The following is a 55,942-nucleotide window of genomic DNA, read 5'->3' on the forward strand; positions in this document are numbered from 1 at the left end:
GGTCAGTGCGACGACATCCTGCCGCCCGGTGAGAACGGCAACGCCACACTCGTCGAGATCCTCGGCAACAAGGCGTTCGGTACGCACCCCTCCCACAGCGACGACCAACTCGACCGCTACAACGGCCTGGTGGCCGGGCACACCGGTCTCACCGACCAGAAGCTGACCGACTTCTTCAACGACGCCTCGTTCGGCGTCCCGAAGGACCAGGTCGAGTCCGTCACCTCACCGCGCGACGACGTCACCATCACCCGCGACAAGACGTCCGGGGTCCCGCACATCAAGGGCACCACCCGCTACGGCACCGAGTTCGGGGCCGGCTTCGCGGCCGGGCAGGACCGGCTGTGGCTGATGGACCTCTTCCGGCACATCGGGCGCGGCGAACTGACCTCGTTCGCCGGCGGCGCCCTCGCCAACCAGGGCCTGGAGCAGCAGTTCTGGCCGCAGGCCCCGTACACCGAAGCCGACCTCGAAGCCCAGGTGGAGTACATCCGGACCCATGAGGGCACCCGCGGCGAACAGGCCATGGCCGATGCCCAGGCGTACGTCGACGGCATCAACTCCTACCGTGAGAAGTCGAAGAAGGGACGCTACTTCCCCGGTGAGTACGTCCTCACCGGCAAGATCGACTCGATCACCAACGTGGGCGAGATCCAGCCGTTCAAGCTGACGGACCTGATCTCGATCGCCTCCGTGGTCGGCGGCCAGTTCGGCGGCGGTGGCGGCGGTGAGGTACCGGCGGCCCTCTCGCTGCTGTCCGCCCAGCAGAAGTACGGCGTCACCGAAGGCACCCGGGTCTGGGAGTCGTTCCGTCAGCGCAACGACCCCGAGGCGGTGCTGACCGTCCATGACGGGACCTCGTTCCCGTACGCCGGCAAGCCCGACAAGGCCGTCGGGACCGCGCTCCCGGACGCGGGCTCGGTCACGGCCGAACCGCTGATCTACGACCGCACCGGCTCCGCGGGCACCGACAGGAAGACCCCCGTCAAGGCGCCTGCCGCCCTCAGGAGGGCCCAGGGCATCTACGACGACGGCGTCATCCCGGAGGGTTCGCTGCCCGGCTCCGGCTCCGGCGCACAGAAGCGAGGCATGTCCAACGCCCTGCTGGTCTCCGGCGAGCACACCGCGAGCGGAAACCCGATAGCCGTCTTCGGCCCACAGACCGGCTACTTCGCGCCGCAGCTGATGATGCTCCAGGAGCTCCAGGGGCCCGGCATCAGCGCCCGCGGTGTCTCCTTCGCCGGTGTCGGCATGTACATCCAGATGGGGCGTGGCCAGGACTACGCCTGGAGTGCCACCTCGGCCGGCCAGGACATCACCGACACGTACGCGGTCGAGCTGTGCGAGCCCGACGGTTCCACGCCCGCCAAGGACTCCACGCACTATCTCGACCACGGCACCTGCACCGCGATGGAGAAGCTGGAGCGCTCCAACTCCTGGGCGCCGACCGTCGCCGACTCAACGGCGAAGGGCTCCTACCGGATGCAGGTGTGGCGGACCGCGTACGGCATCGTCACCCACCGGGCCACCGTGGGCGGCAAGCCCGTCGCGTACACCTCGCTGCGCACCACCTACCGTCACGAGGCCGACTCGATCATCGGCTTCCAGATGCTCAACGACCCGGCGTACGTCACGGACGCCGCCTCCTTCCAGCAGGCGGCGAGCCACATCGACTACGCCTTCAACTGGTTCTACGCCGATTCCCGCACCGCCGCCTACTACAACAGCGGTCTGAACCCCGTGCGTGCGGCCGGCGTCGACCCGGCGCTGCCGGTGAAGGCGGAGCAGGCGTACGAATGGCAGGGGTACGACCCGGTCGCCAACACCGCCGACTACACACCGTTCGGCGAGCATCCGCACTCCAGCGGCCAGGACTACTACGTCTCCTGGAACAACAAGCAGGCCGAGGGGTACGCCTCCGCGGGCTTCGGCCTCAGTGCGGTGCACCGGGCGGACCTGCTCGACGAACGGGTGGCGAAGCTGGTGGAGGAGGGCGGTGTCACCCGTGCCTCGCTCACCCGGGCCATGGCGGACGCGGCGCTCACCGATCTGCGGGGTGAACAGCTGCTGCCCGAACTGCTGCAGGTGCTTCGCTCGCAGCCGATCGCCGACCCGCAACTGAACTCGGTGGTACAGGAGTTGGACGCCTGGCGGGCCTCCGGCGCGCAGCGCAAGGAGACCTCCCCCGGCTCGCACACGTACAGCCAGGCCGACGCGGTACGGATCATGGACGCGTGGTGGCCGAAGCTGGTCGAGGCCGAGTTCGCGCCGGGACTCGGCGACAGCCTGTACGGGGCGCTGACCGCCAATCTCGCCACCGACGAGTCACCCGCGGCCAGCCACGGACCGAGCGGCGCGCACAGCGGTTCGTCGTTCCAGTACGGCTGGTGGGGCTTCGTCGACAAGGACCTGCGTCAGGTCCTGGGCCGGCCGGTCAAGGGCCCGCTGGCGAAGACGTACTGCGGCAACGGTGATCTGGCCGGCTGCCGCGAGACCCTGCTGGCCAGCCTGAAACTGGCGGCGGCCGAACCGGTCACCGAGGTCTACCCCGGTGACGACAGCTGTGACGCGGGCGCGCAGTGGTGCACGGACTCGATCATCCACCGTGCGCTGGGCGGAATCACCCAGAAGTCGATCCACTGGCAGAACCGCCCGACGTACCAGCAGGTGGTGGAGTTCCCGGCGCGCCGGTAGTGCTGGTGGCCGGTCGTGTGCCCCCGGCCCTGCATGGCCCCGACCGCCGGACGGGCTGAGTGATCAAGCCCGTCCGGCGCTCGGGGGCGGAACGAGCCGGGCGGGCCCGGAACCCGAGGGCCCGCCCGGCACACCTCACCGGTACTGCAGGTACTTCTTCCGCAGCGCCCGGAACGCGGCGAGATCCGCTTCCCAGGCCCCTACGACCTCGTCCGTGTCCGCGCCCGCGTCGATCATCGTGCGGACCCGCGTGTTGCCCGTGAGCTTGTCGATCCAGTTGTCCGAGCGCCACTCGAACCCGCTCCAGGTCTGCTTCGCGGTCACCAGGAGCGCGATCCCCGTGCGTACCGGGTCGAAGACCTCCCGGTCCTGCACGTGCAGCTGCACTCCGCCGACCGTCTTCCCCTGGAACTTGGAGAACGTCGGCGCGAAGTACGCCTCGCGGAAGGCGACTCCGGGCAGGTCGAGCGCGTTCGCGGCGGCCGCCCACCGGTGGTCGATGCCTTCCGCCCCCAGCAGTTCGAACGGCCGGGTCGTCCCCCGCCCCTCGGAGAGGTTCGTCCCCTCGAACAGGCAGGTGCCCGAGTACACCAGCGCCGTGTCCGGCGTCGGCATGTTGGGGCTCGGCGGCACCCACGGCAGCCCGGTCTCGTCGAAGAAGTCCGAACGCTGCCAGCCCGTCATCTTCACGATGTCCAGCTCGACCGGCCGCTCGGCCAGGAACTCCGCGTTGAAGAGCAGCGCGAGCTCCGTGACCGTCATGCCGTGCGCCTGCGCGATCTCCCGGCGCCCCACGAAGGTGGAGAACGCCGGGTCGAGGACCGGCCCCAGCGCTGCCCGCCCGGTCATCGGGTTGGGACGGTCCAGCACGACGAACCGCTTGCCCGCGAGGGCCGCCGCCTCCATGCAGTCGTACAGCGTCCAGATGTACGTGTAGAAGCGTGCCCCCGCGTCCTGGATGTCGAAGACGATCGTGTCCACACCGGACGCGGTGAAGACGTCGGCGAGCGGCTGGCCGCTCTTCAAGTACGTGTCGTAGACCGGGAGTCCGGTCGCCGGGTCGTCGTACCGCCCCTCGGAGCCGCCCGCCTGTGCGGTGCCGCGGAAGCCGTGCTCGGGTCCGAAGACCGCGACCAGGTTCACCCGCTCGTCGGGGTGCATCACGTCGACGATGTGACGGACGTCGGAGGTGATCCCGGTCGGGTTGGTGACGATGCCGACCTTCTGGCCCTTCAGCAGTGCGTAGCCGTCCGCCGCCAGTCGGTCGAAGCCCGTACGCAGCCGGTTCCGCCCGGCGCCGTGCCCCGCGCCGTGGAAGGGCTCCGCGGTCGCGCTCCCGGTTCCGGCGGCCGTCGCCGCAAGGGCTCCCACCGCACTGCCGGCGGCCAGCAGGCCGCGCCTCGACAGGCTCATTCGGCCACCTCCATGATCGTCACGACTGTCATGATCACGCACGCTAGCGCGACTGGGGGCGCTAGGGAACGGGGGCGACGTGACTGCTGTGACGGGAGTGGCCGCGGACCTTGGGGCGGGCCCCTTCCCCGATCACATACCGACTGGTTAGTCTGCTGGAGAAGTCGGCTGAGAGAAGGCGGGACTCGATGGGTGCGGTGCAGGGCGCGGGCGTTGTGATCACGGGAGCCGGAGGCGGCATCGGCGCCGCTCTGGCCCGCAGATTCGCCGCGGAGGGCGCCAGAGTCGTCGTCAACGACCTCGACGGGAGCCGGATCGAGGCACTCGCCGAGGAGATCGGCGGCACCGCCGTCGCCGGTGACGCCTCGCAGATCGTGGACGCCGCCCGGGACGCACTGGACGGCACCGTCGACATCTACTGCGCCAACGCGGGCCTCGCCTCTCCGGGCGACGTCTTCGCCGACGAGGAGGTCTGGGCGGCCGCCTGGGATGTCAATGTGATGGCCCACGTGCGTGCGGCCAGGGCGCTGCTGCCGGACTGGCTGCGGCGCGGCAGCGGCCGGTTCGTCACCACCGCCTCCGCCGCCGGACTGCTCACGATGATCGGCGCGGCGCCGTACAGCGTCTCCAAGCACGGGGCCGTCGCGTTCGCCGAATGGCTCTCCCTGACCTACCGCCACCGCGGCGTCAAGGTCCACGCGATCTGCCCGCAGGGTGTGCGTACGGACATGCTCACCGCCGCGGGATCGGCCGGTGAGCTGGTGCTCGCCCCCAGCGCCATCGAGCCGGACGCGGTCGCCGACGCGCTCTTCGACGCCATGGCCGAAGACCGCTTCCTGGTCCTGCCGCACCCCGAGGTCGCCGGCTACTACCAGGCCAGGACCGCCGACACCGAACGCTGGCTCACCAGCATGAACCACCTTCAGCAGAAGTGGGAGGAGACCGGCGCATGACCGAGTCGATCTACGCGGCGAAGCCCTGGACCGCCCTGCTCAGCGAGGCGCAGCGGGCACCCGTCAGCCCCGCCGAGACGCTGGTGCACGCCTTCCGTGCCTCGGTCGCCCGCGCGCCCGGACACCCCGCGCTCGCCTACTTCGACGGACGCCTCAGCTACCGGGAGACCGACGGGCTCTCCGACTCGGTGGCCGGCCATCTTGCCGAGCGGGGCCTGGAGCGCGGCGACCGGGTCGCGATCATGCTCCAGAACTCGCCCCAGTTCGTGCTCGCGCTGCTCGGCGCGTGGAAGGCCGGGGCCACCGTCGTGCCGCTCAACCCGATGTACAAGTCGGGCGAGGTCGGCCACGTGCTGAAGGACGCCGGGGTCACCGCGCTGATCTGCTCCGACCGGGCGTGGGAGTCGTATCTGCGGGACACCGCGGCCGCCGCCCCGTCCGTGCGGATCGCCGTCACCGCCTGTGAGCTCGACCTGCAGACGCAGAACGACGAGCGGGTCCTGAACTTCGAGCGGCTGCCCGCCGCCCCGGACGCCGACGACCTGGTGGCGGTTGCCCGGCAGGGGCTCGCCGCCCCGGAGGGGCGCGAGCTCACCGCCGCCGACGTGGCGCTGATCAGCTACACGTCGGGGACGAGCGGCACGCCCAAGGGAGCGATGAACTCCCACGGCAACATCATGATCAACGCCGAGCGCCAGCGCACCGGACACCCGATCCCCGAAGGGTCCTCGTACTTCGCGCTCGCCCCGCTCTTCCACATCACCGGCATGGTCTGCCAGCTGGCCGCCTGCCTCACCAACGCGGGCACGCTCGTCCTCGCGTACCGCTTCCACCCCGGTGTCGTCCTCGACGCCTTCGCCGAGCACCGTCCCGCGTACACCGTCGGCCCGTCGACCGCCTTCATGGCGCTCGCCGCGACCCCGGGCGCCACCCCCGGGCACTTCGCCTCGTTCCAGGTGATCTCCTCCGGCGGCGCGCCCCTGCCACCCGCGCTCGTGGAGAAGTTCCGGGCAGGTTTCGGCCCCTACATCCGCAACGGCTACGGCCTCACCGAGTGCACGGCGCCCTGCGCCTCCGTACCGCCCGAGCGGGAAGCCCCCGTCGACCCGGTTTCCGGGACCCTCTCCGTCGGTGTCCCCGGGCCCGACACGGTCGTCCGGATCCTCGACGAGAACGGCGAAGAGGTGCCGTTCGGCGAGCAGGGCGAGATCGCCGTCCGGGGTCCCCAGGTCGTCTCCGGCTACTGGCGGCTGCCCGAGGCGACCGCCGCCGCCTTCCCGGACGGGGAGCTGCGCACCGGCGACATCGGCTTCATGGACCGCGAAGGCTGGCTGTATGTCGTCGACCGCAAGAAGGACATGATCAACGCCTCCGGGTTCAAGGTCTGGCCGCGCGAAGTGGAGGATGTCCTCTACACCCATCCGGCGGTCCGGGAGGCGGCCGTCGTCGGCGCCCCCGACGCCTACCGAGGAGAGACCGTCCGGGCCTACGTCAGTCTGCGGCCCGGCGCCTCGGTCGGACCCGGCGAGCTGGGGGCGTACTGCAAGGAGCGGCTCGCCGCGTACAAGTACCCGCGCGAGGTCGAGATCCTGACCGAACTGCCCAAGACGGCGAGTGGGAAGATCCTCAGGCGGGAACTGCGTTCCCAGCGGTAGAGCGTGTACGGCATCACTACGGAAAGGCAGGTGGCGGCGATGGCCGGAACGACGGACGGGAGCGACGCCCCCGTTCCTCAGCGGCTGCTGGCCGCCGCCACCCGGCTCTTCGCCGAGCAGGGCTACGACCGCACGTCGGTCCAGGAGATCGTCGAGGCGGCCGGAGTCACCAAGGGGGCGCTGTACCACTACTTCGGCTCGAAGGAGGACCTCCTCCAGGAGGTCTACTCCCGGGTGCTGCGGCTCCAGCAGGACCGCCTCGACGCCTTCGCGGACGCGGACGCACCGGTCGAGCAGCGGCTGCGTGACGCGGCGGCGGACGTGGTCGTCACGACCATCGACAACCTCGACGACGCATCGATCTTCTTCCGGTCGATGCACCACCTGAGCCCGGAGAAGAACAAACAGGTACGGCTGGAGCGGCGGCGCTACCACGAGCGGTTCCGGGCGCTGGTGGAAGAGGGGCAGCGCAGCGGGGTGTTCTCGACGGCCACGCCGGCGGATCTGGTGGTGGACTACCACTTCGGGTCGGTCCACCACCTGTCGACGTGGTACCGCCCGGACGGGCCGCTGAGCCAGCAGGAGGTCGCCGACCACCTGGCGGACCTGCTGCTGCGCGCGCTGCGTCCCTGAGAGCCGTCCCCCTCCGCTGTCCGGCTGCCGGCACCGCACGTGACACCGCCCAGGCGCCTCGCGGCCCTTCCGGTGCCGATGGGCGGGACGGTGGCCCGGACACGCCAGGCCACCGTCTCCGCCCCGCCGCCCTATGCGTGCCGCTTGATCTCGCGCCGTGCCAGCGACCGCTGGTGCACCTCGTCCGGCCCGTCCGCCAGCCTCAGCGTCCGTGCTCCCGCCCACAGTTCCGCCAACGGGAAGTCCTGACTGACCCCGCCCGCGCCGTGCAGCTGCACCGCCTGGTCGAGGATGTCGACCACCGCGCGCGGAGTGGCGATCTTGATGGCCTGGATCTCCGTGTGCGCCCCGCGGTTGCCCACGGTGTCCATCAGCCACGCCGTCTTCAGCACCAGCAGCCTCAGCTGCTCCACCGTGACCCGCGCGTCCGCGATCCAGTTCTGGACGACGCCCTGCTGGGCGAGCGGCTTGCCGAAGGCCGTACGGGACACCGCCCGCCTGCACATCAGCTCGATCGCCCGCTCGGCCATCCCGATCAGCCGCATGCAGTGGTGGATCCGGCCCGGACCCAGCCGAGCCTGGGCGATGGCGAAGCCGCTGCCCTCCTCACCGATCAGGTTGGCCGCGGGTACCCGTACGTCGGTGAACACGACCTCCGCGTGACCGCCGTGGTAGTGGTCCTCGTACCCGTACACCTGCATCGCGCGCCGCACTTCGAGGCCGGGCGTGTCGCGCGGGACCAGGATCATCGACTGCTGGCGGCGGATGTCGTCGCCGTCCGGGTCGGTCTTGCCCATCACGATGAAGATCCGGCACTCCGGGTTCATCGCCCCGGAGATGTACCATTTGCGGCCGTTGATCACGTAGTCGTCGCGGTCCCGCGTGATCCGGGTCTCGATGTTGGTCGCGTCGGACGAGGCCACCTCGGGCTCCGTCATGGCGAACGCCGACCGGATCTCCCCGGCGAGCAGCGGCTCCAGCCACTGCTTCTTCTGCTCGTCGGTGGCGAACTGGTGGAGCACCTCCATGTTGCCGGTGTCCGGTGCCGCGCAGTTCAGTGCGGTCGGCGCCAACTGCGGTGAACGGCCGGTGATTTCGGCGAGGGGTGCGTACTGGAGGTTGGTCAGCCCGGCGCCGTGCTCCGCGTCGGGGAGGAAGAGGTTCCACAGCCCCTGCCGGCGGGCCTCCGCCTTCAGGTCCTCGACGATCTGCGGGGTGTCCCAGGGAGAGGCGAGCGACGCGCGCTGTTCGTGCGCGGTCTGCTCGGCCGGGTACACATGCTCGTCCATGAAGGCGAGCAGCCTGGCACGCAGCTCCTCGGTGCGGGCGTCGAATGCGAAGTCCATGGGGGTGATCAGCCTTCCTGGAGGGTGGTGAGGCCGTGCTCGATGAATACGGGCACGAGATCGCCGATGCGGTCGAAGCCGGCGCCGACGGTCCGGCCGAGGGTGTAGCGGTAGTGGATGCCCTCCAGGATCACGGCGAGCTTGAACCACGCGAACGCCGTGTACCAGGAGATGGCGGAGGTGTCCCGGCCGGAACGGGCGGCGTACCGCTCGATCAGTTCGGCGGGGGCGGGGTGTCCGGCCGCGCCGCTGGTGGTGGAGACCGGGGACTCGGGCAGGTCCAGGTCGGAGCTGTACATGACCAGCAGGCCGAGGTCGGTCAGCGGGTCGCCGAGCGTCGACATCTCCCAGTCCAGCACCGCCTCGATCCGGTCGCCGGAGCCGATCAGCACGTTGTCCAGGCGGTAGTCGCCGTGGATGACGGTGGGCGTGGGGGAGGCGGGCAGCTCGCGGCCGAGGGCGGCGTGCAGCTCGTCGATGCCGGGGAGGTCGCGGTTGCGGGAGGCGTCCAGCTGTTTGCCCCAGCGGCGCAGCTGTCGGTCGAGGAACCCCTCGGGGCGCCCGAAGTCCGCCAGCCCGACGGACGCCGGGTCCACGGCGTGCAGCTCCACCAGCGTGTCGACCAGACCCAGGACCGCCTGCCGGGTCCGCTCGGCGCCGAGCGGGGCGAGCTGTTCCGCGGTGCGGTACGGGGTGCCCTCGACGTACTCCATGACGTAGAAGGGCGATCCGATGACGGAGTCGTCCTCGCAGAGCAGTACCGGCTCGGGCACCGGCACGGCCGTCGGGTGCAGTGCGCTGATCACCCGGTGCTCGCGCTTCATGTCGTGCGCGGTGGCGAGGACGTGGCCCAGCGGGGGCCGCCGGACGACCCAGCGGCCGGTGCCGTCCGTGACGATGTACGTCAGGTTGGAGCGGCCGCCCTCGATGAGCCGCGCTTGGAGCGGTCCGTTCACCAGGCCCGGCCGCTCACGGTCGAGATGTCCGCGGAGCCGGTCCAGGTCGAGACCTGGCGGATGGACTGAGCTCATCGTGCGCACCTCCGAGGTGAAAAGACGTCGATGCTCATGATGCCGACCAGTCGGTATGTCGTCCAGTGAACTCCCGGAATCCGGCACGCGGACTCCCGCCCGAAGCGGTCCGGACCCGGGCGATCGGCCATGTCCTTGAATACGGATCATGTATGAGTACGGCGGTGTGGTGCGGTGCGCGAGCGGCGCGGCGGACGCTCCTGCCGCTGCGGGACTCGACCGGGCCGGCCGCGGCCAGGGCGTCGGATGCCCGGCCGCGACCCGCGGACACGGCCGCCGTCCGGGCCTGCCGGTGCCTGAGTTGCGGGCGGCCCGGGCTGCCCGGATGGTCGGATGATGAAGGCGATCAGCTACAGCAGATACGGCGGCGCCGAGGTCCTGGAGTACGGCGAGCTGCCCGACCCGAAGGTCGGCCCGGACACCGTCCTGGTGAAAGTGCGGGCGGCGGCCGTCAACCCGGTCGACTGGAAGGCCAGGGAGGGCCTTCTCCGGTCCGGACTGGAGGCCGTCTTTCCGGTGATCCCCGGCTGGGACGTCTCCGGAGTCGTGGTGCAGCCCGGGATCGCCGTCGATGAATTCGCCGTCGGCGACGAGGTCATCGGCTATGTGCGGGAGGATTTCCTGTCCCGGGGCACGTTCGCCGAGTACGTCGCCGCGCCCGTGCGCACGCTCGCCCGCAAGCCGCTGAGCCTGAGCTTCGAGGAGGCGGCCGGCCTGCCGCTGGCCGGGCTCACCGCGTACCAGGTGCTGCACCGCTGGCTGAGCGTCCGGGAGGGCGACACCGTGCTGGTCCACGCGGCCGCGGGCGGTGTGGGGTCGCTGGCGGTGCAGCTCGCCCGGCACGCGGGCGCCCGTGTCATCGGTACCGCGAGCGAACGCAACCACGACCATGTGCGGCAGCTCGGCGGCGAACCGGTGGCGTACGGCGAGGGGCTCGCCGACCGGATCGGGGCGCTGGCCCCCGACGGGGTCGACGCCGCCTTCGACACGGTCGGCGGCGAGGCCCTGCGGGTCTCGGCCGAAGTGCTGGGACCCGAGGGCCGGCTGGTGTCCGTCGCGGACGGCGAGGTCTTCTCGTACGGCGGCCGCTACGCCTTCGTGCGGCCCGACGCGAAGGACCTCGCGCACCTGGCGGAACTGGCGGAGCAGGGCATCGTCTCGGTCCACATCGACCGGGTCTTCCCGCTGGACCGGGCCGCGGACGCCTACCGTCTCAACGAGGAGGGACGCACCCGAGGGAAGATCGTCGTCTCCGTCCCCTGGGACACGGACGACTGACGGGTCCGGGCGTTCTCAGATGATCATGCCCGCGGCGAAGACCGCGAGTGCGACCGTGCACGCCGCCGCCGTCAGCGCGCCCCGCGGCGACAGTGACCGCGGCTGCGCGGTCCGCATCCCGAGCACCCGCCGATTCGCCACCTGGAGGAACACCAGCCACGCCAGCGCGCTCAGCGACACGGCGACCACCGCGGTCGGGGTCGCGCCGCCGTGCAGCGCCGCCTTGCCCGCCAGCAGGGCCACCACCGTGCAGGACAGCGTGGTACGCCGCCACGCCAGCCTGGTCCGTTCCGGCTGCAGACCGGGGTCCCGCTCCTCGGTGGTCACCGGCCCTCCCAGCCGAAGAGGACCACCACCACCATCGCGACGGCGACGACGGCGACCGCGATCCCGAGCAGCGTCGGGAACCGGGAGACCGGCAGGTCCTCGCCGCGCCGCATCGCCCGTTCGCACCGCACCCAGTGGTTGACCGCCCGCAGCGAACAGAGCACACCGGCCGCGAGCAGCGCCAGCGCCAGCCCCGTCCTGACCCCCCGGGCCAGATCCGGCAGGAACTGGTCGACGGCGAATCCTCCGCCGATGAGGGCGAGAGCCGTCCGGATCCAGGCGAGGAAGGTGCGCTCGTTGGCGAGCGAGAAGCGGTAGTCGGGGGTGTCGCCCTCATCGCGGATCCGCTGCGGTGCGTACCACAGCTTCAGACCCCGTACGAATTCGTTCACGTCCGAACCTTATCGATCACTACAGCGCCTTCTTGTCGGCCATGGATCGGTCTGCCCTGAACTGCCGCAGCCGGTGGTAGGTCTCCAGGCCGTCCGGCACCCACTCCCAGTCGCCCAGCCGCTCGGCCAGCTCGGCGTCGGTGAGGAAGGTGTGCCACGCGACCTCCTCGGCCTGCGGATCCACCGGCAGCTCGCACCGCACCTGATAGACGTACGACCACCAGGTGTGCTCCCCGTCGGCGTAGAGGAACTTGAAGAGCGGTTCGGGGCGGGGCAGGCCGAGGACCCCGAGCTCCTCCTCGGCCTCCCGCAGCGCCGCCTCGTCGTACGACTCGCCCGCGCCGACCACCCCGCCGACGAACATGTCGTAACGGGACGGGAAGACCAGCTTTGTCGCGGTCCTGCGGTGCACGAAGAGCCGGCCCTCCGCGTCCCTCGCCTCGATGAAGACACAGCGATGACGTAGGCCCCGCGCGGTCGCCTCACCGCGCGGGGCCTGCCCCACGACCTCGTCGTTCTCGTCGACGATGTCCAGAATCTCGTCAGCAGCAGTCATGCGTCCCATCCAACCTCAGGTCCGGGCCCCTGCCGATCCGGGACCCGGACCGGCAGGGGCCGCGGGTCAGCGCGGCTGGAGGGTCTGCGAGCGGCGCCCGCCGACCGGTCCGTTCGGCATCGCCGGATGCAGCCCCAGCAGCACGATCCCGACGACGATGGCCGCCAGCCCCGTCGCCTGCCAGGCCAGCGCGGCCGTGTCGGTGCGCAGTCGGTCGCCGAGGAACCCGACCCCGCAGGCGATGCCCGCCAGCGGCTGGGCGGCGGTCAGGGCGGGCAGCGACATCCGCAGCGGCGCCGTCTCGAAGGCGCTCTGCACCAGGATCAGACCGGTCACGCCCAGCACCAGCACCCCGTACGGCTGCCAGCTGGTCACCAGCGCCGTCCACCCGTCGTCGCCCAGCCGCTGACCGCTCAGCCGGGTGAGGGCGTCCTGCAGGCCGTACAGCAGCCCGGCCGCCACCGCGAGCAGGGCCGGAGCCGCCGTCGCCTGTGAGCGCTTGGCGAACGTGGTGAGGAGCAGGGCGGAGCCCACCACCACACCGATCACCAGCCAGTGCCTCAGCTCGTCGGTGACCGTCGCGCCGCCCTGCGGCCGGCCGGCCAGCAGGAACGCGGTCACCCCGCCGGCCAGCAGCCAGAGCCCCGACCAGCCCTGCCGGCCCAGCCGCTGGCCGGTGCGGTGGCGCGACAGCGCCATCGCGAAGAGCAGATTGGTCGCCAGGAGCGGCTCGACCACGGAGACCTCGCCCTTGCCCAGGGCCAGCGCCCCCAGCACCATGCCGCAGATCATCAGGCCGATCCCGGCCAGCCAGCTCGGCACCTTCATCAGGTCGAGCAGCAGCCTGGGGGAGAGGAAGTCGCTCCTCGGGGCGTGCTCGGCAGCGGCCTGCTGCAGGACAAAGCCGAATCCCAGACAGCAGGCGGCGCTCACGGCGAGTACGAAGACCAGCACCGACACGCTTCTCTTCCTCAAGTCCGGCCAGGAGAGGGTGATTTGTTTCGACGATAGCGCTTCGGCGGCGGGGGCGCGGCCGGAGCGCCGCCGACCGGGCGGTTGACGCCGCCGCGGACGGTGCCCAAGATCTGACGCACGAGTAACTTCCGGCTCGCTCCGGACCGCTCCGACAAGGATGGAATCCATGGCGTACGACGCTGACGTGATCGTGATCGGGGCAGGGCTCGCGGGGCTCGTGGCCACTGCCGAGCTCGTCGACGCGGGGCGCAGGGTGATCCTGCTCGACCAGGAGCCCGAGCAGTCGATCGGCGGCCAGGCGCACTGGTCCTTCGGCGGTCTCTTCCTCGTCGACTCGCCCGAGCAGCGCCGCATGCGGATCAAGGACAGCCGGGAGCTGGCCCTGCAGGACTGGCTCGGCACGGCGGGCTTCGACCGCAAGGAGGACCACTGGCCACGGAAGTGGGCCGAGGCGTACGTCGACTTCGCGGCCGGCGAGAAGCGCTCCTGGCTGCACGCACAGGGGCTGCGGATCTTCCCCGTCGTCGGCTGGGCCGAACGCGGCGGTTACGACGCGAACGGCCACGGCAACTCCGTTCCCCGCTTCCACATCACCTGGGGCACCGGCCCCGGCGTCGTCGCCCCGTTCGAGCGCCGGGTCCGTGAGGGCGTCGCCAGGGGACTCGTCCAGCTCAGGTTCCGCCACCGGGTCACCGGCCTCGGCCGCACCGCCGGCGCCGTCGACACCGTGACCGGCGAGATCCTCGAACCGAGCGGCGCCGCCCGCGGTACCGCGAGCAGCCGCGAGGCGACCGGTGCCTTCGAGCTGAAGGCGCAGGCGGTGATCGTCACCTCCGGCGGCATCGGCGGCAACCACGACCTCGTCCGCGCCCAGTGGCCCGAACGGCTCGGCACGCCGCCCGCGAAGATGCTCTCCGGAGTCCCCGCCCATGTCGACGGGCTGATGCTCGGGATCACCGAGGAGGCGGGCGCCCACCACATCAACCGCGACCGGATGTGGCACTACACCGAGGGCATCGAGAACTGGAACCCGATCTGGGCCAGGCACGGCATCCGGATCCTGCCCGGACCGTCCTCGCTCTGGCTGGACGCCACGGGCAGGCGGCTGCCGGTCCCGCTCTTCCCGGGCTTCGACACGCTCGGCACCCTCGAACACATCATGAGAACCGGCCACGACTACACCTGGTTCGTGCTCGACCAGAAGATCATCGGCAAGGAGTTCGCGCTCTCCGGTTCCGAGCAGAATCCGGATCTGACCGGAAAGTCGGTCCGTGGCGTGATCGGCCGGGCGCGGGCGGACGTGCCGGGCCCGGTGAAGGCGTTCATGGACAACGGCGTGGACTTCGTCGTGGAGAAGGACCTCGACGCACTGGTCCGGGGGATGAACGCGCTCACCGGTGAGCAGCTGATCGACGCGGAGGCGCTGCGCCGCGAGATCACCGCCCGGGACCGGGAGATCGCCAACCCGTTCACCAAGGATCTCCAGATCACGGCGATCCGCGGAGCCCGTGCCTATCTGGGCGACAAGCTGATCCGCACTGCGGCCCCGCACCGCATCCTCGACCCGGCGGCCGGCCCGCTGATCGCCGTGCGGCTGAACATCCTCACCCGCAAGTCGCTCGGCGGACTGGAGACGGATCTCTCGTCACGGGTGCTCACCGAGGACGGCACGCCGCTCGCCGGGGTGTACGCGGCGGGCGAAGCGGCCGGATTCGGTGGCGGCGGGGTGCACGGCTACCGCTCGCTCGAAGGTACGTTCCTGGGCGGCTGCATCTTCTCCGGGAGGGCGGCGGGACGGGCCGCGGCGGCGGCGGTCGGCGACTGACGACGACCCGGCGGACACGCGTGCCGGGCCCCGCGAGCCCGGCACGATGACGCCGCGCGCTGATCCACCAGGCATTACGGACAGCCCTCAGCAGCCGGGGTGTGTCCCGGCGACGGGATCGAGCAGCTCGACGACCCGGAACCGTTCCGCGACGACCAGGGTGTCGTCGTCGGCCGTGAACTCCGGGTCGCCGAGTGCCTCACGCATCTCGTCGCCGTGCCAGAACCGCTCGTGCCCCGCGCGCCATCGGGCCACCGAGGTGTCGCCCTCGCCCTCGTCGATCGCATGCTGGAGGTCCACGTCGCCCAGCCTGAGGACACGTACCTCCGTCACCTCGACGACCGCGACCTCCCGGCCGTTCGAGTCGATCAGTGCCGACCGTTCACCGACCGGGGGCGGCTCCTCCTGCTCCGCCTGGTACTCCGCGAGCAGCCCGGTCGTCGACACCTTGACGCCGGAGAGCACCGCCGCGACCAGCTGATCGCGCACCGGTCCGGGGTACGCGAGAAGGAACGGCTTGAGGGGCTCACGGTTCGGCATGGCCCGATTCTGGCATGATCCGGCGCCGGTGCAGGGGGCCGGGACGGGTCCCGGGTTCCGGGCAACTCCGCCGGGAGCCATCGGATTTGACCGGGGTGACGGCCGGCGCGGGGTCGCCGGGACTGTTCGGCCGCTGATGCGGTCCGGACCTCATCGCCCCCGGGGCCCGCGAAGCGCCGGTGCCGCCCCGCCGGAGCGACGCGCCTTACCGATGTGTGACGTGGCCCCGCAGCCCCTGGTGGCGTGCGGCCGCGGATGTTCGAATGGGCCGGTGAACAGTCGTCCTCCCGATGCCGAAGGCACCCCCGTGGGCCGTCGCCTGGTCCTGACGATGCTGGGGCTCGGCGCCGCCGGAATCGTGGCGGCGCCCACCCTGCAGCGCGTCCTGGAGTCCGGGCTCGGCGCCGTCGCCGACAAGGACCCCACCGGCCTGAGCGGACTGCTGCCCAACGGCGGCGGCTTCCGCTACTACTCCGTGGCCTCCTCCGTACCGCGCAGGAGCGCCGCGGACTACCGGCTGAAGATCGACGGCCTGGTCGACAGACCCGCCACGTACACCCTGGACCGGCTGCGCGCCCTGCCGCAGACCCGGCTGGTCCGCGACGTCCAGTGCGTCACCGGCTGGCGGGTCCCCGGAACCCCGTTCGAGGGCGTACGGCTCTCGGAGCTGCTGGACGCGGCCGGGATCCGACCCGGGGCGAAGGCGATCCGCTTCACCTGCTTCGACGGCACGTACAGCGAGAGCCTCACCCTCGACCAGGCCCGGCGCCCGGACGTACTGGTGGCCCTGCGCATGCAGGACAAGCCGGTGGCGCACTCCCACGGCGGTCCGGTGCGGCTCTATGTGGCCCCGATGTACTTCTACAAGTCGGCGAAATGGCTCTCCGGGATCACCGTCACCGACTCGGTGAAGCCCGGCTACTGGGAGGAGCTCGGCTATGACGTCGACGCCTGGGTCGGGCGGTCCAACGGCCGCGACGACGCCCCCACCGGCTGACACCGCCGGGCGGGTGCACCGGTTCAGCCCCGCTGAGCGCTGGGTGCACCGCACCACGGCGTGGCTGATGCTGCTGTGCGTGGCGACCGCAGCCTGTCTGTATGTGCCCGAACTCGCCGAGCTGGTCGGCCGCCGCCGTCTCGTGGTCACGGTGCACCAGTGGTCCGGGGTGCTGATCCCGGTACCGCTGCTCGCCGGTCTCGTCTCCCGGGCACTGCGTGCCGACCTGTCCCGGCTCAACCGCTTCGGGCCGCACGACCGCCAGTGGCTGCGGGCGGCACGCCGCCGCGACCGCCGGCCCGGATCCCGGCCGGCCGGCAAGTTCAACGCGGGACAGAAGCTGTACGCCGCCTGGATCGCGGGCGCCGTGCTCGTCATGGCAGGCACCGGGGTGCTGATGTGGTTCACCGGACTCGCACCGCTGATGTGGCGGACCGGAGCCACGTTCGTGCACGACTGGCTGGCCCTGGCGATCGGGATCGTGCTCGCCGGGCACATGGCGATGGCGCTCGCCGACCCGGAGGCACGCCGTGGCATGCGTACCGGGTCGGTCGAGCGCCACTGGGCGCGGGCCGAACACCCGCTGTGGGGGGAGACCGCCGAGGGGTCCGCGGGACCCGGAGGGCCGCCGGACGAGCCGCCGGACGAGCCGCCCGGTCACAGCACTACAGGACCAGCGAGAGCAGCAGGATGAAGACCAGCGAGACCACGGAGATGATGGTCTCCATCACCGACCAGGTCTTCACCGTCTGGCCGACGCTCATCCCGAAGTACTCCTTCACCAGCCAGAACCCGGCGTCGTTGACATGGCTGAAGAACAGCGAGCCGGCGCCGACCGCGAGGACCAGAAGCGCCGCGTGCGAGGTCGACATGTCGGCGGCGAGCGGGGCGACCAGACCGGCCGCCGAGATCGTCGCCACCGTCGCCGAACCCGTCGCGAGACGGATCGCGACGGCGATCAGCCAGCCCAGCAGCAGCGCCGGAATCGACCAGTCCTTGGAGAAGTCCAGGATCATCTGGCCTACACCGGCGTCGATGAGGGTCTGCTTGAAGCCACCGCCCGCACCGACGATGAGCAGCACACCGGCGATCGGCGCGAGCGACTTCTCGACGGTGCTGGAGAGCCGGCCCTTGCTGAAACCGGCTGCCCGGCCCAGCGTGAACATGCCGACTATGACGGCCGCGAGGAGCGCGATCAGCGGCGAGCCGATCACGTCGGTGACCCGCTGGACGTGGTTCTCCGGGTTGTCCACGACGATGTCGACGAGGGCCTTGGCCAGCATCAGCACGACGGGCAGCAGGATGGTCGCCAGGGTGGCGCCGAAGCTCGGGCGGTGCTCCAGGTCCTCCGACGGACGCTGCGGGACCATCTTCTCCGGCGCCTTGATGTCCACCCAGCGGGCGGCGAAGCGGGAGAAGACCGGACCGGCGATGATCACGGTCGGGATGGCGACCAGGACACCGAGCGCCAGCGTGACACCGAGGTTGGCGCCGAGGGCGTCGATCGCCACGAGCGGGCCGGGGTGCGGCGGTATCAGCCCGTGCATCACCGAGAGACCGGCCAGTGCCGGGATCCCGATCCGCATCAGGGAGTAGTTGCCGCGCTTCGCGACGAGCAGCACGACCGGGATCATCAGCACGATGCCGACCTCGAAGAAGAGCGGCAGGCCGATGATCGAGGCGATGAGGACCATCGCCCACGGCATCGCGCGCCCGCTCGCCTTCGCGAGGATCGTGTCGACGATCTGGTCCGCGCCGCCCGAATCGGCGAGCAGCTTGCCCAGGATGGCGCCGAGCGCGATCAGCACTCCGACGCCCGCGACGGTCGAACCGAGTCCGGCGGTGAAGCTGGCGATGGTCTTGGCGGGAGCGGCACCGGCGAAGGAACCGAGCGCCAGCGAGCCGATGGTCAGCGCCAGGAAGGCATGCAACTTGAACTTGGTGATGAGCAGAACGATGACGGCGATGCCCGCCAGGACGGCGAAGCCCAGCTGTGCGTTACCGGCCGAAGTGATGGGTTCGACGGCGTCCGCTGCCAGCATCTCGACGCTGAGACTGGTCACGGTGATGATCCTTAGACTTCGAGCCGGCGCAGCGCGGCGACGGCTCGCTGGGTGATTTCTTCGGGGGTGCCGGACACGTCGACGGTGACGCCGGCCTCGTCCTCCTGCAGCGGTTGCAGGGTCGCGAACTGCGAGTCGAGCAGTGCGGTGGGCATGAAGTGCCCCTTGCGCTCCGCCATCCGCTCCTCGATGAGGGCCCGGCCGCCGGACAGGTGGAGGAAGACCGCACCGGGAGCCTCGGCCCGCAGCCGGTCGCGGTAGACCCGCTTCAGCGCCGAGCTGCTGACGACTCCGCCGAGCCCGGCCCGGCCGTGCGCCCACCGACCGATCGCGTCGAGCCAGGGCCACCGGTCGCCGTCGTCCAGCGGGACGCCGGACGACATCTTGGCGATGTTCGCCGCGGGGTGGAAGTCGTCGCCCTCGGCGTACGGAACGCCGAGTTCGGCGGCGAGCAGGGGACCGATCGTGGTCTTGCCGGTCCCTGCTACGCCCATCACCACGACGACGTGGGGGGTGCTCATTGGTGGTGCCTCGCTGTCTTCGTCGACATCGGTCCGTCGCGCTACTGAAACCCATACGTACGACTTATTCAAGATGGTGTGACATAAAAGTCGTACTTTTTGTTCCCGGTTTGTGGCCCGTAGGCTTTGCCCATGACCACACAGGGCCCTGGGCTGCATACACACGTGCTGGAGACCCTGGGCCTGGAGATCGCCGCGGGTGACTGCCCGCCGGGCCGGGTGCTGCGCACCGACGAACTGGCCCAGCGTTTCGACGTCTCGCGCACGGTCGTCCGTGAGGTCGTCCGCGTCCTCGAATCCATGCACCTGGTCGAGTCCCGGCGCCGGGTCGGCGTGACCGTACGGCCGACCGAGGCCTGGAACGTCTACGACCCGCAGGTCATCCGGTGGCGGCTGGCCGGCGCCGACCGGCCGCGCCAGCTGCGCTCCCTGACCGTCCTGCGTTCGGCGATCGAACCGGTCGCCGCGGGGCTGGCCGCCCGGCATGCCACACCGGAGCAGTGCGCCGCCCTCACCGAATGCGCCCTCGGCATGGTCGCGACCTCGCGCGGCCAGCAGCTGGAGAGGTATCTGGAGCACGACATCGCGTTCCACCGCATCGTGCTCAACGCCTCCGGCAACGAGATGTTCGCGCGGCTCGGGGACGTGGTCGCCGAGGTGCTGGCGGGTCGCACCCACCACCAGGTCATGTTCGAGGACCCGGACCCGGCCGCGGTCACGCTCCATGTGCGGCTCGCGGAGGCGGTGCGCGAGGGCGACGCGGTGGAGTCCGAGCGGCTCACCAAGGAGATCGCGGTGGGGGCCCTGCACGAACTGGACGTGCTCGCGCCCTGAGGGCCGGGTCGCGCACCCGGTGTGCGTGCCACGTGAACGAGCCGGTCCACCGGGGTACTTGGCGTACGCCGTCGCGCACGCGACGGGATCGGCCCGGGCGTACGACCGGACGGCGGCGGTGACACCCCGCGCGTGTGCGGAGCCGCTCGGGCGGGGGGCGGATCCGGCTCATGGAGCCCCGATGGCGCAAGTCCTGACGCACCGGCAGGGCGCCGCCGACCACCTCGCGCGCAGGCCCGCCGTGCGGCATCGCGCCGCCGCGGCGGTGACACCCCCGACCGCGTACGGTTGCTCGTGTTCGATCTCCGGACATCGGTCGAACGCACAGAGGTCGGGACCGTCACAGAAAAGGGAGACCACGGAATGGCGCAGCAGGTTCAAGGGGTCGTCGCACCGGGGAAGAACGAGCCGGTACGGGTCGAGACGATCGTGATCCCGGACCCCGGGCCCGGTGAGGCCGTGGTGAAGATCCAGGCGTGCGGCGTCTGCCACACCGACCTGCACTACAAGCAGGGCGGCATCAACGACGACTTCCCGTTCCTGCTCGGCCACGAGGCCGCCGGCGTCGTGGAGTCCGTCGGCGAGGGCGTCACGGACGTCGAGCCGGGCGACTTCGTCATCCTCAACTGGCGTGCGGTCTGCGGACAGTGCCGGGCATGTCTGCGCGGCCGCCCCTGGTACTGCTTCGACACCCACAACGCCAAGCAGCGGATGACGCTGCTGGACGGCACCGAGCTGTCGCCCGCGCTCGGCATCGGCGCGTTCGCGGAGAAGACCCTGGTCGCCTCCGGCCAGTGCACCAAGGTCGACCCCGAGGTCTCCCCGGCCGTCGCCGGGCTGCTCGGTTGCGGTGTCATGGCGGGCATCGGTGCCGCGATCAACACCGGTGCGGTCGGCCGCGGCGACTCGGTCGCCGTCATCGGCTGCGGCGGCGTCGGTGACGCGGCCGTCGTGGGTGCCCGGCTGGCCGGCGCGGCGAAGATCATCGCGGTGGACATCGACGACCGCAAACTGGAGACCGCGAAGAAGATGGGTGCCACGCACACCGTCAACTCCCGCTCCACCGACCCGGTCGAGGCGATCCGCTCGCTGACCGGCGGCAACGGCGCCGATGTCGTCATCGAGGCGGTCGGCCGCCCGGAGACGTACAAGCAGGCCTTCTACGCCCGCGACCTCGCCGGCACCGTGGTCCTGGTCGGTGTCCCCACCCCGGAGATGCAGCTCGAACTCCCGCTGATCGACGTGTTCGGCCGGGGCGGCTCGCTCAAGTCGTCCTGGTACGGCGACTGCCTGCCCTCCCGCGACTTCCCGATGCTCATCGACCTGCACCAGCAGGGCCGCATCGACCTCGGCGCGTTCGTCACCGAGACCATCGGACTCGGCGACGTCGAGCAGGCGTTCACCCGGATGCACGACGGCGACGTGCTGCGCTCGGTGGTGGTGTTCTGATGACCGCCCGCATCGACCACCTCGTCACCTCCGGCACCTTCGCCCTCGACGGCGGGGAGTGGGACGTCGACAACAACGTCTGGATCGTCGGCGACGACACCGAGGCGATCGTCATCGACGCCGCCCACGACGCCGCCGCCATCCAGGCCGTGCTCGGCGGCCGTACCCTGCGCGGCATCGTCTGCACGCACGCCCACAACGACCACATCGACGCCGCCCCGGCGCTCGCCGACGCCACCGGCGCACCGATCATGCTGCACCCCGACGACCTGCCGCTGTGGGAGCAGACCCACCCGAACCGCACCCCGGACGCCGAACTGGCCGACGGGCAGGAGCTGCGGATCGGCGGGACCACCCTCCAGGTGCTGCACACCCCGGGTCACGCACCGGGCGCGGTCTGCCTGTACGCCCCCGGGCTGTCCACCGTCTTCACCGGGGACACCCTCTTCCAGGGCGGGCCCGGCGCCACCGGACGGTCCTTCTCTCACTTCCCGACGATCGTCGCGTCGATCAGGGACCGGCTGCTCGCACTGCCGGCGCAGACCACCGTCCGCACCGGACACGGCGACTCCACCACGATCGGCGCGGAGGCGCCGCACCTGGACGAGTGGATCGCCCGCGGGCACTGAGCGGACGGATCACCGGTCCGGCCACGCGGTGAGCCGCAGCCCGCTCTCGAAGCGGCGCGGCCCGCCCGTGACCGGGTCGGTGAACTCCAGCACCCGGGCCAGGAGTTGCAGCGGACGTGCCCAGTCGTCCGCCGCGGCCTCCGGCTCGACCACCGGATAGACCGGATCGTTGACCAGCGGCAGGCCCAGGCCGTTCATGTGGACCCGCAGCTGATGGGTGCGCCCGGTGGCCGGCAGCAACCGGTAGCGGCCCAGCCCCGCCCGGTGCCGCAGCAGCTCGATCCGGCTCTCGCTGTTCGCCTCGCCCGGCTCCTCCCGGGCGGCGATCACCCCGCGCTCCTTGACGATCCGGCTGCGTACGGTGCGCGGGAAGGCCAGCGCCGGATCGTACGGTGCCACCGCCTCGTACTCCTTGCGCACCGCCCTGTCCCGGAAGAGCGTCTGGTACGCGCCCCGCTCCTCGGGGCGTACGACGAAGAGCACCAGGCCCGCGGTCAGCCGGTCCAGCCGGTGCGCGGGCTGCAGCGACGGCAGTTCCAGCTCGCGGCGGAGCCGCGCCACCGCGGTCTCGGTGATGTGGCGGCCGCGCGGCGTCGTGGCGAGGAAGTGCGGCTTGTCCGCGATGACCAGATGCGCGTCCCGGTACACCACACCGACCGGGAAGGGCACCGGCTCCTCGGGCGCGAAGTCCCGGTGGAACCAGAGGAACCGGCCGGCCTCATAGGGCTCGTCGGCTGACACGGGGCCCCGCACCGAGACGAACCGGCCCCCGGCGAGCATGGCGTCCACCCGGGCCGCCCCGATCGCGTCACCGAACCGCGCCAGCAGATGATCGCGGACCGTCGCCCACTCCCCGCCCGGATCCTCGGGGAGCCGCACCCGCACCGGGTCGATTCCGTTCCGCTGCGGCAGGGGCGCCGGCGGCGGCTTCGCGCGGCCCCTCATCGCAGCGGAACGGCCGGTGCGCCGGCGCCCGGGGCGCGGTGACTGCTGACGGTGCTGGAGGTCATGGTGCCGGTCATCCTGTCACAGCGCCGGCGCAGCTCACCGGTGGTGCCGGACGAGCGGCACCACCGGCGGAGCCGCACCCGTGCGCGACCCCGGCGGCCACCGGAGCCGGGCACGGTGACCGTGTCCGAGCCGGACGCGTCGAACCCCGGCCGCGGGAACGAGGCGTCCTCGGCCGAGGCGGTCGGCGAGAGCCGGAAGCGTCACTCCCCGTTCAGCGGGAGCCGTCCGGCGTCCGACCCCGGGTACCACGACCGCGGTCCGACGGCGGAAGTGGCGACCGGCGAGGGGGAAGCCCGGCCGCCCGGTGACCGCGGGCACGGCGCGGACCCGGGGCGGGACACGGCCGCGGCGTCCGGCAGCACCGGCATCAGCCCGGCCGAAGCCTGGAGGCCGGGATCGCGCCCGGGGCCGGTTCCTGCTCCACTGACCCGGTTCCTGCTCCACTGGCCCGGTCGCGTGAGTTTCCCTCTCCGCCGCGACCGCTCCGCGCGCCGTTCCGGCCCGCCCGCCGGGTTCGGTGTTCCCCTCCTTTGAAGCCCCGACGGTCCGCCCGGCGGAGTTGCCCGCCGGCCGACGGGCCGCGCTGAGTGACGAAGGAGAAGCCGTGGTGGCTGGAAATGCCGATGACGCCCGGGGTCCGCTGTCGGCGCAGCTCGTGGCAGGGCAGAAGGCGTTGGTGACCGGGGGGAACTCGGGCATCGGCAGGGCGACCGCGATCGCGCTCGGACGGGCCGGCGCGGACGTCGTCGTCAACTACGTCGCCGGTGCGGACGAAGCCGAGCGGGTCGTGGAGGAGATCAGGGGTTTCGGGGTCCGCTCCTACGCCCACCGGGCCGACGTCTCCGACGAGGGCCAGGTCGTCGGCATGGTCGCCCGCATGGTCGAGGAATTCGGCACCATCGACATCATGGTGGCCAACGCCGGGCTGCAACGGGACGCGCCCACGGTGGAGATGACCCTCGCCCAGTGGCAGAAGGTCATCGACGTCAACCTCACCGGTCAGTTCCTCTGCGCGCGGGAAGCGACCAAGGAGTTCGTGCGGCGCGGCGTCGTCCCGGAGGTCTCCCGGTCCGCCGGGAAGATCATCTGTATGAGTTCGGTGCACCAGATCGTCCCCTGGGCGGGCCATGTGAACTACGCCTCCTCCAAGGGAGGCGTGGGCATGATGATGGAGACCCTCGCGCAGGAACTGGCACCCCGGAAGATCCGGGTGAACGCCATCGCCCCCGGCGCCATCCGCACCCCGATCAACAAGGACGCCTGGGACACCCCCGAGGCGGAGACCGCCCTCCTGCGGCTGATCCCGTACGGCCGGGTCGGAGACCCGGAGGACATCGCCGACGCCGTCGTCGCCATGGCATCCGACCTGCTCGACTACGTCGTGGGCGCCACGCTCTACGTCGACGGCGGGATGACGCTCTTCCCCGGCTTCGCCACCGGAGGCTGATTCCGCGGTGGCGGCACTCCCGGGCAGGACCGCGGCGGAGCCGGAGGACCCGGTGGGGCTCACGCCCGCTGCACGCCGGCCACCGCCGGCACCGGGCGTGCCCCGGTGTCCCGCCCCGTGGCCACCGGGCCGCCACCGCCGTACACCGGACGGAGCGACCGCTTCCGTCGCGTTCCCGGCCCGGCCGCGCCCTGCCGGCGCCGCGTGGGCGGACCGCACCGTACCCCGTCCGACGCCCCCGGGCGCGAACCACCGAGGCGCACCATGCACACCACCACGTCCCTGCTGGCGCACGCCGCCGTCCCGCCCCAGCTCCTGCCCGCACGCCAGCTGATGGCCTTCACCTTGGCCTCGCACATCCTGCTCGTGCCGTTCGGGGTCGCACTGCCGTTCATCACGCTGCTGATGCACCACTGCGGCCTGCGCCGCGGCGACGAGGTGGCGCTCCGACTCGCCCGGCGCTGGTCAGCCGTGATGGCCGTCCAATTCGCCATCGGGGTCGTCACCGGCACCGTGCTCTCCTTCGAGTTCGGTCTTCTCTGGCCCGGCATGATGGGGCGCTGGGGCGACGTCTTCGGTCTCGGGTTCGGCATCGAGGCATGGGCGTTCTTCCTCGAGGCCGTCCTCATCGCCGTCTACCTCTACGGCTGGCGCAGGCTGAAGCCGTGGACGCACTTCTGGCTGGGCGTGCCGCTGCCGCTGGCCGCCCTCCTGGGGGCGTTCGGCATCATCGCGGCCAACTCATGGATGAACACCCCCCAGGGGTTCACCCTCGACGCCGCGGGCAGGCCGGACGACGTCGATGTGCGGCAGGCCGTCTTCACGCCGATGTTCGGCCCCGAGTACTGGCATTTCACGGTGGCCATGTTCCTGACCGCCGGGTACGTGGTGGCCGGTGTCTACGCGGCCGGGTGGCTGCGCGGGCGCCGGGACCGCTACCACCGGCTCGGCTTCACGGTGCCGTTCACGGTCGCCGCGATCCTCACCCCGGTCCAGTTCGTCCTGGGCGACTCCATCGCCCGCTCCGTCTTCCAGAAGCAACCGGTCAAATTCGCCGCCACCGAACTCGTCTGGAAATCCGACACCCACGTACCGGAGTACGTGTTCGGCCGCCTCCATCCGGACGGAACGGTCACCGGAGGGCTGAAGATCCCCCAACTCGACTCGGTTCTCGCCGGATTCAGGCCCGGCACCCGTGTCGCCGGCCTGAGCTCCGTGCCGCCCGGGAACCGCCCCACGGCCGTACAGGCCACGGTCGTCCACTGGGCCTTCGACATCATGGTCGCCATCGGCAGCCTGCTGATGCTGCTCGTGCTCTGGTACGCCTGGTGCTGGTGGCGGCAGCGGGACCTGCCCCGCTCACGCTGGTTCCACCGATGCGCCGCGGTGTCCGGGGCCGCCTGCCTGGTCGCCGTGGAGTGCGGCTGGATCACCACCGAGGTCGGACGCCAGCCCTGGATCGTCTACCAGCACATGCGGGTGTCCGAAGCGGTGACCGCCACCCGCGCGGGCTCGCTGTGGACGATGCTCGCCGTCGTCGTCCTGGTGTACGCGGCCGTCTTCGCCTCGTTCCTCGCCGTGCTGCTGAAGATGCGGACCCGGTGGCGCATCGCCGACGCGTCCGCGTCCCCCGCCGCCGTACCGCAGGAGCCGGAGACGGAGACCCCGTACGGCCCACGCGGTGAACGCCTGCCCACGGCCGCGGGCGCCACGTCCGGCACGGGCGACGACCGGAAACCCGGCGGTGCGTCATGATGCCGGAACTCATCGCCTGGATCCTGGTGTTCGCCGTGGCCGCCTACGCGTGCGCCGGGGGCACCGACTACGGGGCCGGATTCTGGGACCTGGTGGCCGGGGGAGCGGAACGGGGCGACCGTCCGCGCCGGCTGATCGACCACGCCATGGGACCCGTCTGGGAGGCCAACAACGTCTGGCTGATCTTCGTCCTCGTCGTCATGTGGACCGGGTTCCCCACCGTGTTCCAGGCGGTCTTCGGGGCCCTGTGGCTGCCCCTGGCCCTCGCCGCCGTCGGTCTCGTGCTGCGCGGTGCGGGCTTCGCGCTGCGCAAGCCCGCCCGCCGGCTCGCCCGACGGCGTTTCTACGGGGCGGTGTTCGCCGTGTCCTCGCTCGTCACCCCGTTCTTCCTCGGGGCCGCGCTCGGCGGGATCGCCTCCGGCCGGGTCGCGGTCGGAACCACCGCCACGGCCGATGCCTGGGCCAACCCCACCTCCGTCCTGGCAGGTCTGCTCGCCGTCGCCGCAGCCGCGTTCCTCGGAGCCGTGTTCCTGTGCTCGGACGCCCGCCGCTTCGGCGCCCAGGACCTGGTGGACTACTTCCGCCGCCGGGCACTGGGTGCCCTCGGCGCCATCGTGGTGCTGGCCCTGATCGGTCTGCCGGTGACCCACGGCGACGCCCGTCACGTCTGGCACGGGCTCACCGGCGGCCCGGGGCTGCTCCTCGTGCTCCTCGCGGCGGCGAGCGCTCTCGTCACCGCCGTGCTGCTGCTGCGCCGCACCTATCGGTGGTGCAGGTACACCGCCGTGGCGAGTGTGGCGCTGACCGTCCTCGCGTGGGGCGCCGCGCAAAGCCCCTATCTGCTGCCCACCTCCCTGACCGTGGCCGGCGCGGCCGGCGCCCCCGACACGCTCCGGTGGCTGACGATCGTGACGGTCGTCGCGATCGTGCTGATCGGCCCGGCGCTGGTGCTGCTCTACTGGATGGACACGCACGGCGAGCTCGAACCGCTGACCGACGCCGACACGGGGACGGGCCGGGCCCCCGGGGACCCCCGGTAGCCGCCGCGCCGCGCGTCAGCCGAGCCGTCCGGCGATGTGGTCGCCGACCCGCAGGGCATTTCGACGTCGTACCTCCGGTCCTCCGCCACGGAATCTCCCGTTCTCCGGCGACCTCGGCGGCGCTCATCGAGGAGGGTGCGGCTGCGTGACCATGGGCCGTGGTCCTCTCGGCGAGCCGGGCGGCTGTCCCGGGCGGGCGGTGTCCCGGCGGTCGCCGGGGGCTTCGGCAGGGTCAGCGGCCCTCCTCCCGGTCCAGCGCCTCGTCGAGCGTGGTGGCGGCCATGATCAGGGCCAGGTGGGTGAACGCCTGCGGGAAGTTGCCCAGTTGCTCGCCGCTCGGGCCGATCTCCTCGGAGAAGAGACCGACGTGGTTGGCGTAGGTCTGCATCTTCTCGAAGGCGTAACGGGCCTGCGAGAGCCTGCCGGCGCGGGCCAGTGCGTCGACGTACAGGAAGGTGCAGAGGCTGAAGGTGCCCTCCGAGCCGCGCAGCCCGTCGGGCGAGGCCGCCGGGTCGTAGCGGTACACGAGGCTGTCGGAGACGAGTACGCGGTCCATGGCGTCCAGCGTGGAGAGCCAGGTCGGGTCCCTGGGGGCGATGAACTCGACCCGCGGCATCAGCAGCAGCGAGGCGTCCAGCACATCGTCGCCGTACTGCTGGACGAAGGCCTGCTCCGACTCGCTCCAGCCCCGCTCCATGACCTGCTCGAAGACGGCATCCCTGGCCCGTCTCCACCTGTCGACGTCGGCGGGTCTGCGGAAGGTGTCCGCCAGGCGGAGACCGTGGTCGAAGGCGACCCAGCACATCACCCTGCTGTAGGTGAAGTCCTTGCGTCCGCCGCGCGTCTCCCAGATCCCCTCGTCCGGCCGGTCCCACGCGTCGGCCAGCCAGTCGAGCGTCGCTGCGAGTGCCTTCCAGCCCGCGTAGGTGGCCTGACCGACGATCTCCTGCCCCTGGGACAGCGCGTAGACGGCTTCGCCGTAGATGTCCAGCTGCAACTGCTCGGCGGCGCCGTTGCCCGCGCGGACCGGGTACGAGCCGCGGTACCCCTCGAAGTGTTCCAGCGTCTCCTCGGGCAGGTCCGGGTCACCGTCGACCCGGTACATGGTCTGCAACGCCTCCCCGCCCCAGGACTCGCGTTCGTGCAGCCGCTCGACCAGCCAGTGCAGGAACGCGGTGGCCTCCTCGACGAAACCGAGATCCAGCAGTGCGCGGACGGCCAGCGAGCCGTCCCGCACCCACGTGTACCGGTAGTCCCAGTTGCGCTCCCCGCCGACCTGTTCCGGCAGCCCCATGGTCGCCGCGGCTACCATCGCCCCGGTGGGGGCGTAGATCAGCAGCTTCAGGGTGATGGCCGCACGGTGTACGCGCTCGGGCCACCGTCCCCGGTACCGCGAGCTCCGCAGCCACGTCCTCCAGAAGCTGACGACCTCCCAACTCCTCGCGGTGATGGTGTCGAGCGTCGGGGGCGGCGGAGCCTCGCCACCCGGATCACAGACGGTGAACACGGCGCTGCCGACCTCCCCGGCCTTCAGGGTCACCGTGCCCAGCGCATCCCGGCCGTCGCGTTCCAGCGGGAAGGTGCTCTGCAGGTGGGCGCTGATGCCGGGGGCACGGAACAGCGCGCCCCCAGGTCCGAGGTCGAGCTCGTGCCCGGCGCGGCCGTAGTCGAAGCGCGGCCGGCACGCGAGCGCGAAACGGACGGTCCCCCGCACGACCCGCACCACTCTGACCAGGGTGTGCCGGTCGGTCGCCACACCTGTCAGGTCCGGAGGCATGTAGTCGATCACCTCGCCCACCCCGTCCGGCGACATGAACCGGGTCACCAGGACCGCGGTGTCGGGGTAGTAGAGCTGCTTGCAGGTGCTGTCCGGATGCTCCGGCGCCAGCTCGAAGTAGCCGCCGCGCTCGCTGTCGAGCAGGGCGGCGAAGATGCTGGGCGAGTCGAAGCGGGGAGCGGCGAACCAGTCGATGACCCCGCGCGACGAGACGAGCGCGGCGGTCTGGAGATCGCCCACGAGCCCGTGCTCGGCGATCGGCGGATAGCGATCGTTCATAGTGGCTCCGCAGTGTGGGCAGCCTCCCGTCCCCCCACTATCCGGCAGAACCGATCGCCGCGCCCGGCCGGTGAGGAGCGACGGCCGGCCGGGCCCCGCGACGTCACCGCGCGACCGCCCGGCTCCGCTCCCGCCCCTCGCACGGGACGGCGCGGGCGGGCCGCGGTCCGCGCGCGCGGCTGCCCCCGTCGGGCGAACCTGCCCTGGCATTCAGGCGGGACATCCGTGTCCCGCTTGACCCGGCGCGCCGCGGTCCGCACGCTCCCGGGAGGCGGCCGCCCGGGACACCCCGACCCGGGCCCACGGGCCGCCCGGACCCCGGACACACCGAGGAGGGCCACCCGTGCACGAGAACCGGACCGGACGGCAACTGGCTCTCCGCCACCGCGACCAGAACGCGGTCGTCGTGGAGCTCGGCGCCGCCCTGCGTCACTACACCGTCGGCGGACGGCCGGTGATCGACGGATTCGCTCCGGACGACCGGATCACCGGCGGCCGCGGACAGATCCTCGTGCCGTGGCCCAACCGGATCGCGGACGGACGCTACCGGTGGGACGGCCGGGACCGACGGCTGGCGCTGACCGAGCCGGCGAACGGCAACGCCATCCACGGCCTGCTCCGCTGGACGTCGTGGCGGATCGTCGAGGCGCGGGACGACCGGGCGGTGCTCGACACGCCGCTGTGGCCCCAGCCCGGCTACCCCTTCCACCTCCGGGTCCGCGCCGAGTACACCCTCGGTGACGACGGCCTGGCCGTGGCCGTGACCGCACGCAACCTGGGCAGCGACACCGCGCCCTACGGATTCGGCCAGCACCCCTACCTCACGGCCGGAACCGCGACCGTGGACGACGCGCTGCTGACCGTACCGGCGCGGACCCGGCTGCGGACCGACGCGCGGGGACTGCCGGTGGCCGACGAACCGGTCGCGGGCACGCCGTACGACTTCCGCGAGCCACGGGCCATCGGCAGTCAGCGGCTGGACACCCCGTTCGGCGGGCTGGAGCGGGACGCGCGCGGGCGCGCCGCGGTGCGCCTGGCCCACCCGTCCGGCGCCTGGGGAACGGACGTGTGGCTCGGCGAGGGCGTCGAGAACGTCCAGCTCTACACCGGTGACACGCTGCCCGAGGGCGAGCGGCGCAGGGCGATCGCCATCGAGCCCATGTCCTGCCCGCCGGACGCGTTCCGCAGCGGTACGGGGCTCGTCGCCCTGGCGCCGGGTGAGGAGCACACGGTCCGCTGGGGAATCACCCCGTGGCAGGGATGACGGCTCCGGTGAGACATCCGGACCGGCGGCCGTCGGAGCGTCGGCCGCGCGCGGATCGGAGCGCCGCGCCGCTTCCGTCCGGCCGCTGCCCCGTCGCCGACCGGCCCGCCGCAGGGGGAGCTGCATGACGGCGGATCAGGTCCTGAGCGGTGTGGGACTGACCCTGCTGCTCGCCGTCGGTTCGCAGATCCTGGCCGGCCGGCTGCGCATTCCGGCACTCATCGTGCTGCTGCCGGTCGGGTTCGCCGCCGGGGCGCTGGTGGACAGTCTGAATCCGCAACTCGTGCTGGGACCGGCGTTCTCGCCCCTGGTGTCGCTCGCCGTCGCGGTGATCCTCTACGACGCGGGCCTCGGGCTCGATCTCGGGAAGCTGACCGGCCACACCCGCGCGGTCGTCCTCCGGCTGATCTGGATCGGTGTCCTGATCAGCTGGGTGATCGGAACGCTCGTGGCCATGCCGCTGCTGGGCATGGACCGGCGGGCCGCCGTCATGCTCGGCGCGATCCTGGTGGTTTCCGGGCCGACCGTGGTCGGGCCGCTGCTCGGCTTCGTCCGGCCGAGGGAACGGCTGCAGCACATCCTGGTCTGGGAGGGTTCCCTCATCGACCCGGTCGGCGGCATCCTGGGCGCGCTCGTCTTCCACCTCGTCGACGCGAGCACCGACCCTCACGTCGGCGGCGGAGCGATGAAGTTCATCGGCAGCGTCGCAACCGGCCTGGCCGGAGGCGTCGTCGGGGCCGCGCTGCTGTGGGTGCTGTTCCGGCGACTCCGGCTCGGCGAGATCCTCGGGACCACGGCCCAGCTGGCCGCGGTGATCGCGGTGGCGGCCTTCTGCGACGTCGTCCGTGAGGACTCCGGACTCATCGCCGCCGTGGTGATGGGCCTGGCGGTCGCCAACCTCCCGGGGTTCGACGCCCCGGTACGCCGGCTCTTCTTCGAGACGCTGGTCAGCCTGATCCTCGGCCTGCTCTTCGTCTCGATCTCCGCCACCGTCACCCCGCAGTCGCTGCGCCACGTGGTGCTCCCGGCGCTGGGCCTGGCCGCTGTGCTGGTGCTCGTCGTCAGGCCGCTGGTCGCGGCGGTGTCGACGCTCCGCACGGACCTGTCCCGGGGCGAGCGCGGCTTCATCGGCTGGATGGCACCCCGTGGGATCGTCGCCGCGGCGACCGCCTCGACCTTCTCCGCGACCCTGGTGGCGAAGGGGATCGGCGGCGCCTCGAAGATCCTGCCGGCCACGTTCGTCGTCATCGTGGCCACGGTGACGCTGTACGGAGTGACGGCGTCAGCCGTAGCCCGGCGGCTGGGCGTCGTCCGGTCGTCCCGCTCGCGTCCGCTGCTGGTCGGCGGCGAGCAGTGGGTGGTGGGCCTCGGGCTGGCACTGAGAGCGGCGGGGCTGCCGGTCCTGATGTGGGCCGGGCTGGAGTGGCAGCGCGAGCGCATCGTGCAGGCCGGCCTCGAACTGGCCCCGGGAGATCTGCTGGCCGCCGCCACGGGTGAGGGCGCCGAGCTGGAGGGCATCACGGCGGTGTTCCTCCTGACCTCCGAGGACGACTTCAACGCACTGGCCGCCACCATCCTGCGCGGGAGCGTCGAGGGGGCGGTGCACCGCGTCGGCTCTCCGCGCGAGAGCGTCGGCGTGGTCGCCCCGTTCATCGGCGGCGAGGTCCTGTTCGGCCCCGAGCTGACCGGGGTCGCGCTGGCCCGCCGGTACGAGGGCGGGGCGGCCATCGTGACCCGGCCCGCTGATCCGGTCGCACCGGCCGGCTGGGACACGCTGTTCCTGGTCAGGGCCGACGGCCGGCTCGATCCGGTCACCGAGACGGACCGCCCGCTGCCCGGGCCCGGTGATGTCGCCGTGCTGCTGGCCCCCGCCGGCGCCCACCCGGCCGCGCCGGCCGCCCCGGCAGCGGGGGCATGAGGCCGCGGATTCCGCACAGAAAAGCGGATGCGGGCCGAGATGATCCTCGACCCGCATCCGCTCCGTCTCCCCATCAACAGCGGGAGACCTTCTGGTGTCCGAGGGGGGACTTGAACCCCCACGCCCGATAAAGGGCACTAGCACCTCAAGCTAGCGCGTCTGCCATTCCGCCACCCGGACAAGGTGTCTGTCTCGCGGGCCGTGCCCGTTCCGACGTGGAAAACAATAGCAAACATTCGGGGGTGCTCGATCACGCCACTGGCGGTGTGAACGGTGCGTGACGAGGGGTGGGCGGCCTTGGGGGAGCGGGCCGGGCGCGGGAGGATGACGGGGAGCACCAGGGTGACAGCGGAAGGAAGCAGAGTGAGCGAGACCCAGAAGGCCGGCAGTCTGTCGGGCGAGGACGAGGTGGTGGACCTCTGCCGCGAGCTGATCCGGATCGACACCAGCAACTACGGGGACCACTCGGGTCCGGGCGAGCGGGTGGCCGCCGAGTACGTCGCCGAGAAACTCGCCGAGGTCGGGCTCGAACCGAAGATCTTCGAATCCCACAAGGGCCGTGCCTCGACGGTGGCCAGGATCGAGGGCGAGGACCCGTCCAGGCCCGCGCTGCTCATCCACGGCCATACCGACGTCGTTCCGGCCAACGCCCACGACTGGACGCACCACCCGTTCTCGGGCGAGCTCGCGGACGGCTGTGTCTGGGGTCGCGGCGCCGTCGACATGAAGGACATGGACGCGATGACCCTCGCGGTCGTCCGTGACCGGATGCGCAGCGGCCGCAAGCCGCCGCGCGACATCGTGCTCGCCTTCCTCGCCGACGAGGAGGCGGGCGGTACGTACGGCGCGCGGTATCTCGTCGACAAGCACCCCGACCTCTTCGACGGTGTCACCGAGGCGATCGGCGAGGTCGGCGGCTTCTCGTTCACCGTCAACGAGAAGCTGCGGCTCTATCTCGTCGAGACCGCCGAGAAGGGCATGCACTGGATGCGGCTCACCGTGGACGGCACCGCCGGGCACGGCTCGATGACCAACGACGACAACGCGATCACCGAGCTCTGTGAGGCGGTCGGGCGGCTGGGCCGGCACAAGTGGCCGGTCAGGGTCACCAAGACCGTACGGTCCTTCCTCGACGAGCTGTCCGACGCGCTGGGCACCCCGCTCGACCCGGAGGACATGGACGCCACGCTCGCCAAACTGGGCGGCATCGCCAAGATGATCGGCGCCACCCTGCGCAACTCCGCCGCCCCCACGATGCTGGGCGCCGGCTACAAGGTGAACGTGATCCCCGGCCAGGCGGTCGCCCATGTCGACGGGCGCTTCCTGCCCGGCTACGAGGACGAGTTCCTGGCCGACCTGGACCGGATCCTCGGCCCGCGGGTCAGGCGCGAGGACGTGCACGGCGACAAGGCGGTGGAGACCAGCTTCGACGGCTCGCTGGTCGATGCGATGCAGGTCGCACTGAAGGCGGAGGACCCGATCGCCCGGGCCGTCCCGTACATGCTCTCCGGCGGTACCGACGCCAAGTCGTTCGACGACCTCGGCATCCGCTGCTTCGGATTCGCCCCGCTGAAGCTGCCGCCGGAGCTCGACTTCGCGGGCATGTTCCACGGCGTGGACGAGCGGGTGCCGGTCGACGGCCTGAAATTCGGCGCACGCGTGCTCGACCGTTTCATCGACAACTGCTGAATTACGCGCCGGTAATCGCCAGCGTGTGCGTACATGACCGGAACGAGTGAAAGGGGCCATGCGCTCGTAGCCCGATTACTTCTTCCTCGTTACAGGTGGTGCGGTCCGCGGCTGGGACCGCATTGCCAACTAGGAGGAATAATGATCAAGAAGATCGTCGCCGCTGCGGCTGTCACCAGTGGTCTCGTGCTCGCGGGAGCGGGCATGGCTGTCGCCGACTCGGGCGCGCAGGGTGCCGCTCTCGGCAGCCCCGGCGTCATCTCGGGCAACGTCATCCAGGTTCCCGTGAATGTGCCGGTGAACGTGTGTGGCAACAGCATCTCGGTGATCGGGCTGCTGAACCCCGCCTTCGGCAACGCCTGCGTCAACCGCTGACGGTGTGCGTCAACCCGTAAGGGTTTGAGCCCGGCCGGCCCCGGAGTGCGCGCCATGCGCTCCGGGGCCGCTGGGTACTCCGCCTCCGCACGGTCACGTCCGGGGGTATTCCGGAAGGTAGAAGGCAGGAAAAACGTATGCGACAGGTCACGCGTAAAGGCCTGATCACCATGGCGGCAGCGGGCGGAGTGCTCGCGCTGAGTGGCGGTTACGCGCACGCCGACGCGGGAGCGGCCGGCAGCGCATCGGATTCCCCGGGGGTGCTGTCAGGGAATTCGGTCCAGATCCCGGTCGATGTACCGGTCAATGTGTGCGGTAACTCCGTGAGCGTGGTCGGACTGCTCAACCCGACGGCCGGAAACGCTTGCCGAAACGGTTCGGGAAGCTCTGTGTCGGGCCGTCACGGCTCGGACACCCGGACGTCGCCGGTCGACCGGGGAACGGGCCGTCACGCCGGGGTCGGCGACGCCCGGGGCGACCTGGGCCACGAGCACGGCGACGGAGCGGGCAGGCACGGTGGCGGCAAGCACCGGGCCGGTGGCGGCGGGGCGACGGCGGAGGGGTACACGCACGGGTCGCCCGGCATCCTTTCGGGCAACGACGTCCAGGCCCCCGTCGACATCCCCGTGAACGCCTGCGGGAACAGCATCACCATCGGCGGACTGCTCAACCCGACCGCCGGCAACAGCTGTGAGAACGACACCGACGTGAGTACGCCCCCGGTTCCGGTCACCCCGGTCACCCCGGTCACGCCTCCGGTCACCCCCGAGAAGCCCGTGGTACCCGGGCCGCGCGAGGTGCCGAACGCCCCCGTGCCCCAGCTCGCCCACACCGGAGCGGGCGGGCTCGACCTGCTGGCCCCGGCGGGCGCCGGTCTGCTGCTGGCGGGTGTGGGCACCGTGCTCTACCGCCGCTCCCGCATGTCCGCATAAGCGCGGAGGAAGTACCGGAACAGGCAGGACACACGGACGGGCCCCGCAGCTGCGGGGCCCGTTCCGTTTCACCAGGTGGCCCGCAGCTGGCGGATGATCCGGCGGCGCAGCCGCACCCTGCGGCTGCCGTCACGGCGCAGCGTCAGCCGGTCCAGCTCCCAGTGCCCGTACTCGGCATGGTCGGTCAGCAGGCGGGCCGTGTCCTTCCGGGACACCCCGCGCGGCACGTACACATCGACAAATTCGTATTCCGGCATCGCATCTATTGTGCGGGCAGAGGCCGTGTACGGATAGCGTCTGCACTATGTCTGATGCTGCTCAGCCCACCGCTGCCGAGGTACGCGCCGCCGCCGATGCGGTCAAAGCCGCGCTCGACCATCACCTCGCGGCGGTCGAGCGCCGGTCCGGGGACGACGACCCCGCCGTCTATGACGCGTTCAACGCCTTGGCCGCCGCGGCCGAGGTGTACGACGAACTCCTCTACGACCGCTACGACGAGGTCACCCCGTTCGAGATCCCCGGTGCCGACGGCTCCCTGGCGCCGTACACCGGCCCCGAGGAGCCGAACGCGCTCAGCGTGCTGATCCGGCGCGACTACGCGGTGGTCGAGCCGCCGCGGCTGCTGGCCCAGGCGCAGCGGATCGCCGATCTGGACCCGGACGACCGCGGCGCCGGGACCGGCGCCGTGGTCGGGGCCAGTGTCCATGCCGCGCTCGGTGTGCTCTTCGGTGAGTACGAACCGGACGAGATCGCCTCCCGGCACCAGGAATTCGGCCTGGAGGAGGGCGATTCCACGCTCTGGGTCGCGGCTGCGGAGGAGCTTCCCGAAGCGGGGGAGTGGCTCGGCGCACCCTTCGACGACGCGGATCCGCAACTGGTGGTCTGCCGCTTCGACGTCAGCTCGGTCTTCGACGAGGACGAGCTCGAAGAGGAGCTGGACGACCTGGCGGCCGGCAGTTCCTGACCCGGTCCTGTCGGCCGCGTGGCATCCGCGGCCGACAGGACGGGACCGGTGCCCACCCGCACGGCACCGGCGGTCCGTTCCGGGGCGCGGCCACGGTTTCCAGCCGGACAGCCGGACAGCCGGACAGCCGGACAGCCGGACCAGGACGGTGCGGTGGTCCGGGGCGCTCTCAGACGGCGGCGGTCGGCAGTGCTTCCAGCAGGGCGCGCAGCCGCGTCGTGCGCTCCTGCGAGGCCGGCTGAGCCACCGCACGCGGCAGCGCCTGATCCACCCCGTGCACCACGGAGAGATGCCGCTCGCCTCGGCTGAACGCGGTGTACACCCAGCTCCGGCTCAGCCCCTGCGCCGCGTCACCGGGCAGTACGACGACCACCGCGGGCCACCGCATCCCGGCCGCCTGATGGGCGCTGAGCGCCCAGCCGTGACGTACCGACGGTTCCACCCGCTCCTGCGGCACGACGACCGGCGTCCCCGCGCAGTCGAGGTGCAGACCTTCCGCATCGGCCGATACGACCGTCCCCGGCACGGCCCGGCCCGGAGCCGGGACATGGACGATCCGGTCGCCGGGGTCGAAGCCGCCGAACCGTCCGGGACCGGGATTGAGCCGTTGCTTGAGCGCCGCGTTGAGCGCGCGGGTCCCCGCCGAACCGCCGTGCCCGACGGTGATCACCTGGGTGTCGGCCGACGGCACGCCGATGGCGCGCGGCACCGAGTCGGCGACCAGCTGCACGGTGCGGTGCACCGCCTCGCCCGCGTCGTGCACGGGGACGATCACCACCTCCTTGCCGGGGGCCGCCACCTGGTTCAGCTCACCGATGCCGATGCCGGAGACCAGCTCGCCGATCGGGCCGGGATCCGGTGTACGGGAGACGGTCTGCGGGCATGCGTGGGCGGCGAGCACATCCGCGAACACCCGGCCCGCACCCGCCGAGCCCAGTACGCCCGGGTCGCCGCTGAGCACCAGCCGGGCGCCGTCGGCGAGTGACTCGACGAGGGCCGCTGCGGTCTCCACGTCCAGCTGCGGGGCGTCCAGCACGACCAGCAGATCGGCGGCGAGCGCACCGTCCGCCTCCCGGCCAGGTCCCTCCGCGCCGGAGAGCAGTCCGGCGAGGGTGACGGCCGCGGCCGGGTCGTCCAGCGCCCCGGCCAGCCGGTGTCTGCCGTCCACGCTGTGGGTGGCACCGAAGGCCCGCAGCCCGAGGGAGCGGGCCGCGGTGATCAGCGCGGCGGGTTCGGCCCGGGCCGCCTCGCCGCCGGTGTGCGTGACGAGGCCGCCGGCCGCGACGGCACGGATCAGTTCGGCCGCCGAGGGCGAACCGGCGGCCGCTGCCGCCTCCGACCAGTCGGCGTCCTTCTCGCAGGCGTTGACCAGCCGGGCCAGGCCGTCGGCGAGGCTCTCCTCGGCCAGCGCGTAGCGGTCGAGACCGAGCAGCACCTGTACCGGCTCCTCCACGGTCCCGTCCGTCGCCCCGTCGCCGGAGTCCTCCGGGTCCGCTGCCGCCTCCTGATCGTCAAGACCGTCCTGGAAGACCAGCACGACGCCTTCCTCGACGGCGTGCTGCACGGCGGCTTCGGGGTCGGTCACCGCACGCTCGGCGAGCGCCGCCCGTACCGCCGACGCGTCCAGCGCGGTGTGACCCCGCAGCGCGGCGCTTTCCAGCACCCAGCCGACCAGCGCCGCAGTCCGGCGCTCGTCGTCAGGGCCGCACGCGGCGCCCAGCAGGGCCCGGGCGAAGCCGTCCGCCTGCTCCGGCAGGACCGCCGGTACGGCCAGCAGCTGCCACGGGTCCTCGCGCAGCAGGTCGGCCGCCTGCGCGCCGAGTGTCTCCGCCGCCGGGACGGCCAGGTTTCCGGGTGCCCCGCCCTCGGCGAGCACGGCCGTCACCGCGGCCACGGCCTCCGCGGACGCGCCCTGCGGCGCGAGCACCGGTTCGGGCACGCGCCGCAGGGCGGGTGCGGGGACGGGGGCGGCCCGGCGGGGTGCCGGTGCGGGCGAGTCGAAGAACGCGGCGCCGGACTTCTCGCCGCTCTCCACGGCACGCACCGCCGCCAGCAGATCGGCGGCCTGCCCGCTCAGCTTGGTGCCGGCTGCGATCGGCCCGTCCTTCTCCGCCTTGCGCTTCTCGATCCGCTCCCGCAGCTCGCGCTGTGCGGCCAGCTCGGCCTCGGCCTCGGAGAGCGCGGCGGCCTCCGCCGCCCCGTCCGATGCCACGGCCGTCTCGGCCGCCTCCCCCGTCACTTCCGCCTCGCCGGCGTCGGCTCCCGCGTCCTGCGCGGACGGGGCGGGTACGGCGGCAGCGGGGTCGGCGACGTCGTCGCCGACGGCAGCCGAGGGGCCGGGGGATTCCCCCCGGGGAAGCGCAGTCACAGCGTGCTCCAGTCCTGGTCGGGATAGCGGTGCACGGGCGCCGACACGTCGTCGAGCGCCTGGCAGATCTCGTCAGGAAGACTAAGCGCCTCCACTGACAACGCCTCCGTCAGCTGCCGTGCGTTGCGCGCGCCGACGATCGGGGCCACCACTCCCGGCCGGTCCCGCACCCATGCCAGCGCGACCTGCAGCGCCGTCGTGGCCAGGCCGTCGGCCGCCGTCGCCACCGCGTCCACGATGCGGCTCGCCGGGTCGTCGAGATACGGCTCGACGAACGGGGCCAGCAGCTCGGAGGCGCCGCGCGAGTCCACCGGCGTACCTGTGCGGTACTTGCCGGTCAGCACCCCCCGGCCCAGCGGCGACGAAGGCAGCAGCCCCACGCCCAGATCGAGCGCGGCCGGCAGCACCTCACGCTCCACGCCCCGCTGGAGCAGCGAGTACTCCATCTGCGTACTGGCGATCCGGGTGCGTACCCCGGACGAGGCGAGCTGCCAGGTCGCCGCCTTGGCCAGCTGCCAGCCGCAGAAGTTCGACACCCCCGCGTACCTGGCCCGTCCGGTGGACACCGCCAGGTCCAGCGCCTGCAGGGTCTCGTCCAGCGGTGTCACCGGGTCGAAGGCGTGGATCTGCCAGAGGTCCACGTAGTCCGTGCCCAGCCGTTCCAGCGAGGCGTCCAGCGCGGCCAGCAGATGTCCGCGCGAGCCGTTGAAGCGCCGGTAGGGGTCCGCCACGCTGCCGGCCTTCGTGGCGATGACCAGGTCACGCCGTGGCACCAGCCCCTCGACGAGCCGCCCCAGCAGGTATTCGGCCTCCCCGCCGCCGTACACATCGGCCGTGTCGACCAGCGTGCCGCCCACCTCCCAGAAGGCCTTCAGCTGTTCGGCGGCGTCGTGCGCGTCGGTGTCCCTGCCCCAGGTGAGGGTGCCGAGCCCGATCCGGGACACTCGAAGGCCGGTGCGGCCGAGATGCCTCTGCTCCATGGGCGCTGAGATTACTGGCCAGAGCCCCACTCGGCGGAGGCCTGTGGACAACCCGGCGTCAAGTCGCCCCTGCCGGATCCCGTTGCCGCGCGCTAGAGTCCGGACCACAGGGACGTTACTGATCGGTAAGGGGAGCGGCTATGCGGCTCGGCATCAATCTCGGTTACTGGGGCGCGGGGATGGACGGCGACAACCTCGCCGTCGCCCAGGAGGCCGACCGGCTCGGCTACGACGTCTGCTGGGCGGCCGAGGCGTACGGATCCGACGCGCCGACCGTGCTCGCCTGGGTCGCCGCCCGGACCGAGTCCATCGATGTCGGCTCCGCGATCATGCAGATCCCGGCCCGTCAGCCCGCCATGACGGCGATGACCGCCGCCACCCTCGACTCGCTCTCCGGCGGCCGGTTCCGTCTCGGCCTCGGCGTGTCGGGACCGCAGGTCTCCGAGGGCTGGTATGGCGTCAAGTTCGACAAGCCGCTGGCCCGCACCCGTGAGTACGTCGAGATCGTCCGCAGGGCGATGTCCCGCGAGCGGCTCTCGTACGAGGGCGAGCACTGGACGCTCCCGCTGCCGGACGGCCCGGGCAAGCCCATCAAGCTCACCGTCCATCCGCAGCGCGAACACATTCCGCTCTACATCGCCGCGATCGGCCCGAAGAACCTGGAGCAGACCGGCGAGATCGCCGACGGCGCGCTGCTGATCTTCCCGTCCGCCGAGCACCTCGAGGACACCGCGGTGAAGCACCTGCGGGCGGGCCGGGAGAAGGCCGGGAAGACCATGGAGGGGTTCGACGTCTGCCCGACGCTGCCGCTCGCCGTCGGCGACGACGTCAACGGTCTCGCCGACATGTTCCGCCCCTACACCGCGCTGTACGTGGGAGGCATGGGCAGCCGCAAGCAGAACTTCTACAACCAGCTGGCCCAGCGCATGGGATACGAGAAGGAGGCCGCCGAGATCCAGGACAAGTACCTGGCCGGCGACAAGAGCGGCGCCGCCGCCGCCGTACCGCACCAGCTGATCGACCAGACCACGCTGCTCGGCTCCGTCGAGCGGATCGCCGAGCGCATGCAGGCGTACGCCGCCGCGGGTGTCACCACGCTGACCCTCGCCCCGGCCGGTTTCACGCTCGACGAGCGGCTCACCGCCCTGCGGGCCGGTTCGGACGCCCTGGAGCGCTCCGGCCTCGCCTGAGGGCTGTCCCGTAGGACCGCTCGCTCGGATCATGCGGGCCCCGCGTGCCCCGGCACCGGTCCGGACCGGACGGAAGGCTCCGGAGGGGCGAGGCCCGCCGGCGCTGAAAAGGGGCAGCACTACGGCCGTGGTGGGGGCTCGGGGGTCTTCCCCGCCACGGCCGTTACGCAGCACAACGCGCCGGGCCTGCCATCGGTTACGGTGCGCCCGTGCGGCTCCGACCCGTGGGGTTCCTGTTGCCTACTTCGCCGTACCGCATTTGACTTTCCTTCTGCGGACACCGGTAGGGAGGCAGCAGCGATGCTCTCGGCAAGGAACCTGTTCCAGGAGATTCTCGACAACGACGAGTCGTTCCGGCTCTTCTGCTCCATCGCCGCCGGCGGCGAGTCCCAGGGCGGCTGGGAGAACGGCCGGATCGCGGCCCTCGCTCCCTGGAGCCAGCGCGCCCTGGCGCCCAAGATCGCCCGGCACGGTGCCGACGAGGACAAGCACGGCCGGATCTTCCACGCCCTGCTGAAGAGGCGGGGGCTGCGACCCGCCGAGGTCCCGCACGAGACCGACTACACGATGCTGCTGGAGAAGCACGGCATCGGCCTCTCCCACGAGCAGCTGAAGCGCGACGAGCAGCTCACCGAGCTCGACATCATCACCTACCTGGCGCACAGCCGGGTCACCGAGCAGCGCGCCTCCGAGCAGATGGAACTGCTCCTGCGGCACTTCGCCGACCACCCCGACCTGGGCCGCGCGGTGAAGATGATCTCCCAGGACGAGGACAACCACCTCGCCTACTGCCACGAGGAACTGCTGCGCTTCGCCCGGTCCGGGCACGGCCGCACCATCCAGCGCATCCTGCGCGAATGCGCCCTCACGGAGATCCGTGTCTACCGCGACGTCAGTCTCGCCGTGATGTACCACATGGGCCGGATCCTGGGCTGGCCCAGGACCAAGGCGGCGGTGCTCGCCGCCGGGATCCTCGGCGTCTACGCGTACGAACGCCTGGCCGGGTGGCGGCGCATGGTCAGCCTCGAACTCCCCGAGCGGCGCGACCCGCTGGGCGGTCCCGCGACACCGGCGCCCGAGTACGCCTGAGGCCGGAGCCGGGTCCGGCCTCAGAGCCAGCCGCGCCGCTTGAACATGCGGTGCAGGCCGACGACCGCGCAGCCCATCAGCACGATGACCGTGGGGTAGGTCCACACCCAGTGCAGCTCCGGCATGTGGTCGAAGTTCATGCCGTAGATCCCCGCCACCATCGTCGGGACGGCCGCCATGGCCGCCCAGGCCGAGATCTTCCGCATGTCGTCGTTCTGCCGCACGCCCATCTGCGCCAGGTGCGCGGACAGGATGTCGGAGAGCAGCCGGTCGAGCCCCTCCACGTACTCGTTGGCACGCGTCAGATGGTCGCTGACGTCCCGGAAGAACGGCATCGAGTGCTCGTCCACGAACGGCACACTCGCGCTCGCCAGCCGGAGCACGGGGCCGCTCAACGGGCCCGTGGCCCGGCGGAACTCCAGGACCTGCCGCTTGAAGGTGTAGATGCGGGAGGCGGTGTTCTTGGCGTCACCGACGCCGCTCGGCGCGAACACCTCGGTCTCCAGCTCCTCCAGGTCGACCTGGAGTTCGCCGGCCACCTCGATGTAGTGGTCGACGACCGCGTCGCTGACCGCGTAGAGCACCGACGTCGGGCCGTGCTTGAGCACGTCCGGTTCGGCCTCCAGCCGGCGGCGCACCGCGGCGAGCGGGGCGCCCTCCCCGTGCCGGACCGTCACGACGAACGAGTCGCCTATGAAGAGCATCAGCTCGTCGGTGGTGACCGTGTCGCTCTCCGCGTCGTACACCACCGGCTTGATGACCGCGAAGAGGGAGTCGTCGTAGACCTCCAGCTTCGGCCGCTGGTGCGCGGTCAGGGCATCCTCCACGGCCAGCCGGTGCAGCCCGAACTCGCTGCTGACGAGTTCGAACTCCTTCTCCGTGGGCTCGTGCAGCCCGATCCAGAGGAACGCGTCCCCGGTGGCCCGTGCCTCGTCCAGGGCATCGGAGAAATCGGCGGGTCCGTCGGTCCGACGCCCGTCCCGGTAAATCGCACAGTCCACAATCACGGCGCGCATTCTTCCCTGCTCCGGCCGCGGACGCACCTCCCGGGGTGCGTCGGCCTACGCTGGCCCGTATGCCCACCCTGATTCTCGTCCGCCACGGACGCTCCACCGCCAACACCGCCGGGGTGCTCGCGGGCCGCACCCCCGGTGTCGCGCTCGACGAGCGCGGCGCCGCCCAGGCCGCCGCGCTGCCCGGGCGGCTCGCCGCACTGCCGCTCGCCGCCGCCGTCAGCAGCCCGCTGCAGCGCTGCCGTGAGACCCTGCAGCCGCTGCTCGCGGCCAGGCCGGGACTGCCGCTGCACACCGAGGAGCGGATCAATGAGTGCGACTACGGGGACTGGGCGGGGCGCAAGCTCGCGGAGCTGACCGACGACCCGCTGATGTCCGTGGTGCAGCAGCACCCCTCGGCCGCGGCCTTCCCCGGCGGCGAGTCCATGCGGGCGATGCAGGCGCGCGCCGTCGACGCCGTACGGGACTGGAACGCCCGGATCGAGGCCGAGCACGGCGACGACGCGGTGTACGTCATGTGCTCGCACGGCGACATCATCAAGTCCGTGGTCGCCGACGCGCTCGGGATGCATCTCGACCTCTTCCAGCGGATCCACGCCGAACCCTGCTCGGTCACCGCGATCCGCTACACCCGGTTGCGGCCCTTCCTGCTGCGGCTGGGAGACACCGGGGACTTCGCCTCGCTGGAGCCCCGCGAACGCGGCGCCGGTGCCGGCCCGGACACGGAAGCGGATACGGATGCGGTGGTCGGCGGCGGCGCTGGGGCGCCGTGATCGCTCCGCGCAGTAGGGTGGACGCGCCGTAGGCGCCATTCCTCCGGGACACCCCCGGACACCGGCTGCCCCTCATCTGCCGTCAATTCTCAAGGGAGACAGGACGTGTCCCGTCAGGTGTTCCTCTACGACCCCCCGGACCGTTTCGTGGCCGGTACGGTCGGGCTGCCTGGACGCCGTACGTTCTTCCTGCAGGCATCCTCAGGCGGACGTGTCACCAGTGTGGCCCTGGAGAAGACCCAGGTCGCCGCGCTCGCCGAGCGGATCGACGAACTGCTCGACGAGGTCGTGCGGCGGACCGGCGGCAACTCGCCGGTGCCCGCCGTGGCCCCGATGGACGTCACCGACACCGCTCCGCTCGACGTTCCCGTCGACGAGGAGTTCCGGGTCGGCACGATGGCCCTTGCCTGGGACGGCGAGGAACAGCGCATGATCGTGGAGGCGCAGGCCCTGGTCGAGCTGGACGCGGACTCCGACGACGATCTCGCGGAGGCCGAGGAGCGGATGCTGCAGGACGAGGAGAACGGTCCGCCGATGCTCCGGGTGCGGCTCAGCGGCGCGCAGGCCCGGGCGTTCGCCAAGCGCGCCCTGGACGTCGTGAACGCCGGCCGCCCGCCCTGCCCGCTGTGCAGCCTGCCGCTCGATCCGGAAGGACACGTATGCCCGCGCCAGAACGGATACCGCCGGGGGGCCTGACGGGCACCGAGCTGATCACCCTGCTCACCAAGGGGGAGCTCACCGTCCGCGGTCAGGTCCGTGACGCGTCCAACGCGGTGCTCTTCTGCACGGTCGCGTACGAGGGCGAGGAGCGGAGCTGCGTCTACAAGCCGGTCGCCGGGGAGCAGCCCCTGTGGGACTTCCCCGACGGCACGCTCGCCGGGCGTGAGGTCGCCGCCTACGAGATCTCGGAGGTGACGGGGTGGGGGCTGGTTCCGCCGACCGTGCTGCGGGACGGGCCGTACGGGGAGGGCATGTGCCAGTTGTGGATCGATCCGCCGTCCGGCCGGTCGGCGGACGGTGAACCTCCGCTCCTGGCGCTCGTCGAGGACGAGGATCCGGGGGACGGGTGGAAGGCCGTGGTCCGGGCCGAGGTGGACGAGGGCAGGACCGCGCTCCTGGTGCACGCGGACGATCCACGGCTGAGACGGCTGGCGGTGCTGGACGCGGTGATCAACAACGCCGACCGCAAGGGCGGCCATCTGCTGCCCGCGCCGGACGGACGGCTCTACGGCATCGACCACGGTGTGACCTTCAACGCGGACGACAAGCTGCGCACCCTGCTGTGGGGATGGGCGGGGGAGCCGCTGACGACCGAGGCCGTCGAGGCGCTGGACCGTCTGGAGCTGGCGCTGGAGCCGGGAACGGCGCTGGTCACCCGACTGGCGGAGCTGATCACCGCGGCGGAGATCGACGCGTTGCGGGGGCGGGTGGAAGGGCTGCGGTCGGCGGGACTGCATCCGGGGCCGAGCGGGGCGTGGCCGGCGATACCGTGGCCGCCGGTGTGACGGTGAGGGACGGCCCGGCATCGGGCGTCACAGCCCCGGCCTGAGACCCACCCGCCTCACGGAGCACGCACCGCACCGGCCTGACGGGTCCGGCCGGTGGCTCGATTCCGGCGCGCTGTGGCGAGAAGACGCCTTTCCGGCCCTCGCGGCCCCGGATCCGACCCCCGGGGCCTCCGGGGCGGCCCGGGCCGCGAGAGGGCCCGCGAGGGGCGTCCGTGCTGCAGAAAGGGGCGGGCGGGGCGAGTGCACCGCAAAGGCGCAAGACCGCCTCTCCGGCCCAGATCACGCATCCGGTTCGTATCCGGAAGCAACGTCCGGTTACGCTCATGACATGCATGCCTGGCCCGCTTCTGAGGTCCCCGCCCTGCCTGGCAAGGGCCGCGACCTTCGGATCCACGACACCGCGACCGGCGGACGGATCACTCTTGACCCCGGTCCCGTCGCCCGTATCTACGTCTGCGGCATCACGCCGTACGACGCGACCCACATGGGTCATGCGGCGACCTACAACGCGTTCGACCTCGTTCAGCGCGTGTGGCTCGACACCAAGCGGCAGGTTCACTACGTCCAGAATGTGACCGACGTGGACGATCCGCTGCTGGAGCGGGCCGTGCGCGACGGTCAGGACTGGACCGAACTCGCCGAGCGTGAGACGGCCCTCTTCCGCGAGGACATGACGGCCCTGCGCATGCTTCCTCCGAAGCACTACATCGGCGCGGTGGAGGCGATACCCGGCATCGTCCCGCTCGTCGAACGGCTCCGGGACGCCGGCGCCGCCTACGAGCTCGACGGTGATGTGTACTTCTCCGTCGAGGCCGACCCGCACTTCGGCGAGGTGTCGGGCCTGGACTCCGAGGCGATGCGGCTGCTCTCCGCCGAGCGCGGCGGCGACCCGGAACGCCCGGGCAAGAAGAACCCGCTCGACCCGATGCTCTGGATGGCCGCCCGTGAGGGCGAGCCGAGCTGGGACGGCGCCTCGCTCGGACCCGGCCGGCCCGGCTGGCACATCGAGTGCGTGGCCATCGCCCTGGACCACCTCGGCATGGGGTTCGACGTCCAGGGGGGCGGCTCCGACCTCGCCTTCCCGCACCACGAGATGGGCGCCTCGCACGCCCAGGTGCTGACCGGCGAGCACCCGTTCGCCCAGACGTACGTGCACGCCGGAATGGTCGCCCTGGACGGCGAGAAGATGTCCAAGTCCCGGGGCAACCTGGTCTTCGTCTCGGCGCTGCGCCGCGACGGCGTGGACCCGGCCGCGATCCGGCTGGCCCTGCTCGCGCACCACTACCGGTCCGACTGGGAGTGGACCGACCAGGTGCTCGCCGACGCGGTCGAGCGGCTCGCCCGGTGGCGTTCCGCCGTCTCCCGGCCCGACGGGCTCTCCGCCGACGCCCTCGTCGAGGAGGTCCGTGAGGCCCTCGCCGACGACCTGGACGCGCCGGCCGCCCTGGCCGCCGTGGACCGCTGGGCCGAGCGCCAGAACGCCGAGGGCGGTACGGACGACGGGGCACCCGGTCTCGTCTCCCGCACCGTCGACGCGCTGCTGGGCGTCGCACTGTAACAACCTGCTCGCTTCTGTCTGTTGATCGGCCTTGGACTTCTCCACGAAGTTCAGGGCCGGTCCTGTTTTGTCCATGGTCATATGCTCGCGACTGCGCTAAAAGCTCTCTATGCAATCAACAACGCGCATAAGAGTGGCGGCAGTTGCAGCTCTGCTGGGACTGGCCGCCGTGTTCGCGGGGCCCGGCAGCGCCCAGGCCGAAACCGCGGCGCCCGAGGCCACGACGGTCGGTGACCTGAGCGGTTTCTCCGCCGACGGCTCCGTCTACCACCTCAGGGCGGGCTCAGCCGAGGCCCGGGTCAGCTTCGTCTCCGACGAGACCTTCCGCATCGAACTCGCCCCGGACGGCACGTTCTCCGACCCGACCGGCGACGACATCGTCCTGCCGCAGGGCAAGCCGCCGCACACCCGGTGGAAGGAGAAGGGAGACCGCTACGAGCTGTCCACCGACAGCGTCACGCTGCGCGCCTACAAGGCGCCGCTGCGCTTCGAGCTCCACCGGTCCGACGGCAGTCTCGTCTGGTCCGAGGCCAAGGGGCTGAGCTGGGACGGGGAGCGGACCACCCAGACGCTGGCCCGCGGCGCCGACGAGCAGTTCTACGGCGCCGGGATGCAGAACGGGAGCGGCAACACCTCGCACCGCGACCAGACCGTCGAGGTGGGCGTCGACTACGACTGGGACGACGGGGGCCACCCCAACTCCGTGCCGTTCTACCTCTCCTCGGCCGGGTACGGCGTCTTCCGCAACACCTACGCACCCAACACCTACGCGTTCACCGACCCGGTGACCACCAGTGCGCAGGAACAGCGCTTCGACGCCTACTACTTCGCCGGCGACGACGCCAAGGACGTCATCGGCCAGTACACGAAGCTCACCGGAAAGCCCTTCCTGCCACCCGTGTACGGGATGGAGATCGGCGACTCCGACTGCTACCTGCACAACGCCAACCGCGGCGAGCGCCGCACCCTGGACTCCCTGAAGGTGGCCGACGGCTACGTCGAGAACGACATGCCGAACGGCTGGATGCTCGTCAACGACGGCTACGGCTGCGGTTACGAGGACCTCACCGAGGCGGCCAAGGGCCTCCAGGACCGTGACATGCAGCTCGGCCTGTGGACCGAGGACGGCATCGACAAGATCGCCGACCAGGTGAAGGCGGGCCAGCGGGTCGCCAAGCTGGATGTCGCCTGGGTCGGCCCGGGTTACAAGTTCGCCCTCGACGGCTGCAAGGACGCCTACCGGGGCATCGAGGACAACAGCGACGCCCGCGGCTTCACGTACGCCCCCGAGAGCTGGGCCGGCGCGCAGCGCTGCGGTGTCCAGTGGTCCGGCGACCAGTACGGCACCTGGGACTACATCCGCTGGCAGATCCCGACCTACGCCGGCGCCACGATGTCGGGACTGGCCTACACGACGGGCGACGTCGACGGCATCTTCGGCGGCAGCGCCAAGACGTACACGCGTGATCTCCAGTGGAAGATGTTCCTGGGCACCACGATGACCATGGACGGCTGGGCGGCCGCCGACAAGCAGCCCTACCAATACGGCGAGCCGTACACCACCATCAACCGCGACTACCTCAAGCTGAAGGAGTCGCTGCTGCCGTACCAGTACTCGTACGCGCACGAGGCGACCGAGACCGGCGTCGGCATGGTCCGCCCGCTCGTCCTCGAATACCCGGACGACCCCAAGGCGGCGACGGACGCGGCGAAGTACGAGTTCATGTCCGGTGAGGACTTCCTCGTCGCACCCGTCTACCAGGACAGCACCCGGCGCGACGGTATCTATCTGCCGAAGGGCACCTGGACCGACTACTGGAGCGGCCGCACCTACCAGGGACCGACCACCGTCGACCACTACAGCGCCCCGCTGGACACCCTGCCGCTCTTCGTGAAGGCCGGCGCCGCCGTGCCGATGTGGCCGGGCATCCGCTCGTACAAGGACCGCACGGCCGACTCCCCGCTGGCCTGGGACGTCTACCCGCAGGGCAGTTCCTCCTTCACGCTGTACGAGGACGACGGCGTCACCAGGCAGCACCGTGACGGCAAGTACGCCACCCAGCGCGCCGAGGTCCGGGCGCCGGTCCGGGGGGCGGGCGACGTCACCCTGAGGATCGGGGAGAGCAAGGGGAACTTCACGGGCAAGCAGCACAGCCGCCCGTACGAGTTCACCGTGCACACCGGGTCCGCGCCTGGCGAAGTCAAGCTGAACGGCACACTGCCCCGGCTGGGTTCGGCGGCCGCGTACAAGGCGGCGAAGCAGGGCTGGTGGTACGACCAGGACGACCGCGGCGGTGTGGTGAAGATCAAGACCGCCCCGCTCTCCACCGGCAGGAAGTTCAGCGTGACGCTGAAGAACGCCAGCGCCGTCGGCGGCCGGAAGGCGGACGCCACGGCCGTCGTCTCCGCACCGGACGGGCAGGAGGCGGGGGCGGGCGTCACGGGCACCGTGGCCGTCGACGTCACCGCGGGCGCCGCCGACGTCACGGACGCCGCCGTCACCCTGGACGTCCCCGAGGGGTGGCAGGTCACCCCGGCGAAGACCGTGGACCGGATCCCGGCGGGCACCACCCGGCGGGTCGAGGTGGCGGTCACCCCGGCGAAGGACGCCACGGCGGGGGAGGCCCGGATCACGGCGCTCGCCCGCTACCGGTCGGCGGGCGAAGCCCGGACCACCGTCCAGCGGTTCGCGGCCGCGGTGATGCCCCAGCCGCCGACCGCCGACACCTGGGCGAGCGACCTGGTGTGGCTGACGTCGACGAACGGCTACGGACCGCCGGAGCGCGACCGCAGCAACGGCGAGTCCGGCGCGGCCGACGGACACACCCTCACCCTCGCAGGGAAGACGTACGAGAAGGGAATCGGCAGCCACGCCGACTCCGACATCGAGGTCTACCTGGGGGGACGCTGCACCACGTTCACCGCGGACGCCGGGATCGACGACGAGATCAACGGCTACGGCGAAGTGGCGTTCTCCGTCGAGGCGGACGGCAAGGTGCTGTGGACGTCGGAGAAGGTGACCGGGGCATCGGCGACCGTACCGGTCGAGGTGAATGTCGAGGGTGCGCGCCATGTGCATCTGAAGGTCACCGACACCAACAACTCCAAGACGGGTGACCACGGCGACTGGGGCGCAGCGCGGTTCAGCTGCTCCTGACCGCCCCCGGTGACCGGTGGGGCGCCGGGCGGTTCCGCTGCCCGGCGCCCCACACGCCGTATTCCTCAGTCCTCCGATGAATCGTCGGTGCCGGTGTCCTCGTCGGAGGAGGGGCGCTCCTTGGGCGAGTCGCCGGTGGACCCCGGTGGGGGCCCCGGCTTCGGCGGCTTCGGAGGCCTGGTACGGCCGCTCGACGTGTCCCGCAGGTAGGACGAGGAGTCGCTGCCGTCCGTCGCGTGACCGCCCGGCGTCTGGCCGGGGCCGATGTCCCGGCGCCGCAGATACCGCTCGAACTCGCGGGCGATGGCCTCGCCGGTCGCCTCGGGAAGCTCAGCGGTGTCCCGGGCCTCCTCCAGCGTCTGCACGTACTCCGCCACCTCGCTGTCCTCGGCGGCCAGTTGATCGACCCCCAGCTGCCAGGCCCGCGCGTCCTCGGGCAGTTCGCCGAGCGGGATGCGCAGCCCGATCAGGTCCTCCAGACGGTTGAGCAGGGCCAGCGTCGCCTTCGGGTTGGGCGGCTGCGACACGTAGTGCGGCACCGCCGCCCACAGGCTCACCGCCGGCACGCCCGCGTGCGTGCAGGCCTCCTGGAGGATGCCGACGATGCCCGTCGGGCCCTCGTACCGGGTCTCCTCCAGGTCCATGGTCCGCGCCAGGTCCGGGTCGGAGGTGACTCCGCTGACCGGTACCGGGCGGGTGTGCGGGGTGTCGCCGAGCAGCGCGCCCAGCACCACCACCATCTCCACGCCCAGCTCATGGGCGAAGCCCAGGAGCTCGTTGCAGAACGAGCGCCAGCGCATGGACGGTTCGATTCCGCGGACCAGGACGAGGTCGCGGGGCTTGTCGCCGCCGATGCGGACCACGGAGAGCCGGGTGGTGGGCCAGGTGATCTTGCGTACCCCGTTGTCCAGCCAGACCGTCGGCCGGTTGACCTGGAAGTCGTAGTAGTCCTCGGCATCGAGCGCCGCGAACACCTCGCCCTTCCACTCCCGGTCCAGGTGCGCGACCGCCGTGGAGGCGGCGTCACCTGCGTCGTTCCATCCCTCGAACGCGGCCACCATGACCGGGTCGATCAGCTCGGGAACCCCGTCGAGCTCGATCACCAGGCCTCCTTCCGAAGTTCCCTTGCGTACGCACCAACCTTACGGCCTCCCCCGTGACGGGGAGTGGGCTCCGATGCCACCGGGCCCCGCTCGCGGCGTTGCCGTCGGTCACCGCGCTCCGCGCCGCCTCCTCCGTCATGCGGCTTCGCCCGCCGCAACCCTTGCGCGGCCGGGTGAACCAGGTCCTATGGGTACATCAACTGCCCAACCGGGGCATCATTCTCCGGATTCATCCGAGCTGTACCCATCCAATTTCGTCTCAACCCTGGACGTTGGATCCTCCGGGCCGCTATACATCGGATGACCGGAACAGAGGTCCGATGTTATTTCCCCTGGGGGCGCACATGAGTCAGACCGTCACGGACTTCGAGGTCCACGACATCCGTTTTCCGACCTCGGAACAACTGGACGGCTCGGACGCCATGAACCCCGATCCCGACTACTCCGCCGCCTACGTCGTGCTGCGTACCGGTACCCCGGGCGGGCCGGACGGCGGCGCGGCCGCCGACGAGGGCCACGGGTTCTGCTTCACCATCGGGCGCGGCAACGAGGTGATGGCGGCTGCCATCGAGGCGATGCGGCCGTACGTGATCGGGCGCCCGGTGCCCCGTACCGCCGCCGCACTCGGCGCGCTCTACCGCGATCTCACCCATGACTCGCAACTGCGCTGGCTCGGCCCGGAGAAGGGCGTGATGCACATGGCGGCCGGCGCGGTGATCAACGCCGCCTGGGACCTGGCCGCGAAGCTGGCGGGCCGGCCCGTCTGGCAGTTCCTCGCCGAGATGACGCCCGAGGAGATCGTCTCCCTCGTCGACTTCCGTTACCTCACCGACGCCCTCACCCCCGACGAGGCCCTGGAGATCCTGCGGGCCGCCGAACCGGGGCGGGCGGGGCGCGCCGAAAGGCTGCGCGCCGAGGGCTACCCCGCTTACACCACCTCGCCGGGCTGGCTCGGCTACTCCGACGACAAGCTGGTCCGACTGGCGAAGGAGGCCGTCGCCGACGGCTTCACCCAGATCAAGCTGAAGGTCGGCGGAGACCTCGGGGACGACGTCCGCAGGCTGGCCCTGGCCCGCGAGGCGGTCGGACCGGCCGTCAGGATCGCTGTCGACGCCAACCAGCGCTGGGACGTCGCCGACGCGGTGGAGTGGATGAACGCGCTCGCGCCGTACGACCCGCACTGGATCGAGGAACCGACCAGCCCCGACGACATCCTCGGCCACGCGGCCGTACGGTCCGGGCAGCCGGTCAAGGTCGCCACCGGCGAACACGTCGCCAACCGCGTCGTGTTCAAGCAGCTGCTGCAGGCAGGCGCCGTCGACTTCGTCCAGATCGACGCGGCCCGGGTCGCCGGCGTCAACGAGAACCTGGCGATCCTGCTGCTCGCCGCCAAGTTCGGCGTTCCGGTCTGCCCGCACGCGGGCGGCGTCGGACTGTGCGAACTGGTCCAGCACCTGTCGATGTTCGACTATGTGGCGGTCTCCGGCAGCTGGGACAACCGGGTGATCGAGTACGTCGACCACCTCCACGAACACTTCGCCGACCCCACCGTGATCGAAGGGGGGCGCTACGTCGCCCCGAGCGCCCCGGGCTTCTCCGCCCGTATGCTTCCCGGCTCGATCGCCGCACACCGCTACCCGGAGGGCCCCGTATGGCAGGCCCGCCGCACGCCCGAGGAGGCCAACTGATGACCGGCACAAGCGACTTCGACGGAATGTCCGCCCTGGTGACGGGTGGTGCCTCCGGTATCGGGGCCGCCGTCGCGACGATGCTGCTGGAACGCGGCGCGCGCGTGGCCGTACTCGACCGGGAGACGGCGGGCGCCCCGGCGGGCGCGTTCGCCGTGAAGGCGGACGTCACCGATGACGACGCCGTGCGCGAGGCGGTCGGCCGGGCCGCGGCCGAACTGGGCTCCCTGCACACCGTGGTCTCCAACGCGGGCATCGGCTCCATCGGCACCGTCGAGGACAACGGCGACGACGAATGGACCCGGGTCCTGGACGTCAACGTGCTCGGCATGGTCCGCGTCGCCCGGCACGCCCTGCCCCATCTGCGGCGCGCGGCGGCCGACCGGCCCGGCGCCGTCTCGATCACCCAGACGTGCTCCATCGCGGCGACCGCGGGACTGCCGCAGCGCGCCCTGTACAGCGCCAGCAAGGGCGCGGTCCTGTCGCTGACCCTCGCCATGGCCGCCGACCACGTCCGCGAGGGCATCCGGGTCAACTGCGTCAACCCCGGTACCGCGGACACCCCGTGGATCGGCCGGCTTCTCGGCCAGGCCGACGACCCGGCCGCCGAACGCGCCGCGCTCAACGCCCGCCAGCCGCTGGGACGGCTCGTCTCGGCCGACGAGGTGGCAGCCGCGATCGTCTATCTCGCCAGCCCCGCCGCCGCCTCCGTCACGGGCACGGCACTGGCCGTCGACGGCGGAATGCAGGGCCTGCGGCTGCGGCCCGCCGACGACTGATCCACCCCCCGACCCGAGCCGCACCATCCGACCGAGCACCACCCCACCGAGCCAGTACTCCACGAAGGACGGGACACCAATGAGAGTGCGTACGACGAGTGCGGCAGCCTGCGCCGTACTGCTGGCCGTCACTGCCCTCGCGGGCTGCAACCGCGAGTCGACCGACGACGGCGCTGGCGCCGGCAAGGTCGGCATCGACCTGCCGCGCAGCGACAGCGACTTCTGGAACTCGTACCAGAACTACATTCAGAAGGGCGTCAAGGCGGGCGAGGTCAAGGCGCTGCCGCTGACCAACTCGCAGAACGACATCGGCAAGCTCGTCGCCAACGTCCAGACCTTCACCGACCAGGGTGCCAAGGCCGTCGTGATGGCCCCTCAGGACACCGGCGCCATAGCCGAGTCGCTGAACACGCTGAACGACAAGAAGATCCCGGTCATCAGCGTCGACACCCGCCCCGACAAGGGCAACGTCTACATGGTCGTCCGGGCCGACAACAAGGCGTACGGCACCAACGCCTGCAAGTACCTCGGCGAGCAGCTGAAGGGCAAGGGCAAGGTCGTCGAGTTCCAGGGCGACCTGTCCTCGATCAACGGCCGCGACCGGTCCGAGGCGTTCAAGGCCTGCATGGACAAGGACTACCCGGGCATCAAGGTCTTCGAGCTGGCCACCGACTGGAAGGGCGACGTCGCGTCCGCCAAGCTCCAGTCCACGCTCGCCGCGCACCCCGACATCAACGGCATCTACATGCAGGCCGGCGGGGTCTTCCTGCAGCCGACCCTCGCGCTCCTGGAGCAGAAGAAGCTGCTGAAGCCGGCCGGTTCGCCGGGCCACATCACGATCATCTCCAACGACGGCATCCCGGAGGAGTTCGACGCCATCAAGGCCGGGAAGATCGACGCGACGATCTCCCAGCCCGCCGACCTGTATGCCAAGTACGCGCTGTACTACGCCAAGGCGGCGCTGGACGGCAAGACTTTCAAGGCGGGCCCGACCGACCACGACTCCACCATCATCAAGATCCCGAACGGCTTCGAGGACCAGCTTCCCGCGCCGCTGGTGACCAAGGACAACGTGGACGACCCGAAGCTGTGGGCCAACCAGCTGGAGAAGAAGAGCTAGTCATGGACCAGGCACCACCACCTGCCGTACAGGCGGAAGGCGTCGTCAAACGCTTCGGGCCCACCGTGGCGCTCGACGGTGTGCAGCTCACCGTGCAGCCCGGCGAGTCCCATGCCCTCGTCGGACGCAACGGCGCGGGCAAATCGACCCTGGTCAGCGTGTTGACCGGACTGCACAAGGCGGACGCGGGCACGGTCCGGTTCGGCGGGGAGCCCGCGCCCGCCTTCGGGGACATCACGGCCTGGCAGTCCAAGGTCGCCTGCGTCTACCAGAAATCCATGGTCGTTCCCGATCTGACCGTCGCGGAGAACCTCTTCCTCGGCCGGCTGGACGACGAGTCCCGGTGGATCGGCTGGGGGAGGCTCCGCAGGCGTGCGGAGCAACTCCTCGCCGAGTACGGGGTCGAGGTCGACCCCAACACCCGGGCGAGGGATCTCGCCGTCGAGCAGCGGCAGTTCGTCGAGATCGCCCGGGCGCTGTCCTTCGGCGCCCGGCTGATCATCCTCGACGAGCCCACCGCCCAGCTCGACGCCCGCGGCATCGGGCGGCTCTTCGACAGGCTCAGGGAACTGCAGAGCCAGGGAGTGGCGTTCCTGTTCATCTCCCACCATCTGCAGGAGGTGTACGAGCTGTGCACGGCGGTCACCGTCTACCGCGACGCCCGCCACGTCCTGACCGCCCCGGTCGACGGCCTCACCAAGACCGAACTGGTCACGGCCATGACCGGCGAGAGGGGCGGCGGCCCCGCCGCCTGGCACGCGGACGGTGGCCGCGCGGCGGCGCGGCAGGAGCCGGCTGAGCCCGTACTGCGCACCGTCGGGCTGGCTCTGGAGGGGCAGTTCGAGCCGCTGGACCTGGAGGTGCACCCAGGTGAGGTGCTCGGCCTCGCCGGATCCGCGGCGAGCGGCAACACCGCGCTCGGTGAGGTGCTCGCCGGGATGCGCAAGGCCGGCGGCGGCACGGTCTCCGTACACGGGAAGGCCGTGCGGACCGGCAGCGTGCCGCACGCGCTGGACGCCGGGATCGGCTACATCCCCGAGGACCGGCACGACCA

The 55,942-nt window shown here is 71.4% G+C and carries 48 protein-coding genes and 1 tRNA gene (2 of these 49 running past the window's edge); 31 read left to right on the forward strand and 18 right to left on the reverse strand.

The window, feature by feature from the left end:
• Positions 1 to 2,694, forward strand: the 3' portion of a protein-coding gene (locus ACFVXE_RS07455) for a penicillin acylase family protein (RefSeq protein WP_389670051.1). It extends 132 nt beyond the left edge of the window; the window shows 2,694 of its 2,826 coding nt (coding positions 133-2,826); its start codon lies beyond the left edge, outside the window; its stop codon occupies positions 2,692 to 2,694.
• Between the two features lie 135 nt (positions 2,695 to 2,829).
• On the opposite strand, the gene ACFVXE_RS07460 is transcribed toward ACFVXE_RS07455, so the two are convergent.
• A complete protein-coding gene (locus tag ACFVXE_RS07460; RefSeq protein ID WP_389670052.1) occupies positions 2,830 to 4,107 on the reverse strand; it encodes an exo-beta-N-acetylmuramidase NamZ domain-containing protein in 1,278 nt (425 codons plus the stop codon).
• 188 nt (positions 4,108 to 4,295) lie between these two features.
• On the opposite strand from ACFVXE_RS07460, the gene ACFVXE_RS07465 reads away from it, so the two are divergent.
• From ACFVXE_RS07465 to ACFVXE_RS07475, 3 genes are read left to right on the forward strand one after another with little or no spacing between them, the layout of a single operon-like run.
• Positions 4,296 to 5,060 (forward strand): SDR family oxidoreductase, encoded by a 765-nt coding sequence (locus tag ACFVXE_RS07465; RefSeq protein WP_389670053.1) that lies wholly within the window; start codon positions 4,296 to 4,298, stop codon positions 5,058 to 5,060.
• Positions 5,057 to 6,715: an AMP-binding protein gene (locus tag ACFVXE_RS07470; RefSeq protein ID WP_389670054.1), complete on the forward strand. Its 1,659-nt coding sequence runs from the start codon at positions 5,057 to 5,059 to the stop codon at positions 6,713 to 6,715. The genes ACFVXE_RS07465 and ACFVXE_RS07470 overlap by 4 nt, the downstream gene beginning before the upstream one ends.
• A 39-nt stretch (positions 6,716 to 6,754) precedes the next feature.
• The gene (locus tag ACFVXE_RS07475; RefSeq protein ID WP_389670055.1) at positions 6,755 to 7,348 is read left to right on the forward strand and encodes a TetR/AcrR family transcriptional regulator; all 594 of its coding nucleotides are present in this window, start codon (positions 6,755 to 6,757) and stop codon (positions 7,346 to 7,348) included.
• Positions 7,349 to 7,479: 131 nt separating this feature from the next.
• On the opposite strand, the gene ACFVXE_RS07480 is transcribed toward ACFVXE_RS07475, so the two are convergent.
• On the reverse strand, positions 7,480 to 8,694 hold the full coding sequence (locus ACFVXE_RS07480; RefSeq protein ID WP_389670056.1) for an acyl-CoA dehydrogenase family protein: 1,215 nt from the start codon (positions 8,692 to 8,694) through the stop codon (positions 7,480 to 7,482).
• An 8-nt stretch (positions 8,695 to 8,702) separates the two neighbouring features.
• Complete coding sequence (locus tag ACFVXE_RS07485; RefSeq protein ID WP_389670057.1) at positions 8,703 to 9,725, reverse strand: phosphotransferase family protein; 1,023 nt, start codon at positions 9,723 to 9,725, stop codon at positions 8,703 to 8,705.
• Positions 9,726 to 10,061: 336 nt separating this feature from the next.
• Between ACFVXE_RS07485 and ACFVXE_RS07490 the strand changes: the two genes are divergently transcribed.
• Positions 10,062 to 11,003, forward strand: coding sequence for an NADP-dependent oxidoreductase (locus ACFVXE_RS07490; RefSeq protein ID WP_389670122.1), 942 nt, complete (start codon positions 10,062 to 10,064; stop codon positions 11,001 to 11,003).
• Between the two features lie 15 nt (positions 11,004 to 11,018).
• Here ACFVXE_RS07490 and ACFVXE_RS07495 read toward each other — a convergent pair whose 3' ends face one another.
• The 4 genes from ACFVXE_RS07495 to ACFVXE_RS07510 form a co-directional block, all read right to left on the reverse strand.
• Positions 11,019 to 11,330 carry a DUF202 domain-containing protein gene (locus ACFVXE_RS07495; protein ID WP_389670058.1) on the reverse strand — a complete coding sequence of 104 codons (312 nt, stop codon included), beginning with the start codon at positions 11,328 to 11,330 and terminating at the stop codon, positions 11,019 to 11,021.
• On the reverse strand, positions 11,327 to 11,722 hold the full coding sequence (locus ACFVXE_RS07500) for a YidH family protein (protein WP_389670059.1): 396 nt from the start codon (positions 11,720 to 11,722) through the stop codon (positions 11,327 to 11,329). Before ACFVXE_RS07500 ends, ACFVXE_RS07495 begins: the two co-directional genes overlap by 4 nt.
• A gap of 19 nt (positions 11,723 to 11,741) precedes the next feature.
• Entirely contained in the window at positions 11,742 to 12,278 is a 537-nt protein-coding gene (locus ACFVXE_RS07505; protein ID WP_389670060.1) for an NUDIX hydrolase, read from the reverse strand.
• A gap of 66 nt (positions 12,279 to 12,344) precedes the next feature.
• Positions 12,345 to 13,238, reverse strand: a complete 894-nt coding sequence (locus ACFVXE_RS07510) for a DMT family transporter (RefSeq protein ID WP_389670061.1) — start codon at positions 13,236 to 13,238, stop codon at positions 12,345 to 12,347.
• Positions 13,239 to 13,419: 181 nt separating this feature from the next.
• Here ACFVXE_RS07510 and ACFVXE_RS07515 point away from each other — a divergent pair, with 181 nt between their 5' ends.
• A complete protein-coding gene (locus ACFVXE_RS07515; RefSeq protein WP_389670062.1) occupies positions 13,420 to 15,078 on the forward strand; it encodes an FAD-binding dehydrogenase in 1,659 nt (552 codons plus the stop codon).
• 87 nt (positions 15,079 to 15,165) lie between these two features.
• On the opposite strand, the gene ACFVXE_RS07520 is transcribed toward ACFVXE_RS07515, so the two are convergent.
• Positions 15,166 to 15,618: an ASCH domain-containing protein gene (locus tag ACFVXE_RS07520; RefSeq protein ID WP_389670063.1), complete on the reverse strand. Its 453-nt coding sequence runs from the start codon at positions 15,616 to 15,618 to the stop codon at positions 15,166 to 15,168.
• A gap of 331 nt (positions 15,619 to 15,949) precedes the next feature.
• Between ACFVXE_RS07520 and ACFVXE_RS07525 the strand changes: the two genes are divergently transcribed.
• On the forward strand, positions 15,950 to 16,615 hold the full coding sequence (locus ACFVXE_RS07525) for a molybdopterin-dependent oxidoreductase (protein ID WP_389670123.1): 666 nt from the start codon (positions 15,950 to 15,952) through the stop codon (positions 16,613 to 16,615).
• Positions 16,557 to 17,309, forward strand: coding sequence for a cytochrome b/b6 domain-containing protein (locus ACFVXE_RS07530; protein ID WP_389670064.1), 753 nt, complete (start codon positions 16,557 to 16,559; stop codon positions 17,307 to 17,309). Before ACFVXE_RS07525 ends, ACFVXE_RS07530 begins: the two co-directional genes overlap by 59 nt.
• Here ACFVXE_RS07530 and ACFVXE_RS07535 read toward each other — a convergent pair.
• Together ACFVXE_RS07535 and ACFVXE_RS07540 are read right to left on the reverse strand one after the other, a co-directional pair.
• Positions 17,281 to 18,678, reverse strand: a complete 1,398-nt coding sequence (locus tag ACFVXE_RS07535) for a gluconate:H+ symporter (RefSeq protein WP_389670065.1) — start codon at positions 18,676 to 18,678, stop codon at positions 17,281 to 17,283. The two genes, ACFVXE_RS07530 and ACFVXE_RS07535, sit on opposite strands and share 29 nt — an antisense overlap.
• 11 nt (positions 18,679 to 18,689) lie before the next feature.
• Positions 18,690 to 19,199: a gluconokinase gene (locus ACFVXE_RS07540; RefSeq protein ID WP_389670066.1), complete on the reverse strand. Its 510-nt coding sequence runs from the start codon at positions 19,197 to 19,199 to the stop codon at positions 18,690 to 18,692.
• 132 nt (positions 19,200 to 19,331) lie between these two features.
• On the opposite strand from ACFVXE_RS07540, the gene ACFVXE_RS07545 reads away from it, so the two are divergent.
• The 3 genes from ACFVXE_RS07545 to ACFVXE_RS07555 all read left to right on the forward strand — a co-directional run bounded on the left by ACFVXE_RS07545 (position 19,332) and on the right by ACFVXE_RS07555 (position 22,111).
• Positions 19,332 to 20,033, forward strand: coding sequence for a FadR/GntR family transcriptional regulator (locus ACFVXE_RS07545; protein ID WP_389670067.1), 702 nt, complete (start codon positions 19,332 to 19,334; stop codon positions 20,031 to 20,033).
• Positions 20,034 to 20,396: 363 nt separating this feature from the next.
• On the forward strand, positions 20,397 to 21,482 hold the full coding sequence (locus ACFVXE_RS07550; RefSeq protein ID WP_389670068.1) for an S-(hydroxymethyl)mycothiol dehydrogenase: 1,086 nt from the start codon (positions 20,397 to 20,399) through the stop codon (positions 21,480 to 21,482).
• Positions 21,482 to 22,111, forward strand: coding sequence for an MBL fold metallo-hydrolase (locus ACFVXE_RS07555; protein ID WP_389670069.1), 630 nt, complete (start codon positions 21,482 to 21,484; stop codon positions 22,109 to 22,111). The genes ACFVXE_RS07550 and ACFVXE_RS07555 overlap by 1 nt, the downstream gene beginning before the upstream one ends.
• A gap of 9 nt (positions 22,112 to 22,120) precedes the next feature.
• On the opposite strand, the gene ACFVXE_RS07560 is transcribed toward ACFVXE_RS07555, so the two are convergent.
• Positions 22,121 to 23,056 carry a pseudouridine synthase gene (locus ACFVXE_RS07560; protein WP_389670070.1) on the reverse strand — a complete coding sequence of 312 codons (936 nt, stop codon included), beginning with the start codon at positions 23,054 to 23,056 and terminating at the stop codon, positions 22,121 to 22,123.
• A 673-nt stretch (positions 23,057 to 23,729) separates the two neighbouring features.
• On the opposite strand from ACFVXE_RS07560, the gene ACFVXE_RS07565 reads away from it, so the two are divergent.
• The 3 genes from ACFVXE_RS07565 (at position 23,730) to ACFVXE_RS07575 (ending at position 27,364) form a co-directional block, all read left to right on the forward strand.
• The gene (locus ACFVXE_RS07565) at positions 23,730 to 24,569 is read left to right on the forward strand and encodes an SDR family oxidoreductase (RefSeq protein WP_389670124.1); all 840 of its coding nucleotides are present in this window, start codon (positions 23,730 to 23,732) and stop codon (positions 24,567 to 24,569) included.
• A 264-nt stretch (positions 24,570 to 24,833) separates the two neighbouring features.
• A complete protein-coding gene (locus ACFVXE_RS07570; protein WP_389670071.1) occupies positions 24,834 to 26,324 on the forward strand; it encodes a cytochrome ubiquinol oxidase subunit I in 1,491 nt (496 codons plus the stop codon).
• The gene (locus tag ACFVXE_RS07575) at positions 26,324 to 27,364 is read left to right on the forward strand and encodes a cytochrome d ubiquinol oxidase subunit II (protein ID WP_389670125.1); all 1,041 of its coding nucleotides are present in this window, start codon (positions 26,324 to 26,326) and stop codon (positions 27,362 to 27,364) included. Before ACFVXE_RS07570 ends, ACFVXE_RS07575 begins: the two co-directional genes overlap by 1 nt.
• A 232-nt stretch (positions 27,365 to 27,596) precedes the next feature.
• Here the strand turns inward: ACFVXE_RS07575 and ACFVXE_RS07580 are convergent, their stop codons facing one another.
• The gene (locus tag ACFVXE_RS07580) at positions 27,597 to 29,420 is read right to left on the reverse strand and encodes a glycoside hydrolase family 15 protein (protein WP_389670072.1); all 1,824 of its coding nucleotides are present in this window, start codon (positions 29,418 to 29,420) and stop codon (positions 27,597 to 27,599) included.
• 343 nt (positions 29,421 to 29,763) lie between these two features.
• Here ACFVXE_RS07580 and ACFVXE_RS07585 point away from each other — a divergent pair, with 343 nt between their 5' ends.
• Both ACFVXE_RS07585 and ACFVXE_RS07590 read left to right on the forward strand, forming a co-directional pair.
• The gene (locus ACFVXE_RS07585; protein ID WP_389670073.1) at positions 29,764 to 30,684 is read left to right on the forward strand and encodes an aldose 1-epimerase family protein; all 921 of its coding nucleotides are present in this window, start codon (positions 29,764 to 29,766) and stop codon (positions 30,682 to 30,684) included.
• Positions 30,685 to 30,808: 124 nt separating this feature from the next.
• A complete protein-coding gene (locus tag ACFVXE_RS07590; RefSeq protein ID WP_389670074.1) occupies positions 30,809 to 32,602 on the forward strand; it encodes a cation:proton antiporter in 1,794 nt (597 codons plus the stop codon).
• 92 nt (positions 32,603 to 32,694) lie between these two features.
• Here ACFVXE_RS07590 and ACFVXE_RS07595 read toward each other — a convergent pair.
• Positions 32,695 to 32,782: transfer RNA gene (locus ACFVXE_RS07595), tRNA-Leu, on the reverse strand.
• A gap of 144 nt (positions 32,783 to 32,926) precedes the next feature.
• Between ACFVXE_RS07595 and ACFVXE_RS07600 the strand changes: the two genes are divergently transcribed.
• From ACFVXE_RS07600 to ACFVXE_RS07610, 3 genes are all read left to right on the forward strand, one after another.
• Positions 32,927 to 34,291 (forward strand): M20/M25/M40 family metallo-hydrolase, encoded by a 1,365-nt coding sequence (locus ACFVXE_RS07600; protein ID WP_389670075.1) that lies wholly within the window; start codon positions 32,927 to 32,929, stop codon positions 34,289 to 34,291.
• Between the two features lie 141 nt (positions 34,292 to 34,432).
• Complete coding sequence (locus ACFVXE_RS07605; RefSeq protein WP_389670076.1) at positions 34,433 to 34,666, forward strand: chaplin; 234 nt, start codon at positions 34,433 to 34,435, stop codon at positions 34,664 to 34,666.
• A gap of 137 nt (positions 34,667 to 34,803) precedes the next feature.
• On the forward strand, positions 34,804 to 35,598 hold the full coding sequence (locus ACFVXE_RS07610; RefSeq protein ID WP_389670077.1) for a chaplin: 795 nt from the start codon (positions 34,804 to 34,806) through the stop codon (positions 35,596 to 35,598).
• Between the two features lie 68 nt (positions 35,599 to 35,666).
• Here ACFVXE_RS07610 and ACFVXE_RS07615 read toward each other — a convergent pair whose 3' ends face one another.
• Positions 35,667 to 35,855 carry a DUF5703 family protein gene (locus ACFVXE_RS07615; RefSeq protein WP_018103708.1) on the reverse strand — a complete coding sequence of 63 codons (189 nt, stop codon included), beginning with the start codon at positions 35,853 to 35,855 and terminating at the stop codon, positions 35,667 to 35,669.
• A gap of 47 nt (positions 35,856 to 35,902) precedes the next feature.
• Here ACFVXE_RS07615 and ACFVXE_RS07620 point away from each other — a divergent pair, with 47 nt between their 5' ends.
• Positions 35,903 to 36,562 (forward strand): hypothetical protein, encoded by a 660-nt coding sequence (locus ACFVXE_RS07620; protein ID WP_389670078.1) that lies wholly within the window; start codon positions 35,903 to 35,905, stop codon positions 36,560 to 36,562.
• Between the two features lie 169 nt (positions 36,563 to 36,731).
• On the opposite strand, the gene ACFVXE_RS07625 is transcribed toward ACFVXE_RS07620, so the two are convergent.
• The gene (locus ACFVXE_RS07625; protein ID WP_389670079.1) at positions 36,732 to 38,930 is read right to left on the reverse strand and encodes an ATP-dependent RecD-like DNA helicase; all 2,199 of its coding nucleotides are present in this window, start codon (positions 38,928 to 38,930) and stop codon (positions 36,732 to 36,734) included.
• Positions 38,927 to 39,910 (reverse strand): aldo/keto reductase, encoded by a 984-nt coding sequence (locus ACFVXE_RS07630; protein WP_389670080.1) that lies wholly within the window; start codon positions 39,908 to 39,910, stop codon positions 38,927 to 38,929. The genes ACFVXE_RS07625 and ACFVXE_RS07630 overlap by 4 nt, the downstream gene beginning before the upstream one ends.
• Positions 39,911 to 40,050: 140 nt before the next feature.
• On the opposite strand from ACFVXE_RS07630, the gene ACFVXE_RS07635 reads away from it, so the two are divergent.
• Complete coding sequence (locus ACFVXE_RS07635) at positions 40,051 to 41,100, forward strand: LLM class F420-dependent oxidoreductase (RefSeq protein ID WP_389670081.1); 1,050 nt, start codon at positions 40,051 to 40,053, stop codon at positions 41,098 to 41,100.
• Positions 41,101 to 41,400: 300 nt separating this feature from the next.
• Positions 41,401 to 42,189: a ferritin-like domain-containing protein gene (locus ACFVXE_RS07640; RefSeq protein ID WP_389670082.1), complete on the forward strand. Its 789-nt coding sequence runs from the start codon at positions 41,401 to 41,403 to the stop codon at positions 42,187 to 42,189.
• A gap of 20 nt (positions 42,190 to 42,209) precedes the next feature.
• On the opposite strand, the gene corA is transcribed toward ACFVXE_RS07640, so the two are convergent.
• Positions 42,210 to 43,205, reverse strand: coding sequence for a magnesium/cobalt transporter CorA (gene corA, locus ACFVXE_RS07645; RefSeq protein WP_389670083.1), 996 nt, complete (start codon positions 43,203 to 43,205; stop codon positions 42,210 to 42,212).
• 59 nt (positions 43,206 to 43,264) lie between these two features.
• Here corA and ACFVXE_RS07650 point away from each other — a divergent pair, with 59 nt between their 5' ends.
• From ACFVXE_RS07650 to ACFVXE_RS07670, 5 genes are all read left to right on the forward strand, one after another.
• Positions 43,265 to 43,975, forward strand: a complete 711-nt coding sequence (locus ACFVXE_RS07650) for a histidine phosphatase family protein (RefSeq protein ID WP_389670084.1) — start codon at positions 43,265 to 43,267, stop codon at positions 43,973 to 43,975.
• A 105-nt stretch (positions 43,976 to 44,080) separates the two neighbouring features.
• Positions 44,081 to 44,671, forward strand: coding sequence for a DUF3090 domain-containing protein (locus tag ACFVXE_RS07655; RefSeq protein ID WP_389670085.1), 591 nt, complete (start codon positions 44,081 to 44,083; stop codon positions 44,669 to 44,671).
• Entirely contained in the window at positions 44,635 to 45,480 is an 846-nt protein-coding gene (locus tag ACFVXE_RS07660; protein ID WP_389670086.1) for an SCO1664 family protein, read from the forward strand. The genes ACFVXE_RS07655 and ACFVXE_RS07660 overlap by 37 nt, the downstream gene beginning before the upstream one ends.
• Positions 45,481 to 45,811: 331 nt before the next feature.
• Entirely contained in the window at positions 45,812 to 47,041 is a 1,230-nt protein-coding gene (gene mshC / locus ACFVXE_RS07665; protein WP_389670087.1) for a cysteine--1-D-myo-inosityl 2-amino-2-deoxy-alpha-D-glucopyranoside ligase, read from the forward strand.
• 109 nt (positions 47,042 to 47,150) lie between these two features.
• Complete coding sequence (locus ACFVXE_RS07670) at positions 47,151 to 50,198, forward strand: NPCBM/NEW2 domain-containing protein (RefSeq protein WP_389670088.1); 3,048 nt, start codon at positions 47,151 to 47,153, stop codon at positions 50,196 to 50,198.
• A 65-nt stretch (positions 50,199 to 50,263) separates the two neighbouring features.
• On the opposite strand, the gene ACFVXE_RS07675 is transcribed toward ACFVXE_RS07670, so the two are convergent.
• Positions 50,264 to 51,301, reverse strand: coding sequence for a PAC2 family protein (locus tag ACFVXE_RS07675; protein WP_389670089.1), 1,038 nt, complete (start codon positions 51,299 to 51,301; stop codon positions 50,264 to 50,266).
• A 344-nt stretch (positions 51,302 to 51,645) separates the two neighbouring features.
• Between ACFVXE_RS07675 and ACFVXE_RS07680 the strand changes: the two genes are divergently transcribed.
• From ACFVXE_RS07680 to ACFVXE_RS07695, 4 genes are all read left to right on the forward strand, one after another.
• Positions 51,646 to 52,989: an L-fuconate dehydratase gene (locus tag ACFVXE_RS07680; RefSeq protein ID WP_389670090.1), complete on the forward strand. Its 1,344-nt coding sequence runs from the start codon at positions 51,646 to 51,648 to the stop codon at positions 52,987 to 52,989.
• Entirely contained in the window at positions 52,989 to 53,768 is a 780-nt protein-coding gene (locus tag ACFVXE_RS07685) for an SDR family NAD(P)-dependent oxidoreductase (protein WP_389670091.1), read from the forward strand. The genes ACFVXE_RS07680 and ACFVXE_RS07685 overlap by 1 nt, the downstream gene beginning before the upstream one ends.
• Positions 53,769 to 53,847: 79 nt before the next feature.
• Complete coding sequence (locus tag ACFVXE_RS07690; RefSeq protein ID WP_389670092.1) at positions 53,848 to 54,888, forward strand: sugar ABC transporter substrate-binding protein; 1,041 nt, start codon at positions 53,848 to 53,850, stop codon at positions 54,886 to 54,888.
• A gap of 2 nt (positions 54,889 to 54,890) precedes the next feature.
• On the forward strand, positions 54,891 to 55,942 hold the 5' portion of the coding sequence (locus ACFVXE_RS07695; RefSeq protein ID WP_389670093.1) for a sugar ABC transporter ATP-binding protein. Its footprint extends 472 nt past the window's final position; 1,052 of the gene's 1,524 nt are visible here — the first part of the coding sequence; it begins with the start codon at positions 54,891 to 54,893; its stop codon lies beyond the right edge, outside the window.

Source organism: Streptomyces sp. NPDC058231, assembly GCF_042882275.1.
In the GTDB taxonomy this organism is placed as follows: Bacteria; Actinomycetota; Actinomycetes; order Streptomycetales; family Streptomycetaceae; genus Streptomyces.

What these genes read in the sequence shown, in the direction of transcription:
- ACFVXE_RS07460 (WP_389670052.1), bottom strand. Translation starts at nt 4,107, where the DNA reads ATGAGCCTGTCGAGGCGCGGCCTGCTGGCCGCCGGCAGTGCGGTGGGA.
- ACFVXE_RS07465 (WP_389670053.1), top strand. Translation starts at nt 4,296, where the DNA reads ATGGGTGCGGTGCAGGGCGCGGGCGTTGTGATCACGGGAGCCGGAGGC.
- ACFVXE_RS07470 (WP_389670054.1), top strand. Translation starts at nt 5,057, where the DNA reads ATGACCGAGTCGATCTACGCGGCGAAGCCCTGGACCGCCCTGCTCAGC.
- ACFVXE_RS07475 (WP_389670055.1), top strand. Translation starts at nt 6,755, where the DNA reads ATGGCCGGAACGACGGACGGGAGCGACGCCCCCGTTCCTCAGCGGCTG.
- ACFVXE_RS07480 (WP_389670056.1), bottom strand. Translation starts at nt 8,694, where the DNA reads ATGGACTTCGCATTCGACGCCCGCACCGAGGAGCTGCGTGCCAGGCTG.
- ACFVXE_RS07485 (WP_389670057.1), bottom strand. Translation starts at nt 9,725, where the DNA reads ATGAGCTCAGTCCATCCGCCAGGTCTCGACCTGGACCGGCTCCGCGGA.
- ACFVXE_RS07490 (WP_389670122.1), top strand. Translation starts at nt 10,062, where the DNA reads ATGAAGGCGATCAGCTACAGCAGATACGGCGGCGCCGAGGTCCTGGAG.
- ACFVXE_RS07505 (WP_389670060.1), bottom strand. Translation starts at nt 12,278, where the DNA reads ATGACTGCTGCTGACGAGATTCTGGACATCGTCGACGAGAACGACGAG.
- ACFVXE_RS07515 (WP_389670062.1), top strand. Translation starts at nt 13,420, where the DNA reads ATGGCGTACGACGCTGACGTGATCGTGATCGGGGCAGGGCTCGCGGGG.
- ACFVXE_RS07520 (WP_389670063.1), bottom strand. Translation starts at nt 15,618, where the DNA reads ATGCCGAACCGTGAGCCCCTCAAGCCGTTCCTTCTCGCGTACCCCGGA.
- ACFVXE_RS07525 (WP_389670123.1), top strand. Translation starts at nt 15,950, where the DNA reads ATGCTGGGGCTCGGCGCCGCCGGAATCGTGGCGGCGCCCACCCTGCAG.
- ACFVXE_RS07530 (WP_389670064.1), top strand. Translation starts at nt 16,557, where the DNA reads ATGACGTCGACGCCTGGGTCGGGCGGTCCAACGGCCGCGACGACGCCC.
- ACFVXE_RS07540 (WP_389670066.1), bottom strand. Translation starts at nt 19,199, where the DNA reads ATGAGCACCCCCCACGTCGTCGTGGTGATGGGCGTAGCAGGGACCGGC.
- ACFVXE_RS07545 (WP_389670067.1), top strand. Translation starts at nt 19,332, where the DNA reads ATGACCACACAGGGCCCTGGGCTGCATACACACGTGCTGGAGACCCTG.
- ACFVXE_RS07550 (WP_389670068.1), top strand. Translation starts at nt 20,397, where the DNA reads ATGGCGCAGCAGGTTCAAGGGGTCGTCGCACCGGGGAAGAACGAGCCG.
- ACFVXE_RS07555 (WP_389670069.1), top strand. Translation starts at nt 21,482, where the DNA reads ATGACCGCCCGCATCGACCACCTCGTCACCTCCGGCACCTTCGCCCTC.
- ACFVXE_RS07560 (WP_389670070.1), bottom strand. Translation starts at nt 23,056, where the DNA reads ATGAGGGGCCGCGCGAAGCCGCCGCCGGCGCCCCTGCCGCAGCGGAAC.
- ACFVXE_RS07570 (WP_389670071.1), top strand. Translation starts at nt 24,834, where the DNA reads ATGCACACCACCACGTCCCTGCTGGCGCACGCCGCCGTCCCGCCCCAG.
- ACFVXE_RS07575 (WP_389670125.1), top strand. Translation starts at nt 26,324, where the DNA reads ATGCCGGAACTCATCGCCTGGATCCTGGTGTTCGCCGTGGCCGCCTAC.
- ACFVXE_RS07580 (WP_389670072.1), bottom strand. Translation starts at nt 29,420, where the DNA reads ATGAACGATCGCTATCCGCCGATCGCCGAGCACGGGCTCGTGGGCGAT.
- ACFVXE_RS07590 (WP_389670074.1), top strand. Translation starts at nt 30,809, where the DNA reads ATGACGGCGGATCAGGTCCTGAGCGGTGTGGGACTGACCCTGCTGCTC.
- ACFVXE_RS07600 (WP_389670075.1), top strand. Translation starts at nt 32,927, where the DNA reads ATGACGGGGAGCACCAGGGTGACAGCGGAAGGAAGCAGAGTGAGCGAG.
- ACFVXE_RS07605 (WP_389670076.1), top strand. Translation starts at nt 34,433, where the DNA reads ATGATCAAGAAGATCGTCGCCGCTGCGGCTGTCACCAGTGGTCTCGTG.
- ACFVXE_RS07610 (WP_389670077.1), top strand. Translation starts at nt 34,804, where the DNA reads ATGCGACAGGTCACGCGTAAAGGCCTGATCACCATGGCGGCAGCGGGC.
- ACFVXE_RS07615 (WP_018103708.1), bottom strand. Translation starts at nt 35,855, where the DNA reads ATGCCGGAATACGAATTTGTCGATGTGTACGTGCCGCGCGGGGTGTCC.
- ACFVXE_RS07620 (WP_389670078.1), top strand. Translation starts at nt 35,903, where the DNA reads ATGTCTGATGCTGCTCAGCCCACCGCTGCCGAGGTACGCGCCGCCGCC.
- ACFVXE_RS07630 (WP_389670080.1), bottom strand. Translation starts at nt 39,910, where the DNA reads ATGGAGCAGAGGCATCTCGGCCGCACCGGCCTTCGAGTGTCCCGGATC.
- ACFVXE_RS07635 (WP_389670081.1), top strand. Translation starts at nt 40,051, where the DNA reads ATGCGGCTCGGCATCAATCTCGGTTACTGGGGCGCGGGGATGGACGGC.
- ACFVXE_RS07640 (WP_389670082.1), top strand. Translation starts at nt 41,401, where the DNA reads ATGCTCTCGGCAAGGAACCTGTTCCAGGAGATTCTCGACAACGACGAG.
- corA (WP_389670083.1), bottom strand. Translation starts at nt 43,205, where the DNA reads ATGCGCGCCGTGATTGTGGACTGTGCGATTTACCGGGACGGGCGTCGG.
- ACFVXE_RS07650 (WP_389670084.1), top strand. Translation starts at nt 43,265, where the DNA reads ATGCCCACCCTGATTCTCGTCCGCCACGGACGCTCCACCGCCAACACC.
- ACFVXE_RS07660 (WP_389670086.1), top strand. Translation starts at nt 44,635, where the DNA reads ATGCCCGCGCCAGAACGGATACCGCCGGGGGGCCTGACGGGCACCGAG.
- mshC (WP_389670087.1), top strand. Translation starts at nt 45,812, where the DNA reads ATGCATGCCTGGCCCGCTTCTGAGGTCCCCGCCCTGCCTGGCAAGGGC.
- ACFVXE_RS07670 (WP_389670088.1), top strand. Translation starts at nt 47,151, where the DNA reads ATGCAATCAACAACGCGCATAAGAGTGGCGGCAGTTGCAGCTCTGCTG.
- ACFVXE_RS07680 (WP_389670090.1), top strand. Translation starts at nt 51,646, where the DNA reads ATGAGTCAGACCGTCACGGACTTCGAGGTCCACGACATCCGTTTTCCG.
- ACFVXE_RS07685 (WP_389670091.1), top strand. Translation starts at nt 52,989, where the DNA reads ATGACCGGCACAAGCGACTTCGACGGAATGTCCGCCCTGGTGACGGGT.
- ACFVXE_RS07690 (WP_389670092.1), top strand. Translation starts at nt 53,848, where the DNA reads ATGAGAGTGCGTACGACGAGTGCGGCAGCCTGCGCCGTACTGCTGGCC.